This is a genomic window from Microbacterium sp. Marseille-Q6965, from assembly GCF_946151065.1.
GTDB lineage: Bacteria > Actinomycetota > Actinomycetes > Actinomycetales > Microbacteriaceae > Microbacterium.
Genome location: NZ_CAMGZA010000001.1, coordinates 620,244 through 675,676, shown reverse-complemented (window position 1 = coordinate 675,676; position 55,433 = coordinate 620,244). Strand labels below are relative to the sequence as shown.

The window sequence follows — 55,433 nt, the reverse complement described above, 5'->3', positions numbered from 1 at the left end:
GCGGGGGAGGCCACCGCGCTGCCCACCCTCATGTTCGTCGACATCTGGCAGTGGACGCCGATGGTCGTTCTCATCCTCCTGGCGGGCCTGACCTCGCTCTCCGACGAGCCCGACGAGGCCGCGCGGGTCGATGGCGCCAACGCCTGGCAGCGCTTCTGGCACGTGACGTTCCCGCTGGTGATGCCGACCTTCATCACCGCGATCCTGCTGCGCGGCATCGACGCGCTGAAGACGTTCGACATCCTCTACGCCACGAAGGGCAAGGGAGGCGGATCGTTCCACGAGGTCGAGACGCTGAACGTCTACGCCTACGGGCTGAGCTTCGACTACAACGAGTACGGGGAGTCATCCACCGTGCTGGTGATCTTCTTCCTGATGATCATCGGCTGCATCTGGCTCCTCACGATCCGCAGGAAGAAGAGCGCCGTCTCATGACCTCGACCGCAACCTCCCTCCTGGCGACCACGTCGCCGCTGCAGCGACGGCGCCCTCGTGGTCGCGGCTACAAGGCCTTCCGCGCCATCATGCTCGTCCTCGTGGCGCTGGCCTTCCTGGCACCGATCGTGTGGATGGTCCTCGCATCGTTCAAGACGAACGTCGACATCTACAACTCCGAGGCGGCGTTCGTCTTCACCCCGACGACGGTCAATTACGAGACGGTGTTCGGCCAGGCCGATTACCTGCAGTTCATCTGGAACAGCCTCTTCGTCGCGGCAGCGGCGACGGCGCTGTCCCTGCTGCTCGCCGTGCCCGCCGCGTACTCGATGAGCCGCTTCGTGATGAAGAAGTCGGCCGTGCTCGTGCTGCTCGCCCGCGTGATCCCGGGCGTGAGCCTGCTCGTGCCGTGGTACTTCGTGTTCGCGAACCTGCGCGTCGTCGGCACCTACACGCCGCTCGTGCTCTCGCACATGTTCGTCTCGCTGCCGCTGATCCTCTACATCATGATGTCGTTCTTCGACTCCCTGCCGGAGGAGCTCGAGGAGCAGGCGCAGGTGGACGGGCTCACGCCGATCGGCGCGTTCCTGCGGATCACGCTCCCGCTGTCCATCCCGGGGGTGGCCACGGCCAGCATCCTGTCGTTCATCTTCTCGTGGAACAACTTCATGTTCGCGCTCGTGCTTTCGGGGGCGAGCACGAAGACGCTCCCGGTCGCGATCTTCGACTTCGTCGGGTACGCGTCCATCGACTGGGGCGGCCTGATGGCGGCCGCGGTCGTCGTGACCATTCCCATCATGGTCATCGCGCTGTTCACGCAGAAGTACATCGTGTCCGGGCTCACCGCGGGAGCGACGAAGGGATGACGCCGCCGGCCTCGTCGTACCCTCCCGTCGTCGTCATGGGAGTGCAGGGGGCGGGGAAGTCGACCATCGCGAACATGCTGGCCGAGCGGATCCGGGGGCGCTACGTCGACGGTGACCGGCTGCACTCGGCCGAGAACGTGGCGAAGATGGCGTCGGGCGTGCCGCTCACGGACGAGGACCGCGTGCCCTGGCTGCACGCGATCGGCGCGACGCTCGCATCGGGTCGCGATCGCGGCATCGTCGTGGTGTGCTCGGCGTTGCGCCGGGCGTACCGCGACGTGCTGCGCGCCGACGCCCCTGGGACGGTGTTCGTGCACCTGCACGGGTCGTTCGAGCTGATCTGGTCGCGGGTGAACTCCCGCAGCCACGAGTACATGCCGCCGGTCCTGCTGCGCTCGCAGTTCGACTCACTCGAACCGCTGCAGCCGGACGAGGCGGGAATCGTGCTCGACGTCGCCGAGACGCCGCATGCGCTCGTCGACGCCGCGGTGGCCTTCCTCGACCGCCGGCGCCGCGGTGGCGCGGCCTGACCGCGCGCGAGAGGTTACTTGCGGGAGCCGGCGCGACCGAGGGAGTAGAACGCGCCGACGATCAGGACGGCGGTGACGGCGGACATGCCGCCGATGACCCAGGTGATCACGTGCGACCAGGTGGCAGCGTCGAGCATGCGATGACTCCTTCGCGAGACGGGCGCCCCCGTTCGGGACACCCTCTCAGGCTATCGCTCGGCGTCGATTGTCGTTCCTTCGGGCGGTTCGGGTAGCATGGAAGCACCTCGGCGAGGGACGGCCGTGCGCGTGCGCGCCCGGTGTCCGTGATCGACGCGGTGTTGCGGGCCCCGTGGCTCTCCTCACGCGTTGCGTTCGAGTCGAGAAAGCAGACCACCGCGGCGGACGCATCGCCGTGTGCACGAGGAGAACATCAATGTCCGAGAACGCCACCCTGTCCGCCGAGACCCGCACCGAGTTCGGCAAGGGCTACGCTCGCCGCCTGCGCGCCGCCGGCAAGATCCCCGCCGTCATCTACGGCCACGGCGCCGAGCCGATCCACGTCGCCCTGCCGGGCCACGAGACGGCGCTGATCGTCCGCCAGGCCAACGCGCTCATCGACCTCACGGTCGACGGCACCGCGCACCTCGTCCTCGTGAAGGACGTGCAGCGCGACCCGGTGCGCCAGGTGATCGAGCACGTCGACCTGATCGTCGTGCAGCAGGGCGAGAAGATCCAGGTCGACGTCCCGATCGTCGTCACCGGCGAGAGCGCCCCCGGCACGATCCACATGCTCGAGGCGTCGTCGCTGACCGTCGAGGTCGAGGCCACGCACATCCCCGAGCAGCTCGAGGTGTCGGTCGAGGGCCTCGAGGAGGGCGCCCACATCACGGCGGCCGACGTCACGCTGCCGCAGGGCGCCAGCCTGGCGATCGACGCCGAGACGCTCATCGTCGCCGTGTCGACGCCGCGCGGTGAGTCGGCCGACGAGGCCGAGGGCGGCGCCGAGGAGTCGGCCGAGTAATCCCGATCCTGCCGGAAGGGGGTGCGACGATCCGTCGCACCCCCTTCCGCTGTCCACTGGAGGAGACGCATGGCCGACACATGGCTGGTCGTCGGGCTCGGCAACCCCGGCCCCCGCTATGAGCTGACCCGACACAACGTCGGCCAGCTCGTCGTCGACGAGCTCGCGGCCCGGATGGGGGCGTCGTTCAGCCCGCAGAAGCAGGCGAACGCCCGCGTCGCGGAGGGTCGCCTGCGCATCGGTGGAGCGAAGCTCGTCGCCGCCAAGCCGAACTCGTTCATGAACGTGTCGGGCGGCCCGGTCTCCTCGCTGGCGAAGTTCTTCAAGATCGATCCCGACCGGGTCATCGTCGTCCACGACGAGCTCGACATCCCGTTCGACACCCTCCGGCTGAAGGCCGGCGGCGGGCACGGTGGACACAACGGCGTGCGCGACGTGGCGAAGGCCCTCGGCACGCCCGACTTCGTGCGCGTGCGGGTGGGCATCGGCCGGCCTCCGGGTCGGCAGGATCCGGCGGACTGGGTGCTCGATCCCTTCGGCGCCACCGAGCGCAAGACCCTGCCGATCCTCGTCTCGGAGGCTGCAGACGCCGTGGAGCTGATCGTGGAGGAGGGCCTCGTCGCCGCCCAGCAACGGGTCCACGCGCCGAAGGCCTGAGCACGCCGTCCGCCAGGCCGGACCGGTGCCGGTCGCGCCGCGTAGACTTGATCGGTGACTGTGCACGGGATCTCGCGCGCCCTCGACCGCTCGGAGTCCTTCCGCGACGCGATCTCGAACGCAGGCGTCGATGCGGACCTCTCGCTCGTCGACGGACTCGACGCCCCCGCGCTCGCCGCGCTGCTCGCGCGCCGCGCGGCATCCGGCCGTCCCGCCGCGTTGCTCGTCATCGCGCCGACGGGGCGGCGTGCCGACGCCCTCGGCGCGGCGCTGCACTCGCTCGTGCCCGACGCCACTGTCGTGAGCTTCCCGGCATGGGAGACGCTGCCGCACGAGCGCCTCAGCCCGAGTGCCGAGACGGTGGGGCGGCGGCTGGCCACGCTGCGCGCCCTCGCCGCGTGGGACGGCTCCGCGCCGATCGTCGTGACCGCTTCCGTGCGCGCGGCCGTGCAACCACTGGCGCCGGGGCTCGCGGATGTCGAGCCGATCGTGCTGGCGACGGGGGAACGGGGGCACGACCTCGACGAGATCGTCGCCGCCCTCGTCGAGCGTGCGTACACCCGTGTCGACATGGTGTCGCGGCGCGGCGAGTTCGCCGTGCGCGGCGGGATCCTCGACGTGTTCCCGCCCGTGGCGGAGCACCCCTATCGCATCGAGTTCTTCGGCGACGAGGTGGATCAGATCCGGGCCTTCTCGGTGGCGGACCAGCGATCGCTCCCCGGCGACGTGGCACGCGTCGAGCTCGTGCCGAGCCGCGAGCTGCTGCTCACGGACGAGGTGCGCCAGCGCGCTCGTGCGCTGCAGGGAACCCTCCCGGGCATCGCCCAGTTGTTGGAGCGCATGGCCGAGGGCATTCCGTCGGAGGGCATGGAGTCGCTCACGCCGGTGGTCGCGGGCCCGCTGGTCTCGCTCGCCGGCTATCTGCCGCCCGGTGCCGCGGTGGCGCTCGTGGATCCCGAGCGGGCGGTGACCCGCGCTCTCTCGCTCGCCGACACGAACCGCGAGTTCCTCGACGCGGCGTGGAGCGCGGCGACGAGTGGCGCGAGCGCCCCCGTCGATCTCGCCAGCGGCGACTTCCTCACGATCGGTCGGCTGCGCGATGACGTGCGTGCCGGCGGCGGCGTGTGGTGGACGCTGAGCCCCTTCGACTCGGGCGCGGCGGATATCGCGGCGGAGCTCGCGGAGGCGGGCGAGGAGCACGAGGCCGTCGAGGGCACGCGGATCCGCGGATCGATCGTCCCCTCGTTCCACGGCAACGTCGACGGCGCCACCGAGCACATCGCCACGCGGGTGCGCGAGGGGTGGGCGGTGGTCGTCGTGGCCGAGGGCGCGGGGCTCGTCGAGCGCGCCCGCGACGTGCTGTCGGAGCGCGGCATCGCGGCACGCATCGTCGAGGCGCTGGACGAGTCGCCCGAGCCCGGCGTGGTCACGCTCGTGCGCGGCGCGATCGAGCAGGGCTTCGAGTCGGACGAGGCCCGCCTGGCGGTGCTCAGCGAGAACGAGTTCTACGGCCGCACGATCGGCGGCACGAGCCGCGGCCCGAAGAAGCTGGCCTCGCGCCGGCGCAACGTCGTCGACCCCCTGCAGTTGAAGCCCGGCGACTTCGTCGTGCACGCCACTCACGGCATCGGCCGGTTCGTCGAGATGACCAAGCGGCAGGTCTCCACGGGTGGGCGCAACGCCGTGAAGTCGGAACGCGACTACCTCGTGCTGGAGTACGCGCCCTCCAAGAGGGGCTACCCGGGCGACAAGCTGTTCGTGCCGACCGACCAGCTCGATCTGCTGTCGAAGTACGTCGGCGGCGAGAGCCCGCAGCTGTCGAAGATGGGCGGCAGCGACTGGGCCCAGGCCAAGAGCAAGGCGCGCCGCGCCGTGCGCGACATCGCCATCGAGCTCGTCAAGCTCTACTCGGCGCGCATGGCCGCGAAGGGCCACGCGTTCGGCCCCGACACGCCCTGGCAGCGCGAGCTGGAGGAGGCGTTCCCCTTCGCCGAGACTCCCGATCAGTTGCAGACGATCGACGAGATCAAGCGCGACATGGAGCGGCCGGTCCCGATGGACCGCCTGCTCTCGGGCGACGTCGGCTTCGGCAAGACCGAGGTCGCCGTGCGCGCGGCGTTCAAGGCGATCCAGGACGGCAAGCAGGTGGCCATGCTCGTGCCGACCACGCTGCTCGTGAAGCAGCACCTCGAGACCTTCCAGGAGCGCTTCGCGGGCTTCCCCGTCAAGGTCCGCCCGCTCAGCCGCTTCCAGACCGAGAAGGAGGCGCGCGAGACCGTGCAGGGCCTGCTCGACGGTTCCGTCGACATGGTGATCGGCACGCACCGGATCCTCACGGAGCGCGTGCGCTTCAAGGATCTGGGCCTGCTCATCGTCGACGAGGAGCAGCGCTTCGGCGTGGAGCACAAGGACGCGCTGAAGAAGCTCAAGACGAACGTCGACATCCTCGCGATGAGCGCGACGCCCATCCCGCGCACCCTCGAGATGGCCGTCACGGGGATCCGCGAGATGTCGACGCTGGCGACCCCGCCGGAGGACCGGCACCCGATCCTGTCGTATGTCGGCCCCCGCAACGACAAGCAACTGGCCGCGGCGATCCGGCGCGAGCTGCTGCGCGAGGGCCAGGTCTTCTACGTGCACAACCGCGTGCAGTCGATCAACTCGGTCGCCGCGCACCTGGCGGAGCTCGTGCCGGAAGCGCGCATCGCGGTGGCGCACGGCAAGATGGGCGAGCATCAGCTGGAGCAGGTCGTCGACGACTTCTGGGAGCGCAAGTTCGACGTGCTCGTGTGCACGACGATCATCGAGACCGGCATCGACATCGCGAACGCGAACACGATCATCATCGACCGGGCCGACAAGTACGGGCTGGCCCAGCTGCATCAGCTGCGCGGACGCGTCGGGCGCGGGCGCGAGCGGGCGTACGCCTACTTCGTGTACGACGAGCACAAGCCGCTCAGCGAGACGGCCGCCGACCGCCTGCAGACCATCGCGGTCCACAACGACCTCGGCTCCGGCACGCAGGTGGCGATGAAGGACCTCGAGCTGCGCGGTGCCGGCAACCTGCTCGGTGCCGAGCAGGCGGGCCACATCGCCGGGGTCGGCTTCGACCTGTATCTGCGCATGATCGGTGAGGCCGTCGCGGCGTTCCGCGGCGAGGAGAGCGAGGGGCCCACCGAGCTGCGCCTCGAGCTGCCGGTGGATGCGCGCATCCCCGAGTCCTACATCGACAGCGAGCGGCTGCGCCTCGAGGCGTACCAGAAGCTCTCGGCGGCCGCCGCCGTCACAGCCCCGGACGATGCGATCGACCTCGTCGTCGAGGAGCTCACGGACCGCTACGGCGAGCCGCCCGCCGAGGTGCAGGGTCTCGTGCGCGTGGCCCGGCTGCGGCGCCGGGCGGCGAGCGCGGGCCTGGCGGACGTTGTGGCGATGGGCAAGAACCTGCGCGTCGCGCCGGCGAACCTGGCCGACTCGATGAAGATTCGAGTGCAGCGACTGTATCCCGGCGCGAAGATCCTCTCGGGCGGCGAGGCCATGGTCGTACCGCTGCCCACGAGGATCGAACCGGGCGACGACGCCGCGCTGATCGGCTGGGTCGCTCAGCTGCTGGACGCGATCTTCCCCGTGCCTGAGCGGACCCCGACGGGGACGGTCCCGACCGCCGGGTAGGGTGGAAGGCGGTGTGCCGGGAAGTCTGGTCGGCGTCGCGCGCGATCCGCGCGCGTCTCTCCGACCCCGAAAGGACACGATGAAGCTTCTTCGCTCCGAGCGCTTCCCCGCCTTCCTGCTCCTGGGCGCCGCGGCGCTCGGCCTGATCGTCGCGAACCTGCCGTTCGGCGCCGACGTGATCGCGTGGAGCCACGCGCACCTGGCCATCCCGGGCACGGGCCTGGACCTGTCCATCGCCCACTGGGTGAGCGATTTCCTGCTCGCGATCTTCTTCTTCGGCGTCGCGGTCGAGCTGCAGTACGAGCTCACAAAGGGGCAGCTCAACAGCGCCCGCAAGGCGGTCCAGCCGGCGATCGCCGCCGCCGGGGGCGTGCTCGTGCCGATCGCCGTCTATCTGGTGTTCGCCGCGGGTGACCCCGCCACGCGAGACGGTTGGCCGGTGCCGACCGCGACCGACATCGCGTTCGCCCTGGGCGTGCTGGCCATGTTCGGCCGCGGGCTGCCGTCGCGGGTCCGCGTCTTCCTGCTCGCCCTCGCGATCATCGACGACATCGTCGGCATCCTGTTCATCGCGGTGCTGTTCGCCCACGACATCGACTTCGGAAGCCTCGCCATCGGCGCCCTGTTCGTGGTGGCCTTCGCCGTACTCAGCCGCTTCCGCACAGACCGCAACACGGTGGTGGTGACGATCGCCATGGTCGCGCTCGGACTCGCCGCCTGGGCGTTCGTGTTCCTCGGGGGGATCCACGCGACGATCGCCGGCGTCATGCTGGGTCTGGCGATCCGGCAGGATGAGGGCATGCGCGCGCGCCACGCGCTCGAGCCGTGGATCAACGGGCTGATCCTGCCGGTCTTCGCCTTCTTCGCGGCGCTCGTGATGATCCCGCAGGTGTCGCCGGCCGAGCTGTCGCCGGCGCTGTGGGGCATCCTCGTGGCGCTGCCCGTGGGCAAGCTCATCGGCATCTCGCTGTTCGGGTGGATCGCGGTGCGCATCCGCCCGAAGGGCGAGCCCGTCTCGATCGCGTTCCCCGACATCCTCGCCGCCGCCGCGCTCGGCGGCATCGGCTTCACCGTCTCGCTGCTCATGGCGAACCTCGCGTTCGAGGCGGGTGGCCTGCGCGATCAGGCCATCCTCGGCGTGCTCGGCGGATCGACGATCTCGCTGATCCTCGCCGCCGTGCTCGTCTCGCTGCGCGCCCGGCACCACCGGCGGCTGCAGAGCGAGGGGCGCGAGGACGCCGTTCCCGAGCGCGGCGAGCCGGACCCGCACGAGATCAAGGGACAGCTGGACTGACGCCGAGGTCCGCGCCGCCGCCGCTTACTCGGCGGCGCGGATCTCGTCCGCCAGATCGCGCAGACGGGAGCGCAGGGCGCGCTCGGCGTCCCAGCCCCGAGCGCGAGCGAGGGCGACCAGGCCCAGCAGGGTGTCGCCCAGCTCCTCCTCGGAGGAGGGGAGCGCCTCGACCCCCTCGGCCTGCTCGATCGCCTCGGCCGCCGCGATGTCCTCGAGCAGCTCGGCACCCACTCTCACCTGGGCGCCCTTGCCCAGCAGCTTCTGCGCGAGCGCGAGCGACGGCATGGAGGAGGCGACCCCGTCGAGCACCGAGGTGCGCTCGCGCTTCTCGGACGCCTTCGCGGCGGTCCATAGCTCCAGCACGCGCTCGGGCGTCTCCGCCGTCTCGCCGCCGAAAACGTGCGGGTGGCGGCGGATCATCTTCTCCGTCAGGCCGCGGGCCACGTCGTCGATGTCGAACGGGTCGTCCTCCCGCGACGACAGCTCCGCGTGGAACAGCACCTGCCACAGCAGGTCGCCGAGCTCCTCGCGCATCTCCGCGCGGTCTCCGCGCTCCACGGCATCGACGAGCTCCGCCGACTCCTCGATGAGGTAGGGCACGAGCCGCTCGTGCGTCATGGCCTGCGTCCAGACGCAGCGCTCCCGCACCTCGCGCATGGTGTCGGCCGCCCGCTTCAGCTCGTCTCCGAATCCGCTCACTCCTCCATCCTCCCGGATCATCGGGCGGGGGATGGGAGAATCGAAGCGCTATGGCTTCCGTGAACGCGCCGCGCGGCATGCGCGACTTCCTCCCGTCCGACAAGGCCCGCCGCGAGCGGGTGCTCTCCGTGATCCGCGAGCGCTACCGCGCCCACGGGTTCGACGAGATCGAGACGCCCGTCATGGAGGAGTACGGGCGGCTGCACGCCGGCATCGGCGGCGACAACGAGAAGCTCGCCTTCAACGTGCTCCGCCGCGGCCTGGACGCCGAGGCGATCCGCGCGGCGGCCGAGGACCCGGCGGCGCTGACCGACCTCGGTCTGCGGTACGACCTCACCGTGCCGCTGGCGCGCTTCTACGCCACCCACCGGGCGGAGCTGCCGGGAGTCTTCCGATCCGTGCAGATCGCCCCCGTGTGGCGCGCGGAGCGGCCGCAGAAGGGCCGCTACCGCCAGTTCATGCAGTGCGACATCGACATCATCGGCGACGATTCGGCGCGCGCCGAGGCCGAGCTCATCGTCGCATCGCTCGACACGCTCGACGCCCTGCGGCTCGAGGGGGCGACCGTGCGGATCAACGACCGTCGCGCGCTCGACGCGATGCTCGACGTTTTCGGGTTCGCACCCGACGAGCGGCCGGGCGTGCTCATCACCATCGACAAGCTCGACAAGATCGGCCCCGCCGGGGTCGCCGCCGAGCTGCGCGAGCGCGGAGCGAGCGCATCCGCGGTCGACGCGTTCGAGCAGTTCCTCGGCCGCGCACCCGGCGGGGAGGGCCCCTTCGGCGAGGCGCAGATCCGTGCCTCGCTGCCCGAGGGCGTCGGCGACGTGGTGATCGCGCACCTCCTCGGCATCGGAGAGGCTGTCGCCGCGGCGCGCGGTGAGGCCGTGCCTCCCCTCGTCTTCGATCCGTTCCTCGTCCGCGGCATGGGCTACTACACGGGCACCATCTTCGAGCTCGCCCACCCCTCGGTGACGTACTCCCTCGGCGGCGGGGGGCGCTACGACGGCATGATCGGCCGCTTCCTCGGCCAGGACGTGCCCGCGGTGGGCTTCTCGATCGGCTTCGAGCGGATCGTGGACCTCGTCGCGCTGGCCGACTCGGACGCCGCCCCGGCCGTCGTCCTCGTGCACGACCGCGACGTCGCCGTGGCCGAGCTCGTGGCCCTCAAGGCGGCACTCGTGGCGGAGGGCTCGCGCGTGCGACTCGAGAAGCGCACGAAGAACCTCAAGGGGCTCCTCGCCCGCGCGTCGGCCGACGGCTACTCGGCGTTCGCGACCGTGGCGGCGGGGACGACGCGCAGCGATCTCGAGCTCAAACCGCTCGGCTGATCCGGGCGCTTGCGCCGGCCGGCCTTCCCCGCGAGACTCGCGGGGAGAGGAGACGGCATGGCGCAGTCGCTGTACCTGTGGTTCCCCGGCACCGCGGCCGAGGCGCTCACCTTCTATCACGAGACGTTCGGCGGCGAGCTGGTGCTGCACACGTATGCGGACTTCGGGCGCGCGGACGGGCCGGGCGACGCGATCGCCCACGGCGTGCTCTCCGGTCCGGTGAATCTGTACGGCTGCGACGCGAACGGCGACGAGGACGCGGTCGTCATGCAGGGCGTGAGTCTTGCGTTGCTCGGCGTCGGGGATGCGGCGACGTCGGCCCGCTGGTTCGACGCGCTTGGTGCAGGCGGCACGGTGATCGACCCGCTCCAGGCGCGCGGCTGGGGAGCCCACGACGGCCAGGTGCGCGATCGCTACGGCGTGCGCTGGCTGATCGGCTACGAGGCCTGACGGCCGTCAGAAACCCACGGGTGTGACGGGATCGAGGCCGCCGTCTCGCAGGCGGTCCAGCACGAGCCGTTCGTGCGGCACGACCGGGTCGGGCAGGCCGCCCAGCGGGAACCACTGCAGCTCGGCGGCCTTGTCCTCCTGGAGCGACGGCTCGCCGTTCCAGCGGTCGCACGCGAAGAAGAAGTCGACCCGCTCGTCGATCGCGGCGCCGTCGCCCGTGCGGTGCTCGACCGTGAGGAACACGAGAGCGGAAGGGTCGATGACAACGCCGAGCTCCTCGAGCGCCTCACGCGAGGCCGCCTGCAGCACCGTCTCGCCACGCTCGACGTGCCCCGCCGCGCCGGCGGCCCAGTGGCCGTCGTAGTAGCCGGTGCCCGCGCGAAGCTGCAGCAGCACCTCGTCTCCGCGCCGCAGGAACACGTAGGCGGCGGGGATCACCGCGAAGCGGCCGTGACGGGCGGCGTAGGCCTCGGAATAGCGCTCGGTCATGGCCAGACCCCCGTGAGGACGCCGCCGACGGCGCCGACGATGACGACGATCCACGGTGGCAACCGGAAGGCGACCAACAGGACGAAGCAGACGAGCGCAAGGGCGAAGGCGGTGCCGCCGGTCACGGCGGTCGTGAACACGGGGTCGTAGAGCGCCGCCGCGAGGATGCCGACGACCGCGGCGTTCGCGCCGTTCATCAGCCCCTGCCCGTTCGCGCTGGTCCGCAGGGACGCCCAGAAGGGCAGGGCCGCGACGAGCAGGAGGAAGCCGGGCAGGAACACGGCCAGCAGCGCGATGAACGCCCCGGTCGCGCCGCCGGCGCCGTTGTCGCTCACGGCCCCGAGGAAGGCCGCGAACGTGAACAGCGGCCCCGGCAGGGCCTGGGCGACGCCATAGCCCGCGAGGAACTCCGGCGGCGCGACCCACCCCGCTGCCACGACCTCGCCCTCCAGCAGGGGGAGCACGACGTGCCCGCCGCCGAACACCAGCGCGCCGGCGCGATAGAACGCGTCGGCCAGCGACACGGCCGGGTCGCCGGCGGTCGCGGCGATGGGCAGGCCGACGAGGAGCACGACGAACACCGCGAGCGCGAGGAGACCGACCGTGCGTGAGACGGGCACGCGCAGGTGTTCCGACGGCGGAAGCTGCGCGGGCCGGCACAGCAGCAGACCGACGACGGCGCCGAGCGCGATCGCGGTCACCTGGCCCGATGCTCCGGCCGCCAGCAGAGCGATCGCCGCCGCGCCGGCGGCGATCGCCGCGCGGGTGCGATCGGGGGTGAGGGTGCGGGCCATGCCCCAGACCGCCTGCGCGACGATCGCGACGGCCACGACCTTGAGCCCGTCCAGAAGGCCCTCGCCGACCGGGCCTCGGAAGAGCGCTGCGCCGAAGCCGAACGCCACCATGAGCAGCGCCGACGGAAGGGTGAACGCGACAAAGGCGGCAAGGGCGCCGAGGGGACCGGCCCGCAGCAGGCCGATGGCGAAGCCGACCTGGCTCGACGCCGGCCCCGGCAGGAACTGGCACAGAGCGACGAGGTCGGCGTAGGAGCGGTCGTCGAGCCATCGCCGCCGCTCGACGAACTCGGCCCGAAAGAAGCCGAGGTGCGCGACGGGGCCCCCGAACGACGTCACGCCCAGCTTCAGGAACGCTCGCGCGACCTCACCCCAGCTTCCCCGCGCGATCGTGTGCACGCCCGGAGTGTATCGAGCGAAGGTGTACCGCCAGATTGACTGTGTTGTTCTAATGCAACTAGAATAACCCCGAGGAGGCCGCGATGCTGCTGAGGATCGACCCGACGCGGGACGAACCGGTGTACGCGCAGCTGGCCGCGTCGATCCGCGCGGACATCGCCGCCGGCCGCGTCGTGGCGGGCGAGCGGCTCCCGTCGGCGAAGGACGTCGCCGGTTCGCTCGACGTGAATCTGCACACGGTGCTGCACGCGTACCAGGTGCTGCGCGACGAGGGGCTCATCTCCATGCGGCCGGGCAGGGGAGCGGTCGTCGCGGAGCGCGGGGCCGCCGTCGCCATCCTGCTGCCGCGGATCGCGCGGCTGGCGGCGCAGGCGGACGAGCTCGGCATCGACCGCGAAACGCTCGCCTCACTCGTGCGCGATGCGGGCACCGAAGACATCCGGAAGGGAACGAGCGAATGACGACGACTCTCACCGGGCGGGCCGCCCGCCGCCGCTACGCGATCATCGCACTGGTGATCCCGCTCGCGCTGCAGGCCGTCGTGCTGCTCGCGCAGCTCGCTCTGGTGCCGCTCCTGCCCGACCCCGCTGCGTCGCACTGGGGCTTCTCGGGCGTGCCGGACGGCTTCACCTCACCGTGGCTGCTGCCGCTCGTCACCGCGGGAACCGGCATCGGCGTCACGCTTCTCGTCGGGCTCTCCCCGTACCTGGCGGACGCCGCTCCACAGGATCGGCGTGGCCGCCCGATGAGCTACCGCCTGTTCGCCGCCGTCGTGTGGGCCGAGACCGGCTTCGTCGGCACGCTCGCGCTGGCGACCTTCCTCCCGCAGGTCGGGCTCGACGACGCACGGGACGCGCTGCTGCCCGGCTGGTGGGCCCTCGTCGGCCTCGGACTCGCGGCCGTGCTCGCGCTCATCGCGTGGAAGACGGTCGTGGAACCGCCGCTCGTCGCGCAGGCGTCCGAGACGCCCGCGCCGATCATGCTTCGCGGCGAGGAGCACGCGGTCTGGCTCAAGACCGTGTCGATGAGCCGCGCCGGCCTCGGCCTCGTCGGGGTGCTGCTCGCGGTCACGCTGCTCACCACGGGCGCCACCCTGTACGCGCAGCTCGCCGCGGGGGCGCCCGTGTCGGGCGGCCTGCTCCTCAGCGTCGGCGTGCTGATCCTCGTCGCGCTCCTCGTCCTGACGAACACGGTGTTCCGTGTGCGGATCGACGATGCCGGCCTCGACGTGCGCTCGCCGATCGGATGGCCGCGCGTGCGAATCCGCCGCGACCGGATCCGCTCCGCCACCGTCGTGCACGTCAACCCGATGGGCGAGTACGGAGGGTGGGGCTGGCGCTTCAGCATCAACGCCGGCTGGGGCGTGATCCTGCGCACCGGCGAGGCGATCCGCATCCTGCGCACGGACGGGCGGGCGTTCACCGTGACGGTCGACGACGCCGAGACCGGGGCCGCCCTCTTGAACGGACTCATCGCCCGGGAGGGCGCCAACGGTGACGGACCCGAGGAGACGAAGCGATGACCACCGCCCATCTCACTCCGCAGGCGCGCGTGCCGTGGAACGCCGTCGCCCTGTTCACGGCCCTCGTGCTGCTGCTCGGATGGGCGGTGGCGCTCCCGCTGTGGCTCGGCGGGCTCGCCGGGCAACCCATCGCCACCGTCATCGTCTCGGCGATGATGTGGACGCCGGCGCTGGCGACGCTCGTGGTCGTGCTCGTCATGAGGGTGCCGCGCCGCGACGTCTGGCGATTCCTGGGCGTGTGGCCGCTGCGCCCCGTCGGTCGCACCATCGGCCTCGCGGTCGCGGCGCTGCTCGCGCCGGTGGTCATCACGCTCCTCGTCGTCGCGGTGTCGGCGTGGTTCGGCCTGGTGCGTCTCGACCTCGTGCACTTTTCGGGTTTCGCCGAGCAGCTCGCCGCGAGCGGCGTCGACCCATCGGGGCTGCCCCTGGGCGCGATCGTCCTGACCCAGCTGATCGCCGTGCCGTTCGCCGCCGTGATCCCCAACGCGATCCTCGCCTTCGGGGAGGAGGTCGGTTGGCGTGGCTGGCTGCTCGCCGCGCTGCGACCGTGGGGTCTCTGGCCGGCGCTGCTGCTGAGCGGCGTGATCTGGGGGCTGTGGCATGCGCCGATCACCCTGCTGGGGCACAACTTCGGTCGTACCGACGCCACCGGCGTGGTGTTGATGATCGGCGGCTGCGTGGCCTGGGGTGTGTTGCTGGGCTGGACGCGGCTGCGCACCGGATCGGTGTGGCCGGCGGTCTTCGCCCACGGCGCGCTGAACGCCGTGGGGGCCATCGTCCTCGCGCTCGCCGCCGCGGGGGAGCGGCCGGACATGGCCGTGGTCGGTCCGCTCGGAGTGGTCGCCTGGGTCGTGATCGCCCTCATCGTGGTCGTGATGGTGCTCGCGGGGGCGTTCCGCCCGTCGCGGCTGGAGCAGCCGGTCGGGGGTTGACCGCGCACGGCGGCGGGCGCTGGGATGGGGCCATGGCTGAACCGACGCCCGCGGCATGGGACGCCGCCGACCGCTACCTCGCCGACACGCTCGTCGGCCACGACCCCGCGCTTGAGGCGGCGCTCGCCGCTCAGCGCGCCGCGGGGCTGCCCGACATCGAGGTCTCGCCGCCGGCCGGAAAGCTCCTGCACCTCCTGGCTCGTATCGCGGGCGCGCGACGCGTGCTGGAGGTCGGCACCCTCGGCGGCTACTCGACGATCTGGCTGGCGCGGGCGGTCGGCGAGGAGGGCGAGGTCGTGACGATCGAGGCGGAGCCCGCGCACGCCGCCGTCGCGCGCGAGAACGTCGACCGTGCCGGCGTCGGCGATCGCGTCGACATTCGCCTGGGGGCAGCCGCCGACGTGCTGCCGACCCTCGTCCCCGGATTCGACCTCGTTTTCATCGACGCCGACAAGGAGCGCAACACGCTTTACCTGGACTGGGCCGCACGGCTCGGCCATCCCGGCACCGTGGTCGTCGTGGACAACATCGGCCGCGCGGGCGAGATCATCCATCCCGACACCGCCGACCCGCGCGTGCGCGGCACGCGCGAGGGTCTCGAGATGCTCGGCGACGATCCCCGGTTCGACGCCTCGGCGCTGCAGACCGTGGGCGCCAAGGGCTGGGACGGCATCGCCGTCGCCATCGTCGTGTGAGGGCGTGGGGAACACCGGCGCAGGGGCAACGGGCGGCCCCCGGGCACGACTAGGCTGAAATCGGATCGGAACCGGTCATCCCCACGTGCAGAGGAGTCACCCGTGGCACAGATCGAAGCAGTAGGCGCTCGCGAGATTCTCGATTCTCGCGGCAACCCCACGGTCGAGGTGGAGGTGCTGCTGGACGACGGGATCGTGCAGCGCGCGGCCGTCCCGTCCGGCGCATCCACCGGCGCCTTCGAGGCGTACGAGCTGCGTGACGGCGACAAGGACCGTTACAACGGCAAGGGCGTGCAGAAGGCCGTCGACGCGGTGATCGACGAGCTCGGGCCCGCCATCGAGGGCCTCGACGCGAGCGACCAGCGCGTCATCGACGCCACGCTCAAGGCGGTCGACGGCACGCCCAACAAGAAGCGCGTCGGAGCCAACGCCATCCTCGGCGTCAGCCTGGCCGTCGCCAAGGCTGCGGCCGACAGCGCCGACCTGCCCCTCTTCCGCTACATCGGCGGCCCGAACGCGCACGTGCTGCCGGTTCCGGCGCTGAACGTCATCAACGGCGGCGAGCACGCCGACAACGGCATCGACATGCAGGAGTTCTTCCTCGTGCCGCACGGCGCCGAGTCGTTCGCCGAGGCGCTGCGCTGGGGTGCGGAGACCTACCACGTGCTCAAGAAGGAGTTGCTTGCGGGTGGCTTCGCCACGGGCCTGGGCGACGAGGGTGGTTTCGCACCCGACCTGCCGAGCAACCGCGAGGGTCTCGACTTCCTCATCGGCGCGATCGAGAAGGCCGGCTTCACGCCGGGCACCGACATCGCGGTGGGCCTGGACGTGGCCGCCACGGAGTTCTTCAAGGACGGCGTCTACACGTTCGAGGGCAAGGAGTGGTCGAGCGACCGACTCATCGGCTACTACGAGGAGCTGCTCGCGAACTACCCGCTCGTGACCATCGAGGATGCCCTCGCGGAGGACGACTGGGAGGGCTGGAAGGCGCTCACCGACGCCATCGGCGGCAAGGTGCAGCTCGTGGGTGACGACCTCTTCGTCACCAACCCGGAGCGCCTCCAGCGCGGCATCGAGCAGGGCGTGGCCAACTCCCTCCTCGTGAAGGTGAACCAGATCGGCACCCTGACCGAGACGCTCGACGCCGTCTCGATGGCGCACAACGCCGGCTACACCGCGATGATGTCGCACCGCTCGGGTGAGACGGAGGACACGACGATCGCCGACCTCGCCGTCGCCGTCAACTGCGGTCAGATCAAGTCCGGCGCGCCCGCTCGCAGCGACCGGGTGGCGAAATACAATCAGCTTCTGCGCATCGAGGAGGAGCTGGGCGACGCGGCGACGTTCGCGGGACGCGGCGCCTACCCGCGATTCAAGGGCTGAGCGCACACGACGACCGGAAGGGGGAGCGGATGACCGGATCGGCTCCCCCTTCCCGCGTTCCGCGGCGTGGACCGCGCACGACGAGCGCCCGCGACTGGCTGGGCGGGCTGCGGCTGTCCGGCTTCACCGTGATCATGCTCGGCCTCGTCGTGCTGGGTGCGTTCGTGCTGGTGCCCACGGTGGGCACCTTCGTGGAGCAGCGCCAGAAGATCGCCGCGCTCGAGGAGGCCGTGCAGCTCACGGCCGACGAGATCGCTGCGCTCGAGGCCGAGCAGGAGCGCTGGCAGGACCCGGCCTACATCACGACGCAGGCCCGCGAGCGGCTCTACTACGGCCGGCCGGGGGAGGTCGTCTACCTGATCGACAACGACCTCGACGAGTCGCAGCTGCCGCGCGACGAGGAACCCGTCAGCGGCGAGGTCGAGGAGGCACCCGCCGACTGGACGGGCCAGCTCCTGCGATCGCTCGTCGCCTCCGGCCTCACGCAGACGGCGGTGGGTCCGCAGGGCTAGGCCGCGTAACGGTCCGGTCGCGAACCTGCGTGTCTGCCGATTGCCAGCGAAGCCCTTATAGCCTGGTCAGGTGACGACTCCGCCCTTCGAACCGGTTCGCGACGCCGACCTCCGGGTGGTCTCGGAGCAGCTCGGGCGGCCCGCTCGCGGCGTGGTGGGCATCGCGGCGCGCTGCGCCTGCGGCAACCCCACGGTCGTGGCCACCGCGCCCCGCCTTCCCGACGGCACGCCGTTCCCCACCTTCTACTACCTCACGCATCCCGCTGCCACGGCCGAGATGTCTCGGCTCGAGGCCGACCAGGTGATGGTCGGCATGAACGATCGCCTCGCCGACGACGCCGGACTGCGCGCGGCATACGCTCGCGCGCACGACGCCTACCTCGCCGACCGCGCCCCGTACGGCGAGGTGCCCGAGATCGCCGGCGTGTCCGCCGGAGGCATGCCCCGCCGGGTGAAGTGCCTCCACGCGCTCGCCGGGCATGCGCTCGCGGCCGGGCCGGGCGTGAACCCGCTCGGCGACGAGGCGCTGGCCCTGTCGGCATGGTCGCCGCAGCGGTGCGAGTGCGAGGACCCCGGGGCGGCGCTGGCCGGCGCGGACGGGGCAGAGGATGGCCGCTAGCCGACGCGCCAGGGTGCCGGCGGTGCTCGCGGGCGCGGCCGTCGCCGTCGTGCTGCTTACCGGCGCGGCCACCCCGACGCCCGCCCCCACGCCGAGCGCGGAGGCGGCGCCCGATGATCCGGTGCGCGCGGCGCAGTACTGGATCTCGGACTACGGCATCGACAAGGCGTGGGAGACCACCCGCGGCGAGGGCGTGACGATCGCGGTCATCGACACCGGCATCGCCGACGGCCCGCCGGAGCTGTCCGGAGCCGTCGCCGGGGGAACGGACGTCTCCGGCGTGGGCAGCGCCGACGGCCGCACCCCCGTGGGAGCGCGCGACCGTAATCATGGCACGCTCGTCGGTTCCATCGCCGCCGCGCGCGGCACCGGTCCCGACACCGGGATGATCGGCGTCGCGCCCGCCGCCCGGCTGCTGTCCATCTCCGTGGGCTTCGGCGCGTCGGCCGCCGTGCCGTTCGTGGACCAGGTGCCCGCGGCGATCACGTGGGCCGTCGATCACGGGGCCGACATCATCAACCTGTCGTGGACGACGAACACGCTCACGTGGGACCAGTCCTGGGACGACGCGTTTCTGCACGCGTTCGAGAACGACGTGGTGATCGTCGTGGCCGCCGGCAACCGCGGCAGCGGCACGGACGTGGTGGGAGCCCCCGCCACCATCCCCGGCGTGCTCGCCGTGGGCGGCGTGGACGAGAGCGGGCACGCCAGCGTGGAGGCATCGACCCAGGGCATCACGATCGGCGTCGTGGCGCCGAGCGAGAACCTCCTCGGCATCGCACCCGACGGGCAGCTCATGCGGTGGGACGGCACGAGCGGTGCGGCCCCGATCGTCGCCGGCGTCGCGGCGCTCGTGCGATCGGCGCACCCCGGGCTCGACGCGAACAACGTCATCAACCGCATCATCGCCACGGCGGACCGCGTGCCGGGAGCGAGCGTGCCCGACCCGGAGTACGGGTACGGGCTCGTCGATGCCGCGGAGGCGGTGGCCTCGGACGTGCCGGCCGTGGCCGACAACCCCCTCGTCGACGTCGAGCTGGAGGAGTGGATCCGCCTCTATCGCCGCGGCGATGCCCAGCCCGCGCCCCTCCCCGACGAGGTGGAGGTATCGGTGCCGCCGCTGCCGCCCGCGGAGGCCCCGAGCGAGGCCGGATCGCCCTGGCTGCCCACCGAGGCCTCGCTGCGAGAGGGGACGCTGCCGCTCGTTGCGGTCAGCGCGGCTAGTATCCTGATAACGCTCGGCCTCGTCGCTGTCGTCCGACGCATTCGAACGGCGCCCAGGCGCCTGCCCGGCAATCCACAGTCAAGGAGTTCGTGAAGTCGTGCCCAGGATCCTCATCGTCGGCGGCGGATACGCCGGTTTCTACACCGCGTGGAAGCTCGAGAAGCACCTCCGCAAGGGGGAGGCAGAGGTCGTCATGGTCGACCCGCTGCCCTACATGACCTACCTGCCGTTCCTTCCGGAGGTGGCGGCCGGGTCGATCGAGCCGCGTCACGCCGTGGTCTCGCACCGGCGGCACCTGAAGCGCACGAAGATCGTCAACGCGCGGGTCACGGGCATCGACCACGCGAACAAGATCGCCACGATCTCGCCCGAGGGCGGGGAGCCCTACGCGCTCGAGTACGACCACGTCGTCGTCACGGCCGGGTCGGTGTCGCGCACGTTCCCCATCCCGGGTATCGCCGACAACGCGATCGGCATGAAGTCCATCGAGGAGGCGGCCGCCGTGCGCGACCGCATGATCTCCAACTTCGAGAAGGCCGCGGCCCTGCCGAAGGACAGCGAGCTGCGCAAGCGCCTCCTCACGGTCGTCGTCGTCGGCGGCGGATTCGCCGGCATCGAGACGTTCGCGGAGCTGCGGTCGGCCGCCTCGGCACTGCTCGAGCGGTTCCCGGAGATCGCGTTCGAGGAGACGCAGTTCCACCTCATCGAGGCGATGGGGCGCATCATGCCCGAGGTCTCGCTTGAGACGTCGGAGTGGGTGCTCAAGGACCTCGCGAAGAAGGGCGCCTACGTCCACCTCGACACCCAGGTCGCCGACGCCACGGGCGGCGTCGTCAAGACCAACACGGGTGAGGAGTACCCGACCGACCTCATCATCTGGACCGCCGGCGTCATGGCCAACCCGCAGGTGGTGCGGGGCAGCGACCTGCCGACCGAGCCCCGCGGCCGCATCAGCACGCAGGCCGACCTGCGCGTCATCGACGCCGACAAGAACGTCGTCGAGGGCGCCTGGGCCGCCGGTGACGTCGCCGCCGTGCCCGACAAGACCGGCGGTCTGCCCGACGGCACGTGCGTGCCGAACGCGCAGCACGCGGTGCGTCAGGCCAAGCGCCTGGCGAAGAACCTCGTGGCGGTGCTGCGCGGCGAGGAGCCCGTGGACTACTACCACAAGAACCTCGGCGCCGTCGCGGGCCTCGGCCTGTACGACGGTGTCTTCCAGTCGGGCAAGATCGCGATCAAGGGCTTCCTCGCCTGGGTCGCGCACCGCGGCTACCACGGCCTGGCGATGCCGACGTGGGAGCGTAAGTGGCGCGTGCTCTGGGGTTGGTGGCACAACTTCTTCCTGGGCCGCGACCAGGTGCAGCTGAGCACCCTGACGAACCCGCGCGGCTTCTTCGAGGCTTTCGCCTCGCGCCCGAAGCCCCCGGCGGAGGAGGCCCCGGCGCCGGCCGAGAAGCCGGCCGCCGCGGAGAAGCCCGCCGCCGCCCGGCCGAGGCCCCCGCCGCCCCGGCCGAGGCCCCGGCCGAGAAGGTCCCCGCCGAGTAGTCCGCAGCGACGAAGGGCGCCCATCCTCTAACGTGGATGGGCGCCCTTCGTCGTCTGCTCGAAGACCCCCCGTAGCCCAATCGGCAGAGGCAGCCGACTTAAACTCGGCCCAGTCTGGGTTCGAATCCCAGCGGGGGGACGGCTTTCGGCGCGCCGCCTCAGACGGCCCGGACGAGGGTCGTCACGAGGACGAGGCGCGTCGCCGAGACCATCTGCGTCGCGCGCACCCAGGGCGAGGTCAGCGGCGCCACGCTCGTGTCGACGATGTCGTAGCCCTCGTCGAGCAGTCGCGCGATCTCGTCCGACGCCGCCGGGTTCTCCCAGGGGCCGTGGTCGTCCTCGGTCGCGTTCGGGTACAGGACGTGCGTGACGTGCCGGACATCGCGAGTCATCGGGCTCCTCATTCGGGTACGGTGCCGTCAAGCGGCGCGGGGTTCGCCGCAAAAAGTGCCCCAAGACTGTACTGCCGTCATCGCGACGGGCCAAGGGCTTGACTGCGCGGTCTCGAGATTGCTAGGGCGAGGCCGAGGGACGAACGACGATCGGCGGGGCCGCGCGCCCGAGAGGCCTGTCGAGCGGTAGCGTGGCCTGATGGCGAATTCCGGGGCAACGGCGGCGCGGACGCCCGGCTCGCTCCCGTCCGCGTCCGTCGCGGCGCTCACCCTGCGCACGCTGCGCCTGATCCTCGGCCTCGCGGTCTTCGGGATCGGCGTCGGACTGACCGTCATCGCCGGTCTCGGCCTGGACCCCTGGACCGTGCTCGCCGACGGTATCGCGCGCCGGACGGGCATCGGCATCGGCTGGACCAGCGTCGTGCTGGGGGCTCTCGTGCTGCTCGTCTGGATCCCGTTGCGACAGCGCCCGGGGGTGGGGACCGTGCTGAACGTGCTGCTCGTCGGCACGGTCATGCAGGTCACCGTGGATCTCCTTCCGAGGCCCGACCACCTCGCGCTGCAGGTGGTGGCGCTGCTGGCCGGCATCGTCGTGGTCGCCGTCGGCAGCGGCATCTACATCGGCGCGCACCTCGGGCCGGGACCGCGCGACGGTCTCATGACGGGGTTGCGCCAGCGGTTCGGCTGGCCGCACTGGCGCGGTCGCGCCACGGTCGAGCTGACCGTGCTCGCCCTCGGCTGGCTGCTGGGAGGCAGCGTCGGGATCGGCACCGTGCTGTTCGCGGTCCTCATCGGACCGCTGGTTCACGTCGCGCTGCGCCTGCTCGACCCCCGCGAGCGCGCGGCCCGCCGCGTCCCGTGACACCGTCGGCGGCGTTCACGAGACCGGCGCGCCGAGCGCGGCCCGCATGCGGCTGAGGGGCCAGAAGATCCGTCTGGCCGGCCGGCCCGTTCAGTGCGCCGCCAGCTCCTGTACGAGGCCCGCGGCCGCCATCTGGCCGGCGGCGGCCGCCATCACCACCGAGGCGACCGGGCCGGGGAGTGTCGCCCGGTGCGCGAGGTCGCCGGCCGCCGAGACGCCGGCAACGGAGGTGCGGCCGAACTCATCGATCTCGATGGCGCCCGACGAGAGCATCCGCAGCCCGAGCTGTTCGGCGAACGGGGCCCGCTGACGCATACTCCCCGTCGCGACGAAGACGCCGTCCACCACCACGTCGCCGACCGCGGTCTCCACTCGCACACCGTCACCGTCGGCGCGCACGGCGGCGGCGGGCGCGGCGTGAACCCGGGCTCCCCGCGTCTCCAGTGCGCGGCGCTCCTCGTCGGAGGGCGATTCTCCGAGCGGGAAGACCGTGATGCCGGCGGCGATGCGGCCCAGCAGCGCGACCAGGTGGGCCGCGCGCGCGGTGCCGAGGAGAGCGACCTGCCGGCCGGCGTGTTCGTGCCCGTCGCAGAACGGGCAGGTGAACGCGCGGCGGCCCCACAGCTCCGCGAGCCCCGGGATGTCCGGCAGGTCGTCGACCACGCCCGTGGCGAGGATGACGCGCCGCGCCCGCGCCGTGGTCCCGTCGTCGAGCGTCACGGAGAAGTCGTCGGCGGCCCCGGACACCGCGGTGGCGGTCGCCTCGCGCACGGTGACGTCGGCATAGGACTCCAGCTGCGCCCGCGCCACGGTGCGGAACTGCGACGGCGGGGTGCCGTCGTGCGTCACCACGTTGTGCATGTGCGCGACCGTCGCATTGCGGTACTCGCCGGAGTCGAGCAGCAACACGCTGCGGTGCATCCTTCCCAGGGTGAGGGCCGCCTGCAGGCCGGCGGGGCCCGCGCCGATCACGATCACGTCGTCCATGTCGATCCTTCCGTCCGTCGGACTTGCGTCGTCGGCCAGTGTGTGACTTCATGTCGACATGAAGTCAAGTGCGGAGGCCGCGCCAGGGAGATGGTCGGTCGGCGAGGTGGCCGAGAGGTTCGATCTGCCCACCCACGTGCTGCGGCATTGGGAGTCGGTCGGACTGCTCCGGCCGCGCCGTGACGCGGCCGGCAGGCGCCGGTATGGCGAGGATGATGTCGCGCGGATCGCGATCATCCTGCGCAGCAAAGCCGCGGGGATGTCGCTCGACCAGATCGCCGTGCTTCTCGACGAGGACGCGCCCGGCCGGCACGAGGTGCTCCAGGCGCATCTCGAGGATCTCGACCGGCGTATGGAGGAGATGCGGCGCTCGCGCGAGATGACCGAGCACGCTTTCCGCTGCACGGCGCACGACATCTCCACCTGCCCGCACTTCCGTCAGGGTGTCGCCGACATCCTCGCCCGCTTCTAAGCGCCGGCGGGCGCGGGAACCGCCCACCCGCGGCCGCGTAGACTCCGATGCTCGTGAGGACGTCGCGAAGGGTCGCCGCGCTGCCACCCCGCGAGGGGATCGCGGCCGCGCGGCTGCGCGCGCCCGGCGGACGGGAAACGCACGACGCGGCGCACCTGCCCGTCCCCGCGACGGTGCGCGATTGGCTCGCCGGCACCGTCATCCCGACGACCATGGGGCGCGAGCAGGCCTTCGGTGAGAACCCGCTCACCCCCGAGTACTTCGTCGGCGCAGGCTCGCTCGTCGACGCGCGCGGCGTGGCGGTCGATCTGGACGATGCGGTGGAGCCGGGCGGCTTCTACTGGTTCCACAAGCCCATTCCGCATGAGGACCGCGTGCCGTTCGACGTGCGCGTCGTGCACGAGGACGACGACCTGCTCGTGGTGGACAAGCCGCACTTCCTCGCCTCCACGCCCAACGGCGTGTTCGTGCGGGAGTGCGTCGTGACCCGCCTGCGGGTACGTCGCGGCGAGGACGACCTCGTCGCCATCCACCGTCTCGATCGGGTGACGGCGGGGCTGCTCGTGCTGTCGCGCCGTCCCCGCACGCGCGGGGCGTACCAGGTGCTGTTCCAGCGCCGTGACATCGAGAAGACCTACCGCGCCCTCGCCTGGCTGCCGCAGGGGTGGTCGCCGGGGGAGGGGCTGCCGCTCGGCCTCGAGACGGGCGAGGACCGTGACGTGCGCAATCGGTTGCTCAAGATCGACGGGCACCGGCCGGTCCGCGAGGTGCCAGGCGAGCCCAACGCCCACACCACGATCCGCCTCGTGCGCTCGTTCCCGCACGCGGGCGGATGGGCGGGAGAGTTCGTGCTGCGCCCGCACACCGGTAAGACGCACCAGCTGCGCGTGCACATGAACGGCCTGGGTCTGCCGCTGCTCGGCGATCCGGTCTACCCGGTCGACCTGGGGCCCGACCCGTACGACTTCCGCCACGCCCTGCAGCTGCTCGCCGAGCGGCTCGAATTCGACGACCCGTTCACGGGTGAGCGGCGCGTCTTCACGAGCGGGCTGACGCTCGACCCTGCTCGGGCGTGAGCAGGAGCGGCTTGATCAGCGTCTCGAACTCCAGGTCGTCGCGGCGGGGCAGCCCGAAGCGCTCGTCGCCGTACGGGAAGGGCGTGCGCTCCCCGGTGCGGCGGTAGCCGCGACGCTCGTACCAGGCGATGAGGTCGTCCCGGGCCGTGATGACCGTCATGCGCAACTCGGCGAGGCCCCATTCCTCGCTGGCCACGCGCTCCGCCTCACAGAGCAGGGCCCGCCCGATGCCGTCCCCCTGAGCGCGGGGCGCCACGGCGAACATGCCGAAGTACGCGTAGTCGTCGCGATGCTCGAGGTGACAGCAGGCGGCGAGCCGGCCGCCGCGCTCGACCAGCAGGACGACAGACCCGGCGACGTTCAGCAGCGCCTCGACCTGCGCGGCATCGGTGCGTTGCCCGTCCAGCAGATCGGCCTCCGTCGTCCATCCGGCCCGGCTGGACTCGCCTCGGTAGGCGGACTCGACGAGGGACACGACGGCGGGCACATCGGCGGGGCCGGCCGTGCGGAAGGAGAGGGGGGCGCTCACGCCACGACGCTACCCGACGCCACGCTGCCGGGGCGGATGGGGCGATTCCCGGCGGGGACGGAAGATCGGCATCTAGGATGGGGTCCCGAACAGGGGGTTCTTCATGGAGTTGCTGATTCCGGTCGGGATCGTCGTGGCCATCGCGGTGATCGTCGGCATCTACCTGTGGGCGACGTACAACTCGCTCGTACAGCTGAACGTCCGGGTCGACGAGGCATGGAGCGACATCACGGTGCAGCTCAAGCGCCGCGCCGACCTGATCCCGAATCTGATCGAGACGGTCAAGGGGTACGCCGCGCACGAGAAGGCGGTGTTCGAGAACGTCACGCGGGCGCGGGCCGAGACGCTGCAGGCGACGACGCCGCGCGCGGCCGGCGTGGCCGAGGGCCACATGGAGCAGGCGCTGAAGAGCCTCTTCGCGGTCGCCGAGGCCTACCCGCAACTGCAGGCGAGCCAGAACTACCTGCAGTTGCAGCAGTCGCTCGTCGACACGGAGGACAAGATCCAGGCCTCGCGCCGTTTCTACAACGGCGGCGTGCGCGAGTTGAACACCAAGATCCAGGTCTTCCCGAACAACCTCTTCGCGGGCCGGCTGGGCTTCGCCGAGCGCGAGTTCTTCGAGGTGATCGACGGCGCGGCGATCGCCGAGCCGCCGCGCGTGCAGTTCTGACCCGACGGCCTTCGGTGAGCGCGGTCCGGTGACCGTCAGACGCCGACGCGGCGGAAGGGGTTCGTGCTGAGGCCCTGCGCGACGATGCGGGCTGACCACTCGCGCGCACTGTGGAGGCTGTGGTCGCGGTAGTTGCCGCAGCCGACGGCGCTCACGCCGGGCACGTCCTCCCAGGTCACGTCCTCCGCGATGGCGCGCAGGCTGTCGGCGACGGCTGGAGCGACCTCCTCGGGGGTGCGCTCGCCCCAGAGGATCAGGTGGAAGCCGGTGCGGCAGCCGAACGGCGAGCAGTCGATGACACCGTCGAGCCGGTCGCGCAGCAGGCTCGCGAGCAGGTGTTCGATGGTGTGCAGCCCTGCCGTGGGGATCTCGCCCTCGTTCGGCTGCACGAAGCGCAGGTCGAAGTTCGAGATCGCGTCGCCGCCCGGGCCGCGCTCGACGGCGATGAGGCGCACGTAGGGCGCCAGGACGGCGGTGTGGTCGAGCTGGAAGCTCTCGACATCGGCCATGATCTTCTCCTTCATCGGGTACCGGGAACGTTCCGCTCCCTCGACGTTAACCCGCACCCGTCCGGCGGGCGCGCGCATTTGTCGGATGCGACGGCTCAGAACACCATGAGCACGAGCTGCGCATCGCGGAAGGCGAGCGCGCCGCGCATAATCCAGTCGTCGGTGCGGTAGGAGAACGTGCGCGCGGTGCCGTCGTGTGCCGTTCCCGTCACCTCGGCGACGAGCGCCCCGCCCGTCGCCTCGAACGCCATCGCGGCGGTGTCGAGCGACACCTCGGGCACCCGCTCGACCGTGAACGCGACGCGCTCGAGCGCCCGCAGGTCGGCCGCCCACGGCACGACGATTCCGCACGCGTCGGGTATCGCGTCGGTCGCCGCGGCGCAGTCCGCGGCGTGCTCGGCGAGATGCTGCTGCACCACCGCGGTCGCGTCGTCGGCGATCGCGACATCCAGGTCGAGCGCTGCCGTCTCCTGACCGGGCAGGATCGCGACCTCGGCGGAGCCGCGCAGGACCTCCGCCGGCAGCGGCGCGACCTCGTAGAGCGCCGGGAGCAGCCGCGGGGCCTCGTCGGCGGAGAAGGCGGCGTCGCCGATGGCGAAGGCGTCTCCCAGGCCCGGCGTGACGGTCAACGCCGTGGCCGACTGCACGATCCACGTCTCGCCGAGTCGCCTCATCGGCACGGCCACTTCCGCGCGTTCACCACCGAGGGTCACGGTGGCGCGCAAGAGGGCATCGTCCCCATCGGTCTCGACGGCGCCGAGGGCGGCCCCCGAGGCGTGCTCGCGGGCCTGCGCGAACAGCGCCAGCGCGTCGTCGTCCGCGTCCGTGACGACGCGGAGGGCCTCCGCGTCGCCGGCGACCAGCGCGTCGAGGAAACGTTGCGCGGTCGCGCGCGGTTCGGAGCCGCCCGCGGTGAGCCACCAGGCGGTCGCCGCCCCGATGACCACCACCGTGATCGCGACGAGGGCGAGGACGAGTGCGGTGCGGCGTCGCGGGGTCTGGGCCGCGACGTCTTCCGTCACGAGGCCTGCTCCGTCTGCGCGGGCGGGAACGGGATCGCGGGGGCCAGGGGCGCGCGCGGATGATCGTGGCGCCGCGCACCCGGCAGTGCCTGTGCGATGTCGTGCGACGCGTCGCCCCACCCCGACACCGAGATCTGCTCGAGCCCCTGCCAGGCCGCGGCGCGCCGCAGCTCGGCGGCGATGCGCTCGGCGGCCTCCGCCGGGGCGTCGGGCTCCCACCACGCCGACTGCACGAGCAGGGTCGAGCCGGCGCGATCGGCCTTCAGATCGACGCGCGCCGCCAGGCGGTCGCCCACGAGAACCGGAAGGGAGTAGTAGCCGAAACGCCGACGATGGGCCGGCACGTAGATCTCGATGCGGTAATCGAACCCGAACATCCGCAGGGCGCGGTCACGGAACCACACGACCGGGTCGAACGGCGTCAGCAGCGCGACGCGGTCGAGGCGACGCGGCACCGGGGCGTCGCGATGCAGCCAGGCCGTCAGCGGTCGGCCGCCCCGCTCCCAGCCGGCCACGCGCACGGGCAGCAGCTCTCCGGCCTCGGCGAGCTGCGCGAGGGCCGGGGCCACGTCGCGCGCCTTGAGCCGGTAGTAGTCCGCCAGATCGGACGCGGTGGCCACGCCGTAGGCCCGGGCCGCCCGGCGCACCAGCTCGAGGATCGCGTCCGCGCGCGACACGTCGCGCGCGAGGGCCTCGGCGGGAACCACCCGCTCGGCGAGGGCGTAACTGCGCTCGAACCCCCGTCGCTCGGCGATGGCGACCTCGCCGAAGCGCCACATCATCTCGAGCCCGCGCTTGACGTCGTCCCAGTCCCACCACGGTCCCCGCGGCGCGCGAGGGGCGTCCTCGTGCAGGTCGGAGGGGCGCACCGCTCCTCGGGTGGACAGTTCCGCGCGCAGGCGATCCAGCGTCGGGGCGTGGGCTCGGGCCCACTCGCCGTAACGGGCGCGGAAGTCGTCCATCCGGAATCGCCACAGCGCCCAGTCGTCGGCGGGAATCAGAGCCGCCTCGTGGGCCACGTACTCGACGTACCGTGCGCGGCGTCCGAAGAGCATCCTGTCGAGCGCGTCGCGGTCATACGGGCCCAGTCGCGCGTAGTGCGGCAGGTAGTGGGAGCGCGCGAACACGTTCACGGAATCGATCTGCAGCGCGCCCATCCGTGCCATCGCCGCGTGCAGCCGCGCCGGCCCCACCGCGGCTGGGCGCGCCCCGCCGAAGCCCTGCGCGACCAGGGCGATCCGTCGCGCCTGCGCCGCGCTGAGGGTCTCGATCCGCTTCATCGCCACCGCTCCACGCTACTGCGGGCCTCCGACACCGCGGGTGAGACCCGGGGTGGGCGTCGTCGCCGCCTGCCATACTGGCGGCGATGTCTCGGATCCCTGCCTTCGCCCTCGTCTTCGTCGCGGCTCTCGGGCTCGTCGGCTGCGCCCCCGGCGACGACGGTCTCGACGATGCTCTCGCCGAGATCGAGTCCGCCCTCGAGCGTCACGAGCTGCCGGAGCTCGTGGACGGCGGGCACGACTTCGCCGCACTGGTCGAGCCGCTGGCGGGGCACCCGCTCGACCTCACGCTCGGCGAGGCCGAACGCGAGGGCAGCGTCGCGCGCGTGCCCGCCGTGTGGTCATGGGACCTCGACGGGCGGGAGTGGACATACGAGCAGACGCTCGAGCTGAGCCGCGACGGCGAGCCGCTCGCGTGGACGCTGCCGTGGTCGCCCTCGCTCGTCGCCGACGGCCTGAAGGAGGGCGAGACCCTGGCGGTGACGCGCGAGTACCCCGGCCGTGCACCCATCCTGGGCGGCGACGGCGAGCCGATCGTCACGGAGCGGCCCGTCACGCGGTACGGACTCGACAAGAGCTGGATCGAGCCCGCGCAGGTCGAGCAGAGCGCGCGCGACATCGCGGCCGCCCTGCAGGTGGACGCCGACGAGTTCGCGGCCCGTGCGGCGGCGATGGGGGAGCTCGCCTTCGTCGAGGCGATCGTGCTACGCCCCGAGGACGCAGCGGCGCGCGTGGCGCCCGGCTTCACCGAGATCCCCGGCGCGAGCGCCATCGAGGCCACCATGCAGCTCGCGCCGACCCGCACCTTCGCGCGGGAGGTCCTCGGCACCGTGGGGGAGGCCACCGCCGAGATCATCGAGAGCTCCGACGGGGAGATCGCGACCGGGGAGCAGACCGGTCTCTCGGGCCTGCAGGCGGAGTACGACGACCAGCTGCGCGGCGAGCCGGCCGTGACCGTGACGGCGTCGACGGGGGAGGAGGGCGCCGAGCCCCGCGTGCTGGCCGAGTGGCCCGCGGCGGACGGCGAGCCGTTGCAGACCACGCTCGACATCCCGCTGCAGCAGCGCGCCGAGAGCGTGCTCGCCCGTGTGGAGTCGGCCAGCGCGCTCGTCGCGATCCGGCCGTCCACGGGCGAGGTCCTCGCCGCCGCGAACGGCGAGGCCAACGGTGGCTTCGACGCGGCGACGACGGGTCGGTACGCGCCCGGATCGACCTTCAAGGTCGTCACGACGCTCGCGCTGCTGCGCAGCGGCATGGCGCCGGACGACGCCGTCGCCTGCGCGGAGGAGACGACGGTCGACGGCTACACCTTCCACAACTACGGCGGCTATCCCGTCTCGGCGCTGGGCGGCATCACGCTGCGCGAGGCCGTCGCGCATTCGTGCAACACGGCCTTCGTGGGGCTGCACGACCGGGTGACCGACGCCGATCTGCGCGACGCCGCGGAGGCGCTCGGCGTCGGGGGGCCGGACGACGCGGGGTCGCAGACCGAGCACGCCGCGAACATGATCGGCCAGGGCATCGTCACCGAGACGCCGCTCGGCATGGCGACGGTCGCCGCCTCGGTCGCGGCGGGCCGGACGGTGTCGCCCTTCCTCACGGAAGCGCCGGAGGAGGCGGAGTCCTCGCTGACCGCGGAGGAGGCCGAGACGCTGCGCGGGCTCATGCACGCCGTCGTCACGGAGGGATCCGGAACCGCGCTTGCGGGCCTGGGCTCGGACGTCGGGGCGAAGACGGGCACGGCGGAGTTCGGCCAGCCCGATGGGAACGGTGAGCTTGCGAGCCACGCGTGGATGATCGCGTTCCAGGGGGACCTGGCCGTGGCGGTCTTCGTGGAGCGCGGCGACGGCGGCGCCAACACCGCCGGACCGCTCATGGCCGACTTCCTCGACGGCTGACCCGCCGGTCGGGACGAGAAGAGCGCCGGGGATCGATAGATCCCCGGCGCTCTCATCCGCGGCGGTCAGGCTCGTCGGCGTCGCTGCAAAGCACGCAGCCCGGCGAGGAGCCCGAGCAGGCCCGCGGCGAGCACCGCCCAGGCCGCACCCTCGCCACCGGTGGCGGCGAGAGCCCCGTCGTCCGTCGCGCCGCCCTCGCCCCCGGCCGCAGGTTCCGGCTGCGTCGTGCCGCCGTCACCGGGCGCCCCGTCGCCGCCGCCGCCCGCTGATCCGCCGCCGCCCGCCGATCCGTCGCCGCCCGCCGCCGCGATCGCGAACGTCGTCGTGACGGGCTCGCCGTCGCGGGTGCCGATGCTCGGGGTGATGGCCAGCGCGTGGCTGCCGTCCCGGAGCGGCTCGGCGAGCGCGACGGTCCACGTGCCGTCGTCGCGCACCGTCGCGGTGTCGGCGGCGGCGGTCGGTGCCGCCGCGGTCGCCGCGGAGGTCGTGAGGATGCCGGCGGAGCCACCCGAGGTGCCGAGGCGCTCGACACGCACCTGCGTGCCGGGCACGCCCGTGCCGGACAGTTCCGAGATCACCGTGCCCGCGGGCAGCTCGCCCGACGGCAGCCCCTCGACGGCGAAGCCGTCCTGCAGATCGAGCCGGTTGTACAGGAAGTCGGTGGTCTCGAGCGGGCGGTCGACGATGCGGGTCTCGCCTACGCAGCCGTTCCAGCCGTTCGACGCCTCGTCATAGTTGAACACCGTGCCGATCACCCACGGGTACCCCGGCGCGAACGTCATGCCGTTCAGGTTCGTCGCGTTGCGCAGCACCGGCACGCCGTCCACGTACATGGTGGTCGCGTTGGAGGCGGGGTCGTTCACGGCGGCGACGTGGTACCACGTGCCGGTCATGATCTCGCCCGACCACAGCGAGTTCGGGTTCGTCCACGGGGTGCCGTTCGTCGTCGCCCACTGGAACTCCTTCAGGTTCGACACCGAGAAGAACGCGGGACCCATGTCGTAGTCGTACCGCTGCCACGCGACGGGAAGGGCCGAGCGCCGGCCGGTGCGGCTCAGCCAGCCGCCCCACTGGTTCTCCTCGACGGTCCATTCGTCGGACAGGAACACGAAGGACTCGATCGTGTACCCGTTCGCGAAGTCCTCGTGGGTGACCGGCACCTCGTACTCCGTGGTGAGGTAGTTCAGCCTGCCGGTGGTGCGGGAGGTGTCCGCGAAGCACACCGCGCCCGCGTCGGCCGACAGGCTCGAGACGTTCTCGTGCGTGATGGTCACGTCGTCCACCTCGGCGGGAGCATTGATCTGCTCCAGCGGCAGGCGGTACATCGGGTTCTCGCCCGTCTCGTCGGTGACCTGCGCGTTCTCGGGGAGCACGCCCTGCGCCTGGTCCCCGAAGCGCCAGTGCGCCACGGTGCCCGGCACCTCGACGTAATCCTCGCGGCTGCCCGCCGCCTGCAGGGAGCCGCCGCCGTCGCCGCCCTCCCAGCCCTCGAGCACGATCTGCTTGGCGCGCTCCGACAGGTCGGGGAATGCGCCGTCGCCGGGGCCAAAGCCCGACGCGAAGGCGAAGCGCTCCGAGAAGTCGATGTCGATGGAGAACTCCGAGCCGGGGTCCGTCGCGACGGGGGAGTCGCCGACGGTGAGCGTCTCGGGATGCTTCATGGGCACCCACGGCGAGACCGTCGCGAAGTCGATGCGGTCGTTCTCGAGGTCGAACTCGAGCACGTTCATCATGCCGTTGCCGCCATCGGCCGCCATCTGCCAGTCCGACAGGATCTGGTAGACCTCGTTGCCGGCGTCGTTCACGAGCACCCGCTCGGTCTGCCCGTGGAAGTGACCGTTCATCGTGAGGAAGATCTGGTCGTTGTGGCGGATCAGCTCCTCCCACATCTCCTGACCGAACCAGAACTCCGTCGCGTCGCCCGAGTTCTTGTCGATGTCGATGATGGCGTGCGAGGTGAGGATCGTCGGCAGCGTGGGGTGCGCGTCGAGCACCGACTGCGCCCACGCCCAGGTGTCGGCGCTCGCGTTCCAGCCGATGGCCAGCACGAGGAACTCCTGGCCCTCGGCCTCGAAGACGTGCGCGCTCGAGTAGCCGTTCTGGTGAGAGCTCACGTACGTGTCGGTGTCGTCGATGCGGCCGGCGGGGAAGTTGGCCAGGTAGTTCGGCGCCATCCACTCGCCGCTGCGGGCGCCCATGTCGGAGACGTCGTGGTTGCCCGGAAGGATCGAGTACGGCATGCCGCCGTCCTCGAGCACGCTGATGGCGCGATCGGCCGCGACCCATTCTCCGGCCTGACCCTGCTGGTCGACGACGTCGCCCAGATGGGTCGTGAAGGCGATGTTGAGCTCGTCGGCGTGCTCCACGATCCACTTCGTCTGCACCTCGAAGGGATCGGTGCCGTACCGGGGGCGGAACTGATCGGCCGAGTAGCGGGAGTAGAACTGCGTGTCGGGCAGGACGGCGACGGTGAAGCGCGACGCTCCCTCCTCCTCGGCCGCCTGCGCGGGCGTGGCCGCGAGCGGCACGGCCAGCGCCGCCCCGGTCGCCGCGACGCCGAGCAGGGCCGTCGCCCGCAGCGCGGCGCTCTTCTTCGTGTGATTCATGGTTCCTCCGCTGATGGTTCGGCGTGCGGGGTGGGCGGTCACAGTCCCGGTCCCCACGCCTCGAACTCGGACAGCGCCATCCAGGTGGCGTCCGACTTGTGCTCGATGACGGCACGGAAGCCGGTGGCCATCACGGGCGTGAACGCCGTCTCCAGCGCCAGGCGCCCGCCCTCGTTCACGAGGGGACCCGTCGACACGTCCTCCCAGCCGCCGCGCATGTTGCGGTACTGGAAGGTGACCGTGCCGATGTTGTCGGCGTCGGACGGTTCGAAGAGCGCGGCGCGGGTGATCTGGCGCGGGCGGTCGAAGTAGTACGCCACCCAGTTCGGGTTCGCGCGGTTGGCCGCGCCCCCGGAGCGCCACGTGTCGAACGCACGTGCGTCGCGGTCGCCGTCGGTGAGGGCGCCCAGGTCGGTGCTGCCGTTCACGTGCAGCTGCCACGTCCGGGCGCCCGTGAGGAGCTGATTGACCTCCCGCGGAGCGGTGAGCGCGATCCGCAGGGTCGCGGCGAAGCCGAGGTCGGGAGCCGCGTGCACGAGAACCTCGCCCTCCCGCGTCAGCGCGCCCGGGTCCACCGCGTCCCAGTCCCAGCGCACATCGGCCGTCACCGTCATCTGCGAGCCACTCACGGTGCGCTCGACGGTGCGCGGGGCGATCTGCCTCAGCGTGTCGACCATGACGCCGGCGTAGCTCGTCATGCTCGACTCCACGGCGTCGCCCACCGTGCCCACCGTGTAGCGGGCGTCGATGCGGACGGTGTCGCCGTACGGGCCGGCGGCCGTTCCCGAGAACTCGACGATGCCGTCCCGCTGCCACGCGTCGTCGGCGGGCATCTGCCACGCGATGTCGGTCAGCGGGGCGGTCGGGCCCCAGCCGTAGCGCGCCGTCACGGTCGCCGGCAGCTCGGGTGCCGCGCCCGGGGCGACCAGGCCCCCTATCGTGTCCGCGGTGCCCTGCACCGGGTGAACCCGCCAGGACTCGTTGTTGCCGAAGTCGCCCGGCGCGTACGTGCCGATCTCCGCGCCGTCGGCGGTGTTCCAGCCGAAGAGGTTGAGCGTGGACCCGCCGTTGTGGAACATCACGCGGTCGTCGTGCTCGGTGACGGTCCAGACGGCGAGCGGATCGCTCGCGGCCGCGTCCGGCGCGATGTCGAGCAGCGCGAGTCCGCCCTCGGGTGCGGCGAGCGCGAGGATCTCGCCCTCGGCGCTCGACAGGACGTACGCCGCATCGGCGCCGTCGACCGGGTACATCGACACGGCCTGGGCGCGGACGCCCTCCGGGTCGGCGGCGATCGTGCGGCTCGTCAGCGGCAGCTCACCGTCGCCGATCACGGCCGTCTTGCCGGTCGCGTGGGCGCTCTCGATGAGCACGAGCTGCGGCTCGCCCACGCCCAGATCCGCGGCGCTCGCTGCCGACCCGGCGGTGCTTGCGAGACCCGCGGCGATCAGCGACAGGCCGAGCACGCCCACCCCCGTCGCGCGCAGGACCCCTCCCGATTTCGTCATCTCTCTCCTTGTGTCGGCCCACGCGGGCGCGACACCGGTTCCGGAGCGCCGCGATCGCGTGGCCGCGTGTGGGCGCGGGCGAACGCAGCGCGCGGCGGTGAGCGTGGCGTGGGTGTGGCCGACGGCGACGCTAGGGTCACGAGGTGAACGCGGGGCGGAGCCGGGATGAACGAGCGCGGCCGCCGGCGTCACCGCTCCGTCGGCTCGGTCTGGTATCGTCGCGCGCCCTTCGGCCCGCATCCCAGTGCGGGCATATGACGTGGTCCTAGACTTGGCCAGATGAGCGATGAGAACCGCCCCTCGCTCGACTCGAACCGGGGGTTCTGGGACTTCCTGCGGCCGCGAGCGACCGAGGCGAGGCGGACGCCGATCGACGGTGTGGACGTCCCCATCGGCCTGCGCATGGCGACGGCCTACGCGTGGCGGCTGCTGATCATCGCCGCAGCCGCGGGCGTCGGCGTCTGGCTCGTCATCCAGTTCAAGCTGCTCGTGATCCCGCTGCTCGTGGCCATCCTCATCACGGCGCTCCTGTACCCCGGTTTCGCGCTCATGCTGCGGCTGCGGATTCCCCGCGTGCTCGCCATCGTCATCTCGGTGCTGGGCACGCTTGCCATCGTGGCCGGCCTCATCTGGCTTGTGGTCTGGCAGGTCAGCCGCGAGGCGGGGGAGGTCCGAGACCGCGCCGCCCAGGGGATCATGGACCTGCGCGACTGGGCGATCGCGAGCGGGCTGCTCACGGAGCGCCAGATCAGCGACGCCTTCGACACGGCGTTCCAGTTCCTCAGCGAGCAGGCCGAAACGCTGCTCAGCGGCGCCCTCACCGTCGGCACCACGGTCGGCCATCTCGGCACGGGCCTGCTGCTGGCGCTGTTCATCCTCATCTGCCTGCTCGCCGACGGCCGCTCCATCTGGCGCTGGACCCTGCGGCTGTTCCCGCGCGCGTCGCGGCAGGCCGTGGATGCCTCGGCCCGAAACGGCTGGCAGACGCTCATCAACTACGCCCGCACGCAGATCATCGTCGCCACGATCGACGCCGTCGGCATCGGCATCGGGGCCGTGCTGCTCGGTGTGCCGCTGGCCATCCCGATCGCCGTGCTCGTCTTCCTCGGCGCGTTCGTGCCGTTCGTCGGCGCGATCCTCACCGGCGCGGTGGCGGTCGTGATCGCCCTCGCCTACAACGGCATCTGGATCGCGGTGGCCATGCTCGCCGTCGTGCTGGCCGTGCAGCAGATCGAGAGCCACCTGCTGCAGCCGCTGCTGATGGGATCCGCGGTGAAGGTGCACCCGCTGGCCGTCGTCCTCGTGGTGGCGGGCGGATCGATGATCGGTGGCATCGCCGGCGCGCTGTTCGCCGTTCCGGTGGCGGCGTTCGTCAACGTCGTCGCCGTCACGCTCGCGAGCGGATCGTGGCGCACGGGCGCGCCGCCGGACACCGACGTCATCTGGACGACCGTGCCGCGGTCGGTCCGCGGTGACGGGCCACGACACGAGGCTGCGGGCACGGACCCGACCGGCGACGGCGCCGTCGGCGCCGGGACGACTCCGGACGCGACGTCCGGCGAGGAGGGGAGTCGGGGATGACGACGACCGAGCACACGCAGGGCATCTCGGCGGCACCGGGGCTCGCCGAGATCGAGGCCGCGGCGGCGAGCCTGGCCGGTGTCATCGAGCGCACGCCGCTGCAGCCCTCTCAGCACCTCACCGAGGTGCTCGGCCACCCCGTGAGCCTGAAGCTCGAAAACCTGCAGCGCACCGGCTCGTTCAAGGTGCGCGGCGCCACGTATCGGCTCTCACGCCTGACCCCCGAGGAGCGGGCGCGCGGAGTCGTCGCCGCCTCGGCCGGCAACCATGCGCAGGGCGTGGCGCTCGCCGCGCGCGAGCTCGGCATCCACGCCACCATCTACATGCCGCTCGGTGTGCCCGTTCCCAAGCTGCTCGCCACCCGGGGCTACGGCGCCGAGGTCGTGTTGCAGGGCGAGACCGTCACCGAGCCCCTGCGGCTGGCGGCGGAGCACGCAGAGCGCACGGGCGCCGTGCTCATCCACCCGTTCGATCACCGTGACATCGTCACCGGCCAGGCCACGCTCGGTCTGGAGGTGATGGACGAGGCGCCCGACGTGGAGACGATCGTCCTCGGGATCGGGGGTGGGGGACTCATCGCGGGCGTCGCCGCGGCGGCGAAGGCGCGGGCCGCGGCGGCGGGCCGCACGGTCCGGATCGTCGGCGTGCAGTCCGAGAACGCCGCACCGGTGCTGCCGTCGCTCGCCGCCGGGCACCCTGTGGCCGTCGAGACCACGCCGACGATCGCCGACGGCATCCTCGTGGCGCGCCCCGGCGACGTGCCCTTCGAGATCATCCGCGAGCTCGTGGACGAGGTCGTCACGGTCAGCGACGACGACATCGCCCGCGCGCTGCTCGCGCTGCTGGAGCGCGCCAAGGTGGTCGTGGAGCCGGCCGGCGCCGTGGGCGTCGCGGCGATCATGGCGGGCAAGGTGCGCTCGCAGGGGCACACCGTGGCGGTCCTGACGGGCGGGAACATCGACCCGCTGCTCATGCAGCGCGTCATCGCGCACGGGCTGGCCGCCTCCGGGCGGTACATGACCGTGCGCGTGCCGCTGCCCGACCGTCCGGGTCAGCTCGTGCAGGTGTCGCAGGTGATCGCCGACGCGGGCGGCAACGTCATCGAGGTGCTGCACACCCGGCACGGGCAGGGACTGCAGATCAGCGAGGTGAACCTGCAGGTGTCGGTGGAGCTGCGCGGCACCGAGCACCGCGATCTCGTGCTGCAGGCGCTGCGCGACGCGGGCTTCCGCCCCGAGCTGATGCCGGACTGAGTAGCCGAACACGTCGCGCGGGGGTGGTGGGGCGCGCGCCCCAGACCCCCGCGCGAGAGCCGGCGTCAGCCGACGAAGGTCTCGACCTTGATGATCTCGACGGGGATCTGCTTGCCGTTGGGCGCCTCGTAGGAGGTCTTGTCGCCCTCCTTGAGGCCCAGGATCGCCGCGCCCAGCGGGCTCTTCTCGCTGTACACGTCGAGGTCGGTGCCACCGGCGATCTCGCGGCTGCCGAGCAGGAAGCGCTCCTCATCGCCGAGGATGAGCGCGGTGACGACGGTGCCGGACTGCACCGTGCCGTCGGACTGAGGCGCCTCGCCGACGACGGCGTCCTTGAGCAGCGCCTGCAGCGTGCGGATGCGGGCCTCCTGCTTGCCCTGCTCGTCCTTGGCGGCGTGGTAGCCGCCGTTCTCGCGAAGGTCGCCCTCCTCGCGGGCGGCCTCGATGCGCTTGGCGATCTCCTCTCGGCCCACCGTGCTGAGGTGCTCGAGCTCGGCGGCGAGGCGGTCGTAGGCCTCCTGAGTGAGGAACGTGGTGTCGTTCGACACGGCTTTATCCCTTCGTAGCAGGATGTGAAAGACGCCCCGGCACCGGCCGGGGCGTCAAGGTTCTGGTGCGTCAGCCTACGACACCCGGCAGGAGTTCACCAAACCGGTCGTCGCCTCCGCGACGGTCGGCACGGTCTCCCGGTGCTGCTGCGCGTGACTCTCGGTGGCGGGGTACTCGAACACCTTCCATCCCACGACGCCGAAGTCCTCGTCGAGTGCCTCGAGCACACACACGACATCGCGGCCGAGGGGAGCGGTGAACTGGAACGACACCTCCACGGCGCGCTCATCGACCACCTCGAAGCCGAGGTCGTCGACTCCGACGTCGTCGATGGTGGACGCCACCGTCGTCCACGTCAGCCATCCCACCGCGAGCGCCGCGAAAGCGCCGATCGTGATCCATCCCGCGCGGCGACCGCGGCGAGTGCGTCCGTATCGCTCGTCGAGCTCGGCCTTGGTGGTCACGGAATCTCCGGGGGAAGGAACGTAGGCTGGTACTCCAGGCTACGTCGGGAATGAGGACAGAATGCACGGACTCGGCTGGATCGTCGCGCAGGCGGTCACGCCCACCCCCACCCCGACCGTCGACCCCGACCAGGTGACGCCGGGTCCGCTCGGCTTCGCCGTGGTCGCGCTCCTCGTCGTCGTGGTCGTGCTGCTCGTGCTCGACATGCTGCGCCGGGTGCGCCGCGTGCGGTACCGCGAGGAGGCGAACGAGGCGCTCGATGCCGAGGAGGCGGCCGCCCGCGGCGACGGCGTCGAGGACGACCGCGGCCGCTGAGCGGTTCGCCCGTCAGGCGGGACCGTTGAAGGGCGGGTTGATCGCCAGCAGCAGCGCGGCGGTCCAGTGGCACAGGAACGCCAGCACCGTGCACACGTGGAAGATCTCGTGGAAGCCGAAGTGCCGAGGCCACGGGTTGGGGCGCTTCATGGCGTACACGACCGCTCCGATCGTGTAGAGCACGCCGCCGACGATGACGAGGATCACCATTGCCAAGTTCGCCTCGAACAGCTGCGGCATGTACATCACGGCCGCCCAGCCGAGGGCCAAATACAGCGCCACGTAGAGCCATCGGGGAGCCCCGATCCACAGCACGCGGAACAGGATCCCCAGCAGTGCGCCGCTCCACACGACGACGAGCAGGATCGTCCCCTCCGGGAACGGCAGAGCGAGCAACGCGATCGGGGTGTAGGTGCCGGCGATCAGCAGGAGGATGTTGGCGTGGTCGATGCGCTTGAGGATCGCCTTGACGGTCGGGCTCCAGTCGAACCGGTGGTACATGGCCGAGTTGCCGAACAGCAGCAGCGACGACGCCATGAACACGGTCGACGCCCACTTCGCCGTCGCGCCCTCCGCGAGACTGATGAGCACGACCCCCGTGACGATCGCCACGGGGAAGGTACCGGCGTGGATCCAGCCGCGCCACGTCGGCTTGACGTCGACGACCGCGTCGACGGCGGAGGCTTCGATGAGGGGCAGCTGCGGGACCTCGGGGGCGCGCGAACGTCGGCTCATGGTCCGAGACTACGTGCGAATTCATGCCGCCCGGTGCACGCGTCGGCCGCGTCCAGGCATCCCGCCCGAGCGCGTGACTAGGGTGGATCCGTGAACAGCGGACGTTCGGGGCAGGGGCTCGGTCCCCTCTACCGGCTCTACACCGCGCGGCTGCGGCGCGAGATCGATCGGGCCGCCGTGCCGCACCATGTCGCGATGATGATCGACGGCAACCGGCGCTGGGCCCGACAGCTCGGCCTACGTACGCCCGCGGACGGCCACCGCGCGGGTGCCCGGAAGATGGTCGAGTTCCTCGAGTGGTGCGACGAGCTCGGGGTGGGCGTCGTCACGCTCTACCTGCTCTCCAATGACAACGTGCGCAAGCGCGACGCCGCCGAGCTGAGCGATCTCATCGAGATCATCGAGGGGCTCGCCCACCGCCTCGCGGGGCGGGGCGACTGGCGCGTGCAGCACGTGGGCCGCGTCGACGACCTTCCCGACTCCCTCGTCATGGCGCTGCGCGATGCGGAGGAGCGCACGGGCGGCAACACCGGCCTGCACGTCAACCTGGCCGTCGGGTACGGCGGGCGCGCCGAGATCGTCGATGCCGTGCGCAAGATCATCCAGAAGCACGACGAGCGCGGCGGCTCCCTCGAGGAGCTGGCGGCCAGCCTCACCCCCGAGGTCATCGGCGAGCACCTGTACACCGGCGGCCAGCCGGACCCGGATCTCGTGATCCGTACGAGCGGGGAGCAGCGACTCAGCGACTTCCTCGTGTGGCAGAGCGCGCACAGCGAGTTCTACTTCGTGGAGGCGCTGGGCCCCGACCTGCGGCGCATCGACTTCCTCCGCGCGATCCGCGACTACGCCAGTCGCGAGCGCCGTTTCGGCGGCTGACCCGGCGCCGCGTCCCCGCGGGTGTCATGATGATCGAGTGAGCAGCATCTCGGACTATCGGGCAACCTTCACCGGCGAGCCCGGTTACCTCAACTTCGCGGCGTTCGGGCCGCTCTCGGCGACGGTGCGGGACGAGGTCGTCGCCGACGTCAACATGCTCGGCACCGGTCGCGCGTCGAGCATCGACCACGTCGCCGGGCGCGTGCGCGAGGCGCGGGAGGCCGTCGCCGAGCTGCTGGGCGGCGTGGCCGACGAGGTGACGCTGCAGCCCTCGACCAGCTACGGCATGGCGCAGGCCGTGTTCGGGCTCGAGGGCGGCGTGCTGGCCTCGGCGGCCGAGTTCCCGACGATCCCGACCCTCATCGTCCGCGCCGCGGAGTCCTTCGGTCGGGTGACGCCGCAGTGGATGACCCCGCCGTCGGGCTTCGTCACGCCGGAGGCGGTCGCCGACGCGCTGCGCGACGACACGCGCGCGCTCGTCGTGAGCTCCGTCGATTCGCGCACCGGATTCCGCGCCGACCTGCGCGCGCTGCGCGAGGTGCTGGGCGAGGACCGGCTGCTCATCGTCGATGACACGCAGGGCTTCGGCACGATCGTCGCCGACTACGCCGCCGCCGATGTGGTCTGCGGCCACGGGTACAAGTGGCTGCGGGCGGGCCGCGGCACGGGCTTCGCGTGGTTCGGGGCACGGGCGCGCGAGGTCATCCGTCCCGTGCTCTCGGGCCACGTGGCGACCGAGGCGGGCATCGCCTTCGACGAGGTGCCCCCGCCCCACCCCACCGCCCAGGCCTACCGGCTCTCCGAGCCCGACTGGCTGGCGGCGAGCCGACTGGCCGCGGCCGTGAGCGAGGTGGCGGCGGTCGGCGTGGCGGCGATCCAGGACGAGCTGGGCTCGCTCACGGACCGCGTCATCGCGCTCGCCGACGCCCACGGCATGCGGGTGCTCACGCCGCGCGAGCCCGAGCGGCGCGCCGGATTCGTCGCCCTGGCGCCGCGACCCGAGCACGTCGCTCCGCTGGCCGCCGCGCTCGCGAACCGCGGCGTGACCGTGACCTCGCGCAGCAACCTCATCCGCGTCGCCCCGCACGTGGGCACGGACGACGAGACCTTCGGCATGCTCGCCGACGCGCTGGCCGCGGCGCCGCGCGGCGCGTAGTCGCCGGGAATTCACGAACCCGTAATCCGACACGCCCGGCGTGCCGTGCGCGCGGACGCGCGCGCGGCCATACGTTCATGCCATCGGACAAGGCGTCCGATCGGGTCGACCATCTGGATCTCGACTCGTGGCCAACGGTCGACTCGCTGTGAGCCGGGCAGAGCCCGGGGCGGGGAGTGGGTTGTGACCACTGGCAACACGGTGCAGCGTCGGCAGCGTTCCGCTCGCGAAACGGTGCAGGAGCAGGACCAGGATCTGCGGACGTATGTGCTCGACACGTCGGTGCTCCTGAGCGATCCGCGCGCGTTCTTCCGATTCGCCGAGCACTCCGTGGTGATCCCGGTCGTCGTGGTGGGCGAGCTCGAGGGCAAGCGCCACGACCCGGAGCTCGGCTATTTCGCCCGGCAGGCGCTGCGCCATCTCGACGATCTGCGCATCGAACACGGCCGCCTCGACTTCCCCGTTCCCGTCGGCGCGGGCGGCACGCTGCGCGTGGAACTGAACAACACCGATCAGTCGGTGCTGCCCAGCGGAATCCGGCTCAGCGACAACGACAGCCGCATCCTGGCGGTGGCGATGCATCTGCAGCAGGACGGGCAGTCCGTGACGGTGGTCTCCAAGGACCTGCCGATGCGCGTGAAGGCCGCCTCGCTCGGTCTGGCTGCCGAGGAGTACCTGGCGGAGCAGGCGGTGGACTCGGGCTGGACGGGCCTTGCCTCGCTCGCGCTGTCGGGCGACGAGATGGCCGATCTGTACGAGGCGGAGGTCGGCGTGCACGACGACCTCGTGGGCATCCCGGTCAACACCGGCCTCGTCATCCAGTCCGAGCGGGGGTCCGCCCTCGGCAGGGTCACGGGGGAGGGCGCGTATCGCCTGGTGCGCGGGGACAGCGATGTGTTCGGCCTGCACGGCCGCTCGGCCGAGCAACGGATCGCGATCGACCTGCTGACCGACCCCGAGGTCGGCATCGTCTCGCTGGGCGGCAAGGCAGGCACCGGCAAGTCGGCGCTGGCGCTGTGCGCCGGCCTCGAAGCGGTCCTCGAGAAGCAGCAGCAGAAGAAGATCATCGTCTTCCGGCCGCTGTTCGCCGTGGGCGGGCAGGAGCTGGGCTATCTGCCCGGCGACCAGGCGGAGAAGATGAACCCCTGGGGCCAGGCGGTGTTCGACACGCTCGGCTCGGTCGTGTCGCAAAACGTGCTCGATGAGGTCGTGGAGCGCGGGATGCTCGAGGTGCTGCCGCTCACCCACATTCGCGGCCGCTCCCTGCACGACGCGTTCGTGATCGTCGACGAGGCCCAGTCGCTCGAGCGCAACGTGCTGCTCACCGTCCTGAGCCGGATCGGGCAGAACTCCAAGGTGGTGCTCACGCACGACGTGCAGCAGCGCGACAACCTGCGCGTCGGGCGCCACGACGGCATCGCGAGCGTGATCGAGACGCTGAAGGGGCACGGCCTGTTCGCCCACATCACCCTGACGCGCTCGGAGCGGTCGGCGATCGCGGCGCTCGTGACCGACCTGCTGGAGGTCGGCGAGCTGGCCTGAGAGGCGCGGCGCACCCCGCCCGCATCCCTCGGTCGACGTCCGCCCCCGCGGCCGTCGACCGAGGCGTCAGGCGCGTCAGGCAGACGCGTCGACGGCCGTCGCGGCGACGCCCGAGCCGAGGCTAGGGCGTCAGCCCCGTGAAACGGGCGGCGAAGGCGAGCTGATCCGCGAACTCCCGGGCCTGCGCGTCGCGGGGCTTGCCCATGCCGTGACCGGCGCGGGTGTCGACCGAGAGCAGGATCGGTGCGTCCCCACCCTGCGCGTGCTGCAGGGCGGCGGCGAACTGGAAGGAGTGGCCCGGGACGACGCGGTCGTCGTGATCGCCCGTCGTGATGAGCGTGGGCGGATAGGCGCGCCCTTCGACGACGTTGTGCAGCGGCGAGTAGGCGCGCAGGTAGCCGAACGCCTCGGGATCGTCCGGGTCGCCGTAGTCGCTGGTCCACGCCCACCCGATGGTGAAGCGGTGGAAGCGCAGCATGTCGAGCACGCCCACGCCCGGCAGCACCGCCGCCCACAGCTCGGGCCGCTGCGTGAGCGCGGCACCGGCGAGCAGCCCGCCGTTCGAGCGGCCGTGCAGCGCGAGCTGCTGCGGCGTGGTGATGCCGTCGACGATGAGGCGCTCGGCGACGGCGAAGAGGTCGTCGAAGACGTTCTGCTTGCGCTCCTTCGTGCCCGCCTTGTGCCAGTCGGAGCCGAACTCGCCGCCGCCGCGCAGGTTTGGCACGACGAGCGTGCCGCCCGCCTGCACCCAGGCGGCGAAGATCGCGCGATAGCCGGGGTTCATGGGGATGTTGAAGCCGCCATAGCCCCACATGAGGGTCGGGCGCGGACCGTCGGGGGCTCCCTCGGGGGTGACGAGGAACGCCGGCACGACCGTGCCGTCGGCGCTCGCCGCGTGGATCCGCGTGGTGGCGGCAGGGATCGCGCCGGCGGTCGGGTCGGGCAATGTGCGGTGCGAGACGACCCGTCGTCCGTTCACGATGATCTCGTGGCGGGTGCCCGGGTCGACGAAGCCCTGCGTCTTCACAAACACGGTGTCGCTCGCCGCGACGGCGTCGGAGTTCTCGATGGAGACGCCGCTGCCGAGGGGCAGCTCGTCGCCGAGCGCGCCGTCGTCACCCGCCAGCTGCATCCGGTGCGACGCGTCGTGCGAGTACGTGAGCACGAGCCCGCTCGCGGTGAGGGCGGCGTCGAGCAGCACGTCCTCGGCATGCTGCGGCACGATCTCCCGCAGTGTGGCGGCGGGATCGTCCGCGGCGAGATCGAACGCGACGAGCCGGTAGCGGGGGGCGTCGGCGTCGGTGACGACGTACAGCAGGTCGCCACGAACGCCGACCGCGTTCCACTCGCGCTCATGACCGGTCGCGAGCGCACGCAGGGCAGACATCGGCTCCTCATGGCGCCTCACCGCCAGGTCGTTGCCGCTGGACGAGCCGGTGTCGGTCGAGAACACGAACCACTTGTCGTCGCGCGGCCACTGGCGGCCGAAGGTGCGCGGCTCCTCCGGCCGGGTGAACAGTACCTCGTCCTCGGAGACGGGCGTGCCGAGACGATGCAGCATGAGGCGGCCCGCGCCCATCTGATCCACCAGCGGGTCGTCGCTCGGGGCGTCGTATGCCCAGTAGGTGAAGGAGCGGCCGCCGGGCTGCCACACCGGCAGGTTCCACTTCGTCCACTCGATCACGTCGTCCACGTCGTCGCCCGTGGCGACATCGCGCACGCGGATGGTGCGCCAGTCGCTGCCGCCGTCCGCGACGCCGTAGGCCATGAGCGACCCGTCGGGGCTCGGCGACGTGGCCGTGACGGCCACGGTGCCGTCCGGGGAGAGGTCGTTCGGATCCAGCAGCACCCGTGCGTCCTCGAGGCCGTCGGCGTCGTCGGCGACGACGAGCACATCCTGATTGCGCCCATCGCCGTGCCACGCGAACAGGCGCCCGCCCCGCTGCAGCGGGACGCCGCGTGTCGGCCGGGAGAGCAGCTCGGTCAGGCGTTCCCGGAACGCCCCGCGGGCGGGCAGCGCCGCGAGGATCGGCTCGGCGAAGTCGTTCTGGGCCTCGATGAACGCGCGCGTCTCGGCGCTGTCGGCGTCCTCCAGCCACCGGTACGGCGCGGCGATCCGTTCCACGGATCCGTCGGGGAGGGTGAACTCGTCGATGGTGTCGCCGCGGCGGACCTCGGGATAGCGCATCCCCTCACCCTATTGCGAGCGCGTGCCGCGAGCCGGCGCGCTCCGGCACCGCCTACGCTGTGTGTGGTTGTCGGATCAAGGGATCCGCGCAGACAAAGGAGTCCAAGCCATGAGCCAGCAGACAGGGTCCGTGCCACAAGCGCCATCGGAGCTGCCACCCGTCGCCGCCACCGCGGAGCCGCGGTGGACGCCGTTGAAGATCGCCGTCTGGGTCGCGATCGCCCTCCTCGGCGGCCTGGCGTGGGTGATGCTCGCCATCGTGCGCGGCGAAACGGTGAACGCCATCTGGTTCGTGTTCGCCGCCGTGTGCACCTACCTCATCTTCTACCGCTTCTACTCGAGGTACATCGAGAAGAAGATCGTGCGCCCCGACGACACGCGCGCCACGCCCGCCGAGTACCGCGCGGACGGGAAGGACTACGTCGCCACCGATCGGCGCGTGCTCTTCGGTCATCACTTCGCGGCCATCGCGGGAGCCGGGCCTCTCGTCGGCCCCGTGCTGGCGGCGCAGATGGGATATCTGCCGGGCACCCTGTGGATCATCGTCGGCGTGGTGCTGGCCGGGGCGGTGCAGGACTACCTCGTGATGTTCTTCTCCATGCGGCGCGGCGGTCGCTCGCTCGGCCAGATGGCCCGCGACGAGCTCGGGCGCTTCGGAGGGGCGGCGGCGATCCTCGCGACGCTGCTCATCATGATCATCATCACGGCGATCCTCGCTCTCGTCGTGGTCAACGCCCTCGCCGAGAGCCCGTGGGGCGTGTTCTCGGTCGCCATGACGATCCCGATCGCGCTGTTCATGGGCGCCTACCTGCGTTGGATCCGCCCGGGCAAGATCGCGGAGGTCTCCCTCATCGGCTTCGTACTGCTCATGGCGGCGATCATCGGCGGCGGCATGGTCGCCGAGACGGAGTGGGGCCAGGCGCTGTTCACGCTCGACAAGGTCACGATCGCCTGGGGCATCATCATCTACGGGTTCGTCGCGGCCGTGCTGCCGGTGTGGATCCTGCTCGCGCCCCGCGACTACCTGTCGACGTTCATGAAGATCGGCGTGATCGTCGCGCTCGCCGTCGCGATCGTCATCGTACGCCCCGAGATCTCTGTGCCCGCCTTCAGCGAGTTCGCCGGCGGCGAGACCGGTCCCGTATGGGCCGGGCCGCTGTTCCCGTTCCTGTTCGTGACGATCGCGTGCGGCGCGTTGAGCGGCTTCCACGCGCTCATCTCGTCGGGCACGACGCCGAAGATGGTGGAGAAGGAACGGCAGACGCGCTTCATCGGCTACGGCGGCATGCTCATGGAGTCGTTCGTCGCGATCATGGCGCTCGTGGCGGCCATCTCGATCGACCGCGGCATCTACTTCGCGATGAACTCCTCGGCCGCCGCCACGCTCGGCACCGTCGAGGGCGCCGTGGCGTGGGTGAACAGCCTCGGACTGACGGGTGTGAACCTCACTCCCGAGGCCCTCACGAACCTCGCCCATCTCGTGGGCGAGGAGACGATCGTCTCACGCACGGGCGGCGCCCCCACCCTTGCGGTGGGCCTCGCCGTCATCATGGGGCAGTGGATCGGCGGCCAGGCGATGATGGGCTTCTGGTATCACTTCGCCATCATGTTCGAGGCGCTGTTCATCCTCACCGCCGTCGACGCCGGCACGCGCGTGGCACGCTTCATGCTGCAGGACTCGATCGGCAACGTCGTGCCGCGCTTCAAGGACACCTCGTGGCGGCTCGGCGCATGGCTGTGCACCGCGATCATGGTGGCAGGGTGGGGTGCCGTGCTGCTGATGGGCGTGACCGATCCGCTCGGCGGCATCAACACCCTCTTCCCGCTGTTCGGTATCGCGAACCAGCTGCTGGCGTCCATCGCGCTCGCGGTCGTGCTCACGATCGTCGCGCGCCGGCGCACCTTCCGCTCGCTCTGGATCGTCGCGCTGCCGCTGGCGTTCGTCACCGTGGTGACGACGGTCGCGTCGCTGTACAAGATCTTCTCGCCGGTGCCCGCGGTGGGCTACTGGGCGCAGCACGTCGCCTTCCGCGATGCGCTCGCGGCGGGGGAGACGTCGTTCGGCACGGCGCCCGATGTGCCGGCGATGGAGGCGGTCGTGCGCAACACCTTCATCCAGGGCACGCTCTCGATCGTGTTCCTCGTGCTCACGCTCATCGTCATCACGGCCTCGATCGTGCGGGTCGTGCAGGCACTGCGTGCGGACGCGGTGATCGACAACGAGGAGCCCGCGGTCCCCTCGCGCCGGTTCGCGCCGGCGGGGCTCATCCCGACCGCGGAGGAGCGTGACCTCGAGAAGCGGTGGGAGGCCCTGCCCGAGGACGTCAAGCCGGTCAGGGGGCACTGATGTCGGGCTTCGCCTCTCCCGCTGCCGGCGTGCGAGCCGTGCTGGCGCGCGGTTGGCGGGCGCTGAGCTGGTACGCGCGGGGTGTGACGGGCGAGTCGCGGTATGACGCGTATGTCGCGCACGCGCGCGTCGCGCACCCCGACTGCGAGCCACTGAGCGCACGCGAGTACTGGCGGCGCGTCTACCGCGAGCAGGGCGCCAATCCCGGCGCGAGGTGCTGCTGATCGAACGCGATCGGCGAGGGGACGGCGGGCACACCCGCCGTCCCCTCGTGCGTCTGTGCGTGCGCGTCATCTCGCCCGAATAGAATCGTGCGGCTTGACACAGAGAGGGCAACCGTGACGACACAGACCCCACCGACCGCACCGCCATCGTCCCCGAGCCGCACGCCCGCGCGAGGGGCGCTCGGGTACTTCATCTTCGCGAGCCGGTGGCTGCAGGCCCCGCTCTACGTGGGACTGATCGTCGCCCAGGTGGTGTACGTCATCGTCTTCATGGTCGACCTGTGGCACCTGATTGAGACGGTCTTCCATGACATCTCGCACCTCAACGAGGCGACGATCATGCTCGCGGTGCTCGGCCTCATCGACGTCGTCATGATCGCGAACCTGCTCATCATGGTGATCATGGGCGGCTATGAGATCTTCGTCTCCCGCCTGCGCATCAACGACCACCCCGATCAGCCGGACTGGCTCAACCACGTCAACGCCAATGTGCTGAAGGTGAAGCTGGCGATCTCGATCATCAGCATCTCGTCGATCCACCTGCTGCGCACGTTCATCGAGGTGGGTGACATCGGCGCCCACACGGACGAGTCCGTCACGGGGGAGACCTACACGAGCGAGGGCGTGTTCTGGCAGGTGGTGATCCACCTCGCCTTCATCGTGTCGGCGCTCGCCCTGGCGTGGATCGACAAGGTCTCGGCGCGGCATCCGGCGGTCGAGCCGTCGGAGATCCCCGCCGACATGCGCTGAGTCCGGGCACGGCAAAGGGGCGGCGGGCCCGGCCCGCCGCCCCTTCGCGTTCCCGGCTCAGCCCGGGTGGGTCATCGAGAGCAGGTCGAGGCGCTCGTCCAGCTCCGCCTCGGTGATCTCGCCGCGCTCCACGTAGCCGAGGTCGATGACCGCCTCGCGCACCGTGATGCCCCTGGCGACCGAGTGCTTGGCGATCTTGGCGGCGGCCTCGTAGCCGATCACCTTGTTCAGCGGCGTGACGATCGAGGGGCTCATGCCCGCCAGCGCCGTCACGCGCTCGAGGTTGGCCTTGAGACCGACGATCGTCTTGTCGGCCAGCACGCGCGTGGCGTTGGCGAGCAGACGGATCGACTCCAGCAGGGCGGTGCCCATGACGGGGATCGCCACGTTCAGCTCGAACGAGCCCGACGCGCCGGCCCACGCGACCGTGGCGTCGTTGCCGATGACGCGCGCGCACACCATCAGGGTGGCCTCGGGCACGACCGGGTTCACCTTGCCCGGCATGATCGACGAGCCGGGCTGCAGGTCGGGCAGGTGCAGCTCGCCGAGGCCGGTGTTCGGGCCGGAACCCATCCAGCGCAGGTCGTTGTTGATCTTCGTCAGCGACACCGCGATCGTGCGCAGCGCGCCCGATGCCTCGACGAGTCCGTCGCGGTTCGCCTGCGCCTCGAAGTGGTCCTGCGCCTCGGTGATGGGCAGACCGGTCTCGGCGACCAGCAGCTCGAGCACCTTCTGCGGGAAGCCCTGCGGGGTGTTGATGCCGGTGCCGACGGCCGTGCCGCCCAGCGGCACCTCCGCCACGCGGGGCAGGGCGGCCTCGACGCGCTCGATGCCCAGGCGCATCTGCCGGGCATACCCGCCGAACTCCTGCCCCAGCGTCACGGGGGTCGCGTCCATGAGGTGGGTGCGGCCCGACTTGACGACCGTCTTCCACTCCTCGGCCTTGTCCTCGAGGGCCTTGGCGAGGTGGTCGAGCGCGGGCACGAGGTCCGAGACGAGCGCCTCGGTCACGGCCACGTGCACGGAGGTGGGGAAGACGTCGTTCGAGGACTGGGAGGCGTTGACGTGGTCGTTGGGGTGCACGTCGCGACCGAGACGCTGCGTCGCGAGCGTCGAGAGCACCTCGTTCATGTTCATGTTGGACGAGGTGCCGGACCCGGTCTGGTACGTGTCGACCGGGAACTCGCCGTCGTGCGCGCCCGTGACGACCTGGTCCGCGGCCCACGCGATCGCGTCGGCGATCTCGCCGTCGAGCGTGCCCAGCTCCTTGTTGGCGAGCGCCGCGGCCTTCTTGATCCGGGCGAGTGCGGCGATCTGGCGCGACTCGAGGCCCGTGCCCGAGATCGGGAAGTTCTCGACCGCGCGCTGGGTCTGGGCGCGGTACAGCGCGTTCTTGGGAACGCGCACCTCGCCCATCGTGTCGTGTTCGATCCGGTACTCGGTCTCGGTCACTTCTTCCTCCGGAGTTCAGGCCGCGGACGCGGCTCCCAGGACGACGTCGGGCACGACCGTGCCCTCGGCCAGGCGGTAGTTGGCGCCGACGATGCCGAGGCGACCCTCGGCGACGGCGTCGCTGATCAGTTCGGACGACTGCAGGATCGCCGTCACGGTCTGGCGCAGGTGGCGACGGCCGACCAGCTCGGCGTCGACGGTCTCGTACGTGACGCCATCGGCGGCCCCCGCGTGCAGCTCCGCGCGCACCGACGGCACGATGGGCGAGATGGTGCGCCAGATGTGCGGCGGCAGCGGCGGCTGCGCGACATCGAAGCTGTCGATCGCGGCGCGCACGGCGCCGCACGCGTCGTGTCCGAGCACGACGATGAGGGGAACCTTCAGCACCTCGACGGCGTACTCCAGCGAGCCCATGATCGACTCGCCCGTGACCTGGCCGGCGTTGCGCACGACGAACAGGTCTCCGAGGCCCATGTCGAAGATGATCTCGGCCGCCAGTCGCGAGTCCGAGCAGCCGAACAGTGCCGCCCGCGGCGTCTGCGCCGCGGAGACCTCCGCGCGCCGGGCCACGTCCTGGTGGGGGTGGGCGGGGGTGCCCGCCACGAACCGGGCGTTGCCTGCCATCATCTCTGCCCAGGCCTCTGCCGGGGCGATCGCGTCCGTCATTCCGCTCCTTCCTGCAGCGCACGCACCTGGTCGGCCACAAGCCCGGCCAGTTCGGCGGTGGTCTCGGGGGAGGCCGATCCGTACAGCAGCACGTGATCGGCTCCCGCCTGGGTGCCCAGCGCGTACGAGACATTCCCATGGTCCTCGGGGCGCGAGATCTCGTAGCGCTGCCACGCGACTCCGTCGATCGTGATCTCGCCGGTCGGTGCCGCGCCTCCGAGCTGCTGCGACGCCCACGTGTCGTCCGCGTCGAATCCCTGCGCCAGGTCGAGGAAGCTGATCTCGTCGGGGGTGTACACCACCTGCCACACCGAGGGCGCGCCGGGCTGGACCTCGGCCACATTGACGCCCCACGACGCGGGGACCTCCGCGACGACGACGTCGCGCTGATACGTCTCCGAGACGCGCGAGGCGACCTCGGCGACGTCGATGGGGGGCCGCTCCGGGGGCGTGCCCCGCGGCACGGCGAAGAAGATCACGGCCACGACCGCCACGCTCACGGCAAGGGCGATGAGGAGGTTGGTGAAGGTCTGGCTCTGTCGGTACGCCGCCGAGCGCGCGGCCTTCTGGGCGGCGATCTCCTCCGCCGACTGCTCGGGGTACTCCGCCATCACTCGTCCTCGTCGGCGCCGGGGCGCGCGGCGTCGAGCCGGCTCTTCGCGCCGCGCAGCCACTCCTCGCAGCGCGCCGCGAGTGCCTCGCCGCGTTCCCACAGGGCCAGCGAGTGCTCGAGCGTCGGTGCGCCCTGCTCCAGCTCGGCGACCACGCGCACGAGCTCGTCGCGTGCCTGTTCGAACGAGAGCTCCGCGACGTCGGCGGGAGCGGGCTGGTCGGTCATCCCTTCCATCCTATTCGGCGGCGGGAACGCCCGCCGGTCCCTGGTCCGCCGGCCCCTCGCTCACGGCGGCCACGGAGCCGCGATCGAGAGTGACGACGAGGCGCGTGCCGGCCGGTGCCTGCTGGGCGTCCCGCACGATCACGCCGCCGTCCGTATGCGCGATGGCGTAGCCGCGGGCGAGCGTGGCGGCGGGGGAGAGAGCGCGCAGGGAGGCCCGCAGCTCGGCGGTGCGGGCCTCGGCGGTGTGGATGCGGCGGCCCACGAGGTCGCGCCCCCGCGCCGCGAGCAGGAACACCTCCTGTGCGCGGTCGCGCACGATCCGCTCCGGGTCGCGCAGGGCGGGGCGGGAGCGCAGCTGCTCCAGTTGCGCGATGTCGTGCTGCACGCGCTGCGTGACGCGCATCCTGGCCCGCGACCGCAGTTGCGCGACGAGCGCGCGCTGCTCGCCCACGTCGGGGACGACGCGCTTGGCGGCGTCCGTGGGCGTGGAGGCCCGCAGGTCGGCGACGTCGTCGAGCAGCGGGCGGTCGTTCTCGTGCCCGATCGCGCTCACGACGGGCGTGCGCGCGGCCGCGACGGCGCGCAGCAGCCGTTCGTCACTGAACCCGAGGAGCGTCTGCGGATCGCCGCCGCCTCGGGCGATCACAATCACGTCGACCTCGGGGTCCTCATCGAGCCGCTTGAGCGCCGCGAGCGTCTCCGGAACGCAGCGGTCGCCCTGCACGGCGGCGTACTCGGTGCGGAAGCGCACCTCGGGCCAGCGAAGCTCGGCGTTGCGGTGCACGTCCTTCTCGGCATCGCTGCGCTCGCCCGTGATGAGGCCGATGCAGTGCGGCAGGAACGGCAGCGGCTTCTTGCGGGCGGCGTCGAAGAGCCCCTCGGCGCGCAGCTGCGCCCGCAGGCGCTCGAGGCGCTCGAGCTGTTCGCCCAGCCCGACGTGCTTCATGGCCGTGACCTGGAAGGAGAAGTCGCCGGCCCGCACGAAGTAGTCGGCCTTGACGCAGGCGACCACGTGATCGCCGATCTTGAGGTCGGCCGGGATGCGCGCGCGCACGCTCGACCAGATCCGGATGGAGATCTGTGCCTCGGACTGGCTGTCCTTCAGCCGCGCGAAGATGTTGCCCGCGCGCACGTTCCACGACGTGATCTCGCCCTCGACCCACACGGAGCCCCAGCGCTCGATGAAGCCGCGGATCGTCTGGTTCAGCCGGGCGATCGAGGTGGGCGCGCTGGGCGTGGAATCGCGCGGCGCGACGCTGTCGGGAGGGGGCGCCTGACCCGGTACCGGATCGGCCTGGAAGGTGGTCACGGCGGCTGCCTTCCTGAGGTCGTGGACTCGGCCGACGCTCATGTGCCGACCGTAGACTGGGCGGGTGAGCACCACCGCCATTTCGCTTCCCATGCCGCGCATCCCGGCACGTCGTGAGCGCCTCCAGGATAACGAGGTGCGCGGACACAAGCGCGTGCTGCTCGCGGCGCCCCGCGGCTACTGCGCCGGCGTCGACCGTGCGGTGATCACCGTCGAGAAGGCGCTCGAGCGCTACGGCGCCCCCGTGTACGTGCGCAAGCAGATCGTGCACAACATCCACGTGGTGCGGGAGCTCGAGGAGAAGGGCGCGATCTTCGTCGAGGAGGTCGACGAGGTGCCCGAGGGCGCGCACGTCGTCTTCAGCGCGCACGGTGTCTCGCCGGCCGTGGTCGACGCGGCCGCCGACCGTGGCCTTCAGGCCATCGACGCCTCCTGCCCGCTCGTGACCAAGGTGCACCGCGAGGCCAAGCGCTTTGCCCGCGATGACTACCAGATCCTGCTCGTCGGCCACGAGGGCCACGAGGAGGTGGAGGGCACGGCGGGGGAGGCCCCCGAGCACGTCACCATCGTGAACAACCCCGACGAGGCGGACACCGTCGAGGTCGCCGATCCGTCGAAGCTCGTGTGGCTGTCGCAGACCACGCTGTCGGTGGACGAGACGATGGAGACCGTCCGCCGCCTGCGCGACCGCTTCCCGCAGCTGCAGGATCCGCCCTCGGACGACATCTGCTACGCGACGCAGAATCGCCAGGTGGCGATCAAGAAGGTGGCGAAGGACGCCGACCTCGTGATCGTCGTCGGATCGGCGAACTCCTCCAACAGCGTGCGCCTCGTCGAGGTGGCGCTGGAGTACGGGGCCAAGGCCGCCTACCGCGTCGACTACGCCGACGAGGTCAAGCAGGAATGGCTCGACGGCGTCGAGACGATCGGCGTGACGAGCGGCGCATCGGTGCCCGAGGTACTCGTGCAGGAGCTGCTGCGCGAGCTCGCCCACGCGGGCTATGTGGATGTCGAAGAGGTGAAGACGGCCGAGGAGGATCTGATCTTCTCGCTGCCCAAGGAGCTCCGCGGCGACGGCCAGCCTCGCGGCGGACGGGTCGGGGCCACGGCGTGAGTGAGGCGCTGCCCCCTCGCCCGCACGGCGACGAGCAGCCCCGGCCGCCGCGCCCGCAGTTCGGCGAGTACGCCTCGCCCGAGGAGCAGCAGCGCCGCATCCAGGCCAACCCCCTCCCGGTGCCGACGCCGGCACCGGCCGCGGGGGCGGAGGAACCGGCCCCCGTCGTCCCCGTCGCCGGCAGCGGGGCGAGCACGGGCCGCCTCATCGACCGCGTCGTCACCGTCGCCCTGCTCGTCTACGGCCTGCTCAACGTGATCGTGACGATCCCGCAGCTCACCGACTACGTCACGTACGCCGAGAACCTGCTGGGGATGATGGGCGTGGACGCGACGCTCTCCGATCCGGCCGGCGGGCGGGGATGGGGTGTGGCGGCGGCGCTCGTGATGGGCCTCGGCTGGCTCGCCACGGCGGCGCTGTCGTACCTTCGCCTGCGCGCCGGGCGGACGGCGTTCTGGATCCCGATCGTGGGCGCCGTCGTGTTCCTCGGGGCGTCGGGCCTGCTGATGACGGTGCCGCTGCTGAACGATCCCGCCGTGCTCGATGCCATCATGCGCGCCGGCACCCCGTAGCGCCATCACACGACAAAGCGCCCGGTGCCACCGGCACCGGGCGCTTTCGTCGGGTGGAATCAGCCCTTGCTCTGACCGGCCGATCCGAGCTGCTGGGCGGCCTCGACGACACGGGCGGCCATCGCCGTCTCGGCGACCTTGCCCCACGCGCGCGGGTCGTACTGCTTCTTGTTGCCGACCTCGCCGTCGACCTTCAGCACGCCCTCGTAGTTCGAGAACATGTAGCCGGCGATCGAGCGCGTGAACGCGTACTGCGTGTCGGTGTCGATGTTCATCTTGATCACGCCGTTGGCGACGGCGGTGGCGATCTCCTCGGCGGTCGATCCGCTGCCGCCGTGGAAGACGAGGTCGAGCGGCTTGGGGCCGGTGCCGAACGCCGCGGCGATGCCCTCCTGGATCTCGCCCAGCAGCTCGGGCCGCAGCTTGACGCCGCCGGGCTTGTAGACGCCGTGGACGTTTCCGAAGGTGAGGGCGGCGATGTAGCGGCCCTTCTCGCCGAGCCCGAGCGCCTCGACGGCCTTCGTCACGTCGCCGACGGTCGTGTAGAGCGCCTCGTTCGAGCCCTCGTGCTTGACGCCGTCCTCCTCGCCGCCGACGACGCCGACCTCGATCTCGAGGATCGAGCCGATCGCGCTGGTACGGGGCAGCAGACCCGCCGCGATCTC

Annotated in this window: 56 protein-coding genes and 1 tRNA gene (2 of these 57 cut by a window edge); 35 read left to right on the top strand and 22 right to left on the bottom strand. The window is 71.5% G+C overall.

Going from position 1 to position 55,433, the window contains the following annotated elements; genetic code table 11:
• The 3 genes in view from N8N77_RS03325 to N8N77_RS03315 are tightly spaced (each overlapping or abutting the next) and all read left to right on the top strand, a layout consistent with a single transcriptional unit that may run on beyond the window.
• Positions 1–435, top strand: partial view of a carbohydrate ABC transporter permease gene (locus tag N8N77_RS03325; protein WP_261164606.1) — the end only. Its footprint begins 492 nt before the window's first position; the window shows 435 of its 927 coding nt (coding positions 493–927); the start codon falls outside the window, past its left edge; its stop codon occupies positions 433–435.
• Positions 432–1,301, top strand: a complete 870-nt coding sequence (locus tag N8N77_RS03320) for a carbohydrate ABC transporter permease (RefSeq protein WP_261164605.1) — start codon at positions 432–434, stop codon at positions 1,299–1,301. The genes N8N77_RS03325 and N8N77_RS03320 overlap by 4 nt, the downstream gene beginning before the upstream one ends.
• Positions 1,298–1,831 carry a gluconokinase gene (locus N8N77_RS03315; RefSeq protein WP_261164604.1) on the top strand — a complete coding sequence of 178 codons (534 nt, stop codon included), beginning with the start codon at positions 1,298–1,300 and terminating at the stop codon, positions 1,829–1,831. Before N8N77_RS03320 ends, N8N77_RS03315 begins: the two co-directional genes overlap by 4 nt.
• A 14-nt stretch (positions 1,832–1,845) precedes the next feature.
• Here the strand turns inward: N8N77_RS03315 and N8N77_RS03310 are convergent, their stop codons facing one another.
• Entirely contained in the window at positions 1,846–1,968 is a 123-nt protein-coding gene (locus N8N77_RS03310) for a hypothetical protein (RefSeq protein WP_261164603.1), read from the bottom strand.
• A gap of 257 nt (positions 1,969–2,225) precedes the next feature.
• On the opposite strand from N8N77_RS03310, the gene N8N77_RS03305 reads away from it, so the two are divergent.
• From N8N77_RS03305 to nhaA, 4 genes are all read left to right on the top strand, one after another.
• Positions 2,226–2,813 carry a 50S ribosomal protein L25/general stress protein Ctc gene (locus tag N8N77_RS03305; RefSeq protein ID WP_261164602.1) on the top strand — a complete coding sequence of 196 codons (588 nt, stop codon included), beginning with the start codon at positions 2,226–2,228 and terminating at the stop codon, positions 2,811–2,813.
• A 69-nt stretch (positions 2,814–2,882) separates the two neighbouring features.
• Positions 2,883–3,470 carry an aminoacyl-tRNA hydrolase gene (gene pth, locus N8N77_RS03300; protein ID WP_261164601.1) on the top strand — a complete coding sequence of 196 codons (588 nt, stop codon included), beginning with the start codon at positions 2,883–2,885 and terminating at the stop codon, positions 3,468–3,470.
• Between the two features lie 54 nt (positions 3,471–3,524).
• Positions 3,525–7,139: a transcription-repair coupling factor gene (gene mfd / locus N8N77_RS03295; protein ID WP_261164600.1), complete on the top strand. Its 3,615-nt coding sequence runs from the start codon at positions 3,525–3,527 to the stop codon at positions 7,137–7,139.
• Positions 7,140–7,218: 79 nt separating this feature from the next.
• Entirely contained in the window at positions 7,219–8,433 is a 1,215-nt protein-coding gene (gene nhaA, locus N8N77_RS03290; RefSeq protein ID WP_261164599.1) for a Na+/H+ antiporter NhaA, read from the top strand.
• A gap of 24 nt (positions 8,434–8,457) precedes the next feature.
• On the opposite strand, the gene N8N77_RS03285 is transcribed toward nhaA, so the two are convergent.
• Positions 8,458–9,153 (bottom strand): MazG family protein, encoded by a 696-nt coding sequence (locus N8N77_RS03285; RefSeq protein WP_396652768.1) that lies wholly within the window; start codon positions 9,151–9,153, stop codon positions 8,458–8,460.
• 29 nt (positions 9,154–9,182) lie between these two features.
• Here N8N77_RS03285 and hisS point away from each other — a divergent pair, with 29 nt between their 5' ends.
• Complete coding sequence (hisS, locus tag N8N77_RS03280; protein WP_261164598.1) at positions 9,183–10,463, top strand: histidine--tRNA ligase; 1,281 nt, start codon at positions 9,183–9,185, stop codon at positions 10,461–10,463.
• A gap of 57 nt (positions 10,464–10,520) precedes the next feature.
• Positions 10,521–10,913, top strand: coding sequence for a VOC family protein (locus tag N8N77_RS03275; RefSeq protein ID WP_261164597.1), 393 nt, complete (start codon positions 10,521–10,523; stop codon positions 10,911–10,913).
• A 6-nt stretch (positions 10,914–10,919) separates the two neighbouring features.
• Here the strand turns inward: N8N77_RS03275 and N8N77_RS03270 are convergent, their stop codons facing one another.
• Together N8N77_RS03270 and chrA are read right to left on the bottom strand one after the other, a co-directional pair.
• Positions 10,920–11,402 carry an NUDIX domain-containing protein gene (locus N8N77_RS03270; RefSeq protein ID WP_261164596.1) on the bottom strand — a complete coding sequence of 161 codons (483 nt, stop codon included), beginning with the start codon at positions 11,400–11,402 and terminating at the stop codon, positions 10,920–10,922.
• The gene (gene chrA, locus N8N77_RS03265) at positions 11,399–12,595 is read right to left on the bottom strand and encodes a chromate efflux transporter (protein WP_261164595.1); all 1,197 of its coding nucleotides are present in this window, start codon (positions 12,593–12,595) and stop codon (positions 11,399–11,401) included. Before chrA ends, N8N77_RS03270 begins: the two co-directional genes overlap by 4 nt.
• Positions 12,596–12,678: 83 nt before the next feature.
• Between chrA and N8N77_RS03260 the strand changes: the two genes are divergently transcribed.
• The 10 genes from N8N77_RS03260 (at position 12,679) to N8N77_RS03215 (ending at position 21,167) form a co-directional block, all read left to right on the top strand.
• Positions 12,679–13,056 (top strand): GntR family transcriptional regulator, encoded by a 378-nt coding sequence (locus N8N77_RS03260; protein ID WP_261164594.1) that lies wholly within the window; start codon positions 12,679–12,681, stop codon positions 13,054–13,056.
• The gene (locus tag N8N77_RS03255) at positions 13,053–14,117 is read left to right on the top strand and encodes a DUF1648 domain-containing protein (RefSeq protein WP_261164593.1); all 1,065 of its coding nucleotides are present in this window, start codon (positions 13,053–13,055) and stop codon (positions 14,115–14,117) included. The genes N8N77_RS03260 and N8N77_RS03255 overlap by 4 nt, the downstream gene beginning before the upstream one ends.
• Positions 14,114–15,049, top strand: coding sequence for a CPBP family intramembrane glutamic endopeptidase (locus tag N8N77_RS03250; RefSeq protein ID WP_261164592.1), 936 nt, complete (start codon positions 14,114–14,116; stop codon positions 15,047–15,049). The genes N8N77_RS03255 and N8N77_RS03250 overlap by 4 nt, the downstream gene beginning before the upstream one ends.
• 32 nt (positions 15,050–15,081) lie before the next feature.
• Complete coding sequence (locus N8N77_RS03245; protein WP_261164591.1) at positions 15,082–15,744, top strand: O-methyltransferase; 663 nt, start codon at positions 15,082–15,084, stop codon at positions 15,742–15,744.
• Positions 15,745–15,846: 102 nt separating this feature from the next.
• Positions 15,847–17,127: a phosphopyruvate hydratase gene (gene eno / locus N8N77_RS03240; protein WP_261164590.1), complete on the top strand. Its 1,281-nt coding sequence runs from the start codon at positions 15,847–15,849 to the stop codon at positions 17,125–17,127.
• A 29-nt stretch (positions 17,128–17,156) separates the two neighbouring features.
• On the top strand, positions 17,157–17,639 hold the full coding sequence (locus N8N77_RS03235; RefSeq protein ID WP_261164589.1) for a septum formation initiator family protein: 483 nt from the start codon (positions 17,157–17,159) through the stop codon (positions 17,637–17,639).
• Between the two features lie 70 nt (positions 17,640–17,709).
• A complete protein-coding gene (locus tag N8N77_RS03230; RefSeq protein WP_261164588.1) occupies positions 17,710–18,258 on the top strand; it encodes a DUF501 domain-containing protein in 549 nt (182 codons plus the stop codon).
• Positions 18,248–19,576 (top strand): S8 family serine peptidase, encoded by a 1,329-nt coding sequence (locus N8N77_RS03225; RefSeq protein WP_261164587.1) that lies wholly within the window; start codon positions 18,248–18,250, stop codon positions 19,574–19,576. Before N8N77_RS03230 ends, N8N77_RS03225 begins: the two co-directional genes overlap by 11 nt.
• 4 nt (positions 19,577–19,580) lie before the next feature.
• Entirely contained in the window at positions 19,581–21,059 is a 1,479-nt protein-coding gene (locus N8N77_RS03220; protein ID WP_261164586.1) for an NAD(P)/FAD-dependent oxidoreductase, read from the top strand.
• 34 nt (positions 21,060–21,093) lie between these two features.
• A tRNA-Leu gene (locus N8N77_RS03215) sits at positions 21,094–21,167 on the top strand.
• 19 nt (positions 21,168–21,186) lie between these two features.
• Here the strand turns inward: N8N77_RS03215 and N8N77_RS03210 are convergent.
• Entirely contained in the window at positions 21,187–21,420 is a 234-nt protein-coding gene (locus N8N77_RS03210; RefSeq protein WP_261164585.1) for a hypothetical protein, read from the bottom strand.
• A 199-nt stretch (positions 21,421–21,619) separates the two neighbouring features.
• On the opposite strand from N8N77_RS03210, the gene N8N77_RS03205 reads away from it, so the two are divergent.
• On the top strand, positions 21,620–22,282 hold the full coding sequence (locus tag N8N77_RS03205) for a YitT family protein (protein ID WP_261164584.1): 663 nt from the start codon (positions 21,620–21,622) through the stop codon (positions 22,280–22,282).
• Between the two features lie 90 nt (positions 22,283–22,372).
• Here N8N77_RS03205 and N8N77_RS03200 read toward each other — a convergent pair whose 3' ends face one another.
• Complete coding sequence (locus N8N77_RS03200) at positions 22,373–23,269, bottom strand: NAD(P)/FAD-dependent oxidoreductase (protein ID WP_261164583.1); 897 nt, start codon at positions 23,267–23,269, stop codon at positions 22,373–22,375.
• Positions 23,270–23,327: 58 nt separating this feature from the next.
• Here N8N77_RS03200 and N8N77_RS03195 point away from each other — a divergent pair, with 58 nt between their 5' ends.
• Both N8N77_RS03195 and N8N77_RS03190 read left to right on the top strand, forming a co-directional pair.
• Positions 23,328–23,741, top strand: coding sequence for a MerR family transcriptional regulator (locus tag N8N77_RS03195; protein WP_261164582.1), 414 nt, complete (start codon positions 23,328–23,330; stop codon positions 23,739–23,741).
• Positions 23,742–23,794: 53 nt separating this feature from the next.
• On the top strand, positions 23,795–24,817 hold the full coding sequence (locus N8N77_RS03190; RefSeq protein WP_261164581.1) for a pseudouridine synthase: 1,023 nt from the start codon (positions 23,795–23,797) through the stop codon (positions 24,815–24,817).
• Here the strand turns inward: N8N77_RS03190 and N8N77_RS03185 are convergent.
• Positions 24,780–25,346 carry a GNAT family N-acetyltransferase gene (locus N8N77_RS03185; protein ID WP_261164580.1) on the bottom strand — a complete coding sequence of 189 codons (567 nt, stop codon included), beginning with the start codon at positions 25,344–25,346 and terminating at the stop codon, positions 24,780–24,782. The genes N8N77_RS03190 and N8N77_RS03185 overlap by 38 nt on opposite strands.
• 103 nt (positions 25,347–25,449) lie before the next feature.
• On the opposite strand from N8N77_RS03185, the gene N8N77_RS03180 reads away from it, so the two are divergent.
• Positions 25,450–26,016, top strand: a complete 567-nt coding sequence (locus tag N8N77_RS03180; RefSeq protein ID WP_261164579.1) for a LemA family protein — start codon at positions 25,450–25,452, stop codon at positions 26,014–26,016.
• A gap of 35 nt (positions 26,017–26,051) precedes the next feature.
• On the opposite strand, the gene N8N77_RS03175 is transcribed toward N8N77_RS03180, so the two are convergent.
• The 3 genes from N8N77_RS03175 to N8N77_RS03165 form a co-directional block, all read right to left on the bottom strand.
• On the bottom strand, positions 26,052–26,525 hold the full coding sequence (locus tag N8N77_RS03175) for an S-ribosylhomocysteine lyase (RefSeq protein WP_314732504.1): 474 nt from the start codon (positions 26,523–26,525) through the stop codon (positions 26,052–26,054).
• A 95-nt stretch (positions 26,526–26,620) separates the two neighbouring features.
• Positions 26,621–27,547, bottom strand: coding sequence for a condensin complex subunit 2 (locus N8N77_RS03170; RefSeq protein ID WP_261164577.1), 927 nt, complete (start codon positions 27,545–27,547; stop codon positions 26,621–26,623).
• On the bottom strand, positions 27,544–28,827 hold the full coding sequence (locus tag N8N77_RS03165) for a winged helix-turn-helix domain-containing protein (RefSeq protein WP_261165600.1): 1,284 nt from the start codon (positions 28,825–28,827) through the stop codon (positions 27,544–27,546). Before N8N77_RS03165 ends, N8N77_RS03170 begins: the two co-directional genes overlap by 4 nt.
• An 86-nt stretch (positions 28,828–28,913) precedes the next feature.
• Between N8N77_RS03165 and N8N77_RS03160 the strand changes: the two genes are divergently transcribed.
• Positions 28,914–30,725, top strand: a complete 1,812-nt coding sequence (locus tag N8N77_RS03160) for a penicillin-binding transpeptidase domain-containing protein (protein ID WP_261164576.1) — start codon at positions 28,914–28,916, stop codon at positions 30,723–30,725.
• Positions 30,726–30,790: 65 nt separating this feature from the next.
• Here the strand turns inward: N8N77_RS03160 and N8N77_RS03155 are convergent, their stop codons facing one another.
• On the bottom strand, positions 30,791–33,331 hold the full coding sequence (locus N8N77_RS03155) for a LamG-like jellyroll fold domain-containing protein (RefSeq protein ID WP_261164575.1): 2,541 nt from the start codon (positions 33,329–33,331) through the stop codon (positions 30,791–30,793).
• A 38-nt stretch (positions 33,332–33,369) separates the two neighbouring features.
• Positions 33,370–34,836, bottom strand: coding sequence for an Ig-like domain-containing protein (locus N8N77_RS03150; RefSeq protein ID WP_261164574.1), 1,467 nt, complete (start codon positions 34,834–34,836; stop codon positions 33,370–33,372).
• Positions 34,837–35,115: 279 nt separating this feature from the next.
• Here N8N77_RS03150 and N8N77_RS03145 point away from each other — a divergent pair, with 279 nt between their 5' ends.
• Together N8N77_RS03145 and ilvA are read left to right on the top strand one after the other, a co-directional pair.
• Complete coding sequence (locus N8N77_RS03145) at positions 35,116–36,417, top strand: AI-2E family transporter (protein ID WP_261164573.1); 1,302 nt, start codon at positions 35,116–35,118, stop codon at positions 36,415–36,417.
• The gene (gene ilvA, locus N8N77_RS03140) at positions 36,414–37,670 is read left to right on the top strand and encodes a threonine ammonia-lyase (RefSeq protein ID WP_261164572.1); all 1,257 of its coding nucleotides are present in this window, start codon (positions 36,414–36,416) and stop codon (positions 37,668–37,670) included. The genes N8N77_RS03145 and ilvA overlap by 4 nt, the downstream gene beginning before the upstream one ends.
• A 65-nt stretch (positions 37,671–37,735) precedes the next feature.
• Here ilvA and greA read toward each other — a convergent pair whose 3' ends face one another.
• Together greA and N8N77_RS03130 are read right to left on the bottom strand one after the other, a co-directional pair.
• A complete protein-coding gene (gene greA / locus N8N77_RS03135; protein WP_261164571.1) occupies positions 37,736–38,218 on the bottom strand; it encodes a transcription elongation factor GreA in 483 nt (160 codons plus the stop codon).
• 75 nt (positions 38,219–38,293) lie between these two features.
• Positions 38,294–38,683 carry a DUF4307 domain-containing protein gene (locus N8N77_RS03130; protein WP_261164570.1) on the bottom strand — a complete coding sequence of 130 codons (390 nt, stop codon included), beginning with the start codon at positions 38,681–38,683 and terminating at the stop codon, positions 38,294–38,296.
• A 61-nt stretch (positions 38,684–38,744) separates the two neighbouring features.
• On the opposite strand from N8N77_RS03130, the gene N8N77_RS03125 reads away from it, so the two are divergent.
• Positions 38,745–38,999, top strand: a complete 255-nt coding sequence (locus N8N77_RS03125) for a hypothetical protein (RefSeq protein WP_261164569.1) — start codon at positions 38,745–38,747, stop codon at positions 38,997–38,999.
• 12 nt (positions 39,000–39,011) lie between these two features.
• Here the strand turns inward: N8N77_RS03125 and N8N77_RS03120 are convergent, their stop codons facing one another.
• Positions 39,012–39,734, bottom strand: coding sequence for a hemolysin III family protein (locus N8N77_RS03120; RefSeq protein ID WP_261164567.1), 723 nt, complete (start codon positions 39,732–39,734; stop codon positions 39,012–39,014).
• A gap of 90 nt (positions 39,735–39,824) precedes the next feature.
• On the opposite strand from N8N77_RS03120, the gene N8N77_RS03115 reads away from it, so the two are divergent.
• The 3 genes from N8N77_RS03115 to N8N77_RS03105 all read left to right on the top strand — a co-directional run bounded on the left by N8N77_RS03115 (position 39,825) and on the right by N8N77_RS03105 (position 43,308).
• A complete protein-coding gene (locus N8N77_RS03115; RefSeq protein ID WP_261164566.1) occupies positions 39,825–40,610 on the top strand; it encodes an isoprenyl transferase in 786 nt (261 codons plus the stop codon).
• A 37-nt stretch (positions 40,611–40,647) separates the two neighbouring features.
• Entirely contained in the window at positions 40,648–41,766 is a 1,119-nt protein-coding gene (locus N8N77_RS03110; RefSeq protein ID WP_261164565.1) for an aminotransferase class V-fold PLP-dependent enzyme, read from the top strand.
• Positions 41,767–41,949: 183 nt separating this feature from the next.
• Complete coding sequence (locus N8N77_RS03105) at positions 41,950–43,308, top strand: PhoH family protein (protein WP_396652767.1); 1,359 nt, start codon at positions 41,950–41,952, stop codon at positions 43,306–43,308.
• A 121-nt stretch (positions 43,309–43,429) separates the two neighbouring features.
• Here N8N77_RS03105 and N8N77_RS03100 read toward each other — a convergent pair whose 3' ends face one another.
• Complete coding sequence (locus N8N77_RS03100; RefSeq protein ID WP_261164564.1) at positions 43,430–45,496, bottom strand: prolyl oligopeptidase family protein; 2,067 nt, start codon at positions 45,494–45,496, stop codon at positions 43,430–43,432.
• Between the two features lie 109 nt (positions 45,497–45,605).
• Here N8N77_RS03100 and N8N77_RS03095 point away from each other — a divergent pair, with 109 nt between their 5' ends.
• From N8N77_RS03095 to N8N77_RS03085, 3 genes are all read left to right on the top strand, one after another.
• Positions 45,606–47,843, top strand: a complete 2,238-nt coding sequence (locus tag N8N77_RS03095) for a carbon starvation CstA family protein (RefSeq protein ID WP_261164562.1) — start codon at positions 45,606–45,608, stop codon at positions 47,841–47,843.
• Positions 47,843–48,067, top strand: a complete 225-nt coding sequence (locus tag N8N77_RS03090) for a YbdD/YjiX family protein (protein ID WP_261164561.1) — start codon at positions 47,843–47,845, stop codon at positions 48,065–48,067. Before N8N77_RS03095 ends, N8N77_RS03090 begins: the two co-directional genes overlap by 1 nt.
• A 114-nt stretch (positions 48,068–48,181) precedes the next feature.
• Positions 48,182–48,817 (top strand): TIGR00645 family protein, encoded by a 636-nt coding sequence (locus tag N8N77_RS03085; protein ID WP_261164559.1) that lies wholly within the window; start codon positions 48,182–48,184, stop codon positions 48,815–48,817.
• Positions 48,818–48,874: 57 nt separating this feature from the next.
• On the opposite strand, the gene N8N77_RS03080 is transcribed toward N8N77_RS03085, so the two are convergent.
• The 5 genes from N8N77_RS03080 to xseA are packed head-to-tail and all read right to left on the bottom strand — an operon-like array spanning position 48,875 to position 53,082.
• The gene (locus tag N8N77_RS03080) at positions 48,875–50,269 is read right to left on the bottom strand and encodes a class II fumarate hydratase (RefSeq protein WP_261164557.1); all 1,395 of its coding nucleotides are present in this window, start codon (positions 50,267–50,269) and stop codon (positions 48,875–48,877) included.
• Positions 50,270–50,284: 15 nt separating this feature from the next.
• Positions 50,285–50,935, bottom strand: coding sequence for a carbonic anhydrase (locus tag N8N77_RS03075; protein ID WP_261164555.1), 651 nt, complete (start codon positions 50,933–50,935; stop codon positions 50,285–50,287).
• Complete coding sequence (locus tag N8N77_RS03070; protein WP_261164554.1) at positions 50,932–51,546, bottom strand: DUF4245 domain-containing protein; 615 nt, start codon at positions 51,544–51,546, stop codon at positions 50,932–50,934. Before N8N77_RS03070 ends, N8N77_RS03075 begins: the two co-directional genes overlap by 4 nt.
• Positions 51,546–51,773, bottom strand: a complete 228-nt coding sequence (locus tag N8N77_RS03065) for an exodeoxyribonuclease VII small subunit (protein ID WP_261164553.1) — start codon at positions 51,771–51,773, stop codon at positions 51,546–51,548. Before N8N77_RS03065 ends, N8N77_RS03070 begins: the two co-directional genes overlap by 1 nt.
• Before the next feature lie 10 nt (positions 51,774–51,783).
• Positions 51,784–53,082, bottom strand: a complete 1,299-nt coding sequence (gene xseA / locus N8N77_RS03060) for an exodeoxyribonuclease VII large subunit (RefSeq protein ID WP_261165598.1) — start codon at positions 53,080–53,082, stop codon at positions 51,784–51,786.
• Between the two features lie 91 nt (positions 53,083–53,173).
• Between xseA and N8N77_RS03055 the strand changes: the two genes are divergently transcribed.
• Both N8N77_RS03055 and N8N77_RS03050 read left to right on the top strand, forming a co-directional pair.
• Positions 53,174–54,196 carry a 4-hydroxy-3-methylbut-2-enyl diphosphate reductase gene (locus N8N77_RS03055; protein ID WP_261165597.1) on the top strand — a complete coding sequence of 341 codons (1,023 nt, stop codon included), beginning with the start codon at positions 53,174–53,176 and terminating at the stop codon, positions 54,194–54,196.
• A complete protein-coding gene (locus N8N77_RS03050) occupies positions 54,193–54,768 on the top strand; it encodes a DUF6264 family protein (protein WP_261164551.1) in 576 nt (191 codons plus the stop codon). Before N8N77_RS03055 ends, N8N77_RS03050 begins: the two co-directional genes overlap by 4 nt.
• A 59-nt stretch (positions 54,769–54,827) precedes the next feature.
• Here the strand turns inward: N8N77_RS03050 and fbaA are convergent, their stop codons facing one another.
• Positions 54,828–55,433 carry the 3' portion of a class II fructose-bisphosphate aldolase gene (fbaA, locus tag N8N77_RS03045; RefSeq protein ID WP_261164549.1) on the bottom strand. 423 nt of this gene lie beyond the right edge of the window, so the window shows 606 of its 1,029 coding nt (coding positions 424–1,029); its start codon lies beyond the right edge, outside the window — the gene reads right to left on this strand; the stop codon is at positions 54,828–54,830.

Coding starts and splice junctions, on each gene's coding strand:
- N8N77_RS03120 (WP_261164567.1), bottom strand. CDS start 39,734: ATGAGCCGACGTTCGCGCGCCCCCGAGGTCCCGCAGCTGCCCCTCATC.
- hisS (WP_261164598.1), top strand. CDS start 9,183: ATGGCTTCCGTGAACGCGCCGCGCGGCATGCGCGACTTCCTCCCGTCC.
- N8N77_RS03195 (WP_261164582.1), top strand. CDS start 23,328: ATGAAGTCAAGTGCGGAGGCCGCGCCAGGGAGATGGTCGGTCGGCGAG.
- N8N77_RS03315 (WP_261164604.1), top strand. CDS start 1,298: ATGACGCCGCCGGCCTCGTCGTACCCTCCCGTCGTCGTCATGGGAGTG.
- N8N77_RS03320 (WP_261164605.1), top strand. CDS start 432: ATGACCTCGACCGCAACCTCCCTCCTGGCGACCACGTCGCCGCTGCAG.
- N8N77_RS03160 (WP_261164576.1), top strand. CDS start 28,914: ATGTCTCGGATCCCTGCCTTCGCCCTCGTCTTCGTCGCGGCTCTCGGG.
- N8N77_RS03100 (WP_261164564.1), bottom strand. CDS start 45,496: ATGCGCTATCCCGAGGTCCGCCGCGGCGACACCATCGACGAGTTCACC.
- N8N77_RS03145 (WP_261164573.1), top strand. CDS start 35,116: ATGAGCGATGAGAACCGCCCCTCGCTCGACTCGAACCGGGGGTTCTGG.
- N8N77_RS03260 (WP_261164594.1), top strand. CDS start 12,679: ATGCTGCTGAGGATCGACCCGACGCGGGACGAACCGGTGTACGCGCAG.
- N8N77_RS03310 (WP_261164603.1), bottom strand. CDS start 1,968: ATGCTCGACGCTGCCACCTGGTCGCACGTGATCACCTGGGTCATCGGC.
- N8N77_RS03075 (WP_261164555.1), bottom strand. CDS start 50,935: ATGACGGACGCGATCGCCCCGGCAGAGGCCTGGGCAGAGATGATGGCA.
- N8N77_RS03285 (WP_396652768.1), bottom strand. CDS start 9,153: ATGATCCGGGAGGATGGAGGAGTGAGCGGATTCGGAGACGAGCTGAAG.
- N8N77_RS03175 (WP_314732504.1), bottom strand. CDS start 26,525: ATGGCCGATGTCGAGAGCTTCCAGCTCGACCACACCGCCGTCCTGGCG.
- N8N77_RS03095 (WP_261164562.1), top strand. CDS start 45,606: ATGAGCCAGCAGACAGGGTCCGTGCCACAAGCGCCATCGGAGCTGCCA.
- N8N77_RS03235 (WP_261164589.1), top strand. CDS start 17,157: ATGACCGGATCGGCTCCCCCTTCCCGCGTTCCGCGGCGTGGACCGCGC.
- N8N77_RS03070 (WP_261164554.1), bottom strand. CDS start 51,546: ATGGCGGAGTACCCCGAGCAGTCGGCGGAGGAGATCGCCGCCCAGAAG.
- N8N77_RS03270 (WP_261164596.1), bottom strand. CDS start 11,402: ATGACCGAGCGCTATTCCGAGGCCTACGCCGCCCGTCACGGCCGCTTC.
- N8N77_RS03150 (WP_261164574.1), bottom strand. CDS start 34,836: ATGACGAAATCGGGAGGGGTCCTGCGCGCGACGGGGGTGGGCGTGCTC.
- N8N77_RS03155 (WP_261164575.1), bottom strand. CDS start 33,331: ATGAATCACACGAAGAAGAGCGCCGCGCTGCGGGCGACGGCCCTGCTC.
- N8N77_RS03210 (WP_261164585.1), bottom strand. CDS start 21,420: ATGACTCGCGATGTCCGGCACGTCACGCACGTCCTGTACCCGAACGCG.
- pth (WP_261164601.1), top strand. CDS start 2,883: ATGGCCGACACATGGCTGGTCGTCGGGCTCGGCAACCCCGGCCCCCGC.
- N8N77_RS03055 (WP_261165597.1), top strand. CDS start 53,174: ATGCCGCGCATCCCGGCACGTCGTGAGCGCCTCCAGGATAACGAGGTG.
- N8N77_RS03165 (WP_261165600.1), bottom strand. CDS start 28,827: ATGAAGCGGATCGAGACCCTCAGCGCGGCGCAGGCGCGACGGATCGCC.
- nhaA (WP_261164599.1), top strand. CDS start 7,219: ATGAAGCTTCTTCGCTCCGAGCGCTTCCCCGCCTTCCTGCTCCTGGGC.
- N8N77_RS03200 (WP_261164583.1), bottom strand. CDS start 23,269: ATGGACGACGTGATCGTGATCGGCGCGGGCCCCGCCGGCCTGCAGGCG.
- N8N77_RS03305 (WP_261164602.1), top strand. CDS start 2,226: ATGTCCGAGAACGCCACCCTGTCCGCCGAGACCCGCACCGAGTTCGGC.
- ilvA (WP_261164572.1), top strand. CDS start 36,414: ATGACGACGACCGAGCACACGCAGGGCATCTCGGCGGCACCGGGGCTC.
- N8N77_RS03250 (WP_261164592.1), top strand. CDS start 14,114: ATGACCACCGCCCATCTCACTCCGCAGGCGCGCGTGCCGTGGAACGCC.
- N8N77_RS03255 (WP_261164593.1), top strand. CDS start 13,053: ATGACGACGACTCTCACCGGGCGGGCCGCCCGCCGCCGCTACGCGATC.
- N8N77_RS03225 (WP_261164587.1), top strand. CDS start 18,248: ATGGCCGCTAGCCGACGCGCCAGGGTGCCGGCGGTGCTCGCGGGCGCG.
- N8N77_RS03090 (WP_261164561.1), top strand. CDS start 47,843: ATGTCGGGCTTCGCCTCTCCCGCTGCCGGCGTGCGAGCCGTGCTGGCG.
- N8N77_RS03125 (WP_261164569.1), top strand. CDS start 38,745: ATGCACGGACTCGGCTGGATCGTCGCGCAGGCGGTCACGCCCACCCCC.
- N8N77_RS03065 (WP_261164553.1), bottom strand. CDS start 51,773: ATGACCGACCAGCCCGCTCCCGCCGACGTCGCGGAGCTCTCGTTCGAA.
- N8N77_RS03180 (WP_261164579.1), top strand. CDS start 25,450: ATGGAGTTGCTGATTCCGGTCGGGATCGTCGTGGCCATCGCGGTGATC.
- N8N77_RS03245 (WP_261164591.1), top strand. CDS start 15,082: ATGGCTGAACCGACGCCCGCGGCATGGGACGCCGCCGACCGCTACCTC.
- N8N77_RS03205 (WP_261164584.1), top strand. CDS start 21,620: ATGGCGAATTCCGGGGCAACGGCGGCGCGGACGCCCGGCTCGCTCCCG.
- N8N77_RS03275 (WP_261164597.1), top strand. CDS start 10,521: ATGGCGCAGTCGCTGTACCTGTGGTTCCCCGGCACCGCGGCCGAGGCG.